This window comes from Nocardioides sediminis (assembly GCF_003047295.1).
GTDB classification, from domain to species: Bacteria; Actinomycetota; Actinomycetes; order Propionibacteriales; family Nocardioidaceae; genus Nocardioides; species Nocardioides sediminis.
Genome location: NZ_PZYZ01000001.1, coordinates 1 through 56045, shown reverse-complemented (window position 1 = coordinate 56045; position 56045 = coordinate 1). Strand labels below are relative to the sequence as shown.

At 71.8% G+C, this 56045-nt stretch carries 53 protein-coding genes and 4 tRNA genes (1 of these 57 running past the window's edge); 23 read left to right on the top strand and 34 right to left on the bottom strand.

Annotated features, from left to right (window positions below):
* The 4 genes from DAI17_RS00285 to DAI17_RS00270 form a co-directional block, all read right to left on the bottom strand.
* On the bottom strand, nucleotides 1-926 hold the 5' portion of the coding sequence (locus tag DAI17_RS00285) for an ABC transporter substrate-binding protein (RefSeq protein ID WP_107770916.1). It extends 73 nt beyond the left edge of the window; 926 of the gene's 999 nt are visible here — the first part of the coding sequence; the start codon lies at nucleotides 924-926; the stop codon falls past the left edge of the window.
* A gap of 63 nt (nucleotides 927-989) precedes the next feature.
* Nucleotides 990-3029, bottom strand: coding sequence for an ABC transporter permease (locus DAI17_RS00280; protein ID WP_107770915.1), 2040 nt, complete (start codon nucleotides 3027-3029; stop codon nucleotides 990-992).
* On the bottom strand, nucleotides 3026-4099 hold the full coding sequence (locus DAI17_RS00275; protein ID WP_107770914.1) for a quaternary amine ABC transporter ATP-binding protein: 1074 nt from the start codon (nucleotides 4097-4099) through the stop codon (nucleotides 3026-3028). Before DAI17_RS00275 ends, DAI17_RS00280 begins: the two co-directional genes overlap by 4 nt.
* 148 nt (nucleotides 4100-4247) lie before the next feature.
* Nucleotides 4248-5057 carry an IclR family transcriptional regulator gene (locus DAI17_RS00270; RefSeq protein WP_107770913.1) on the bottom strand — a complete coding sequence of 270 codons (810 nt, stop codon included), beginning with the start codon at nucleotides 5055-5057 and terminating at the stop codon, nucleotides 4248-4250.
* A gap of 47 nt (nucleotides 5058-5104) precedes the next feature.
* Between DAI17_RS00270 and purU the strand changes: the two genes are divergently transcribed.
* Together purU and DAI17_RS00260 are read left to right on the top strand one after the other, a co-directional pair.
* Nucleotides 5105-5974: a formyltetrahydrofolate deformylase gene (purU, locus tag DAI17_RS00265; protein ID WP_107770912.1), complete on the top strand. Its 870-nt coding sequence runs from the start codon at nucleotides 5105-5107 to the stop codon at nucleotides 5972-5974.
* 51 nt (nucleotides 5975-6025) lie between these two features.
* Nucleotides 6026-7705 (top strand): formate--tetrahydrofolate ligase, encoded by a 1680-nt coding sequence (locus DAI17_RS00260; RefSeq protein WP_107770911.1) that lies wholly within the window; start codon nucleotides 6026-6028, stop codon nucleotides 7703-7705.
* A gap of 6 nt (nucleotides 7706-7711) precedes the next feature.
* Here DAI17_RS00260 and DAI17_RS00255 read toward each other — a convergent pair whose 3' ends face one another.
* A complete protein-coding gene (locus DAI17_RS00255) occupies nucleotides 7712-9151 on the bottom strand; it encodes a trimethylamine methyltransferase family protein (RefSeq protein WP_234412052.1) in 1440 nt (479 codons plus the stop codon).
* Nucleotides 9152-9294: 143 nt separating this feature from the next.
* Between DAI17_RS00255 and DAI17_RS00250 the strand changes: the two genes are divergently transcribed.
* The 5 genes from DAI17_RS00250 to DAI17_RS00230 are packed head-to-tail and all read left to right on the top strand — an operon-like array spanning nucleotide 9295 to nucleotide 14202.
* Entirely contained in the window at nucleotides 9295-10098 is an 804-nt protein-coding gene (locus DAI17_RS00250) for an IclR family transcriptional regulator (RefSeq protein WP_199904866.1), read from the top strand.
* A complete protein-coding gene (locus tag DAI17_RS00245) occupies nucleotides 10095-10760 on the top strand; it encodes a corrinoid protein (protein ID WP_107770908.1) in 666 nt (221 codons plus the stop codon). Before DAI17_RS00250 ends, DAI17_RS00245 begins: the two co-directional genes overlap by 4 nt.
* Nucleotides 10760-11626: a dihydropteroate synthase gene (locus DAI17_RS00240; RefSeq protein WP_107770907.1), complete on the top strand. Its 867-nt coding sequence runs from the start codon at nucleotides 10760-10762 to the stop codon at nucleotides 11624-11626. The genes DAI17_RS00245 and DAI17_RS00240 overlap by 1 nt, the downstream gene beginning before the upstream one ends.
* A 10-nt stretch (nucleotides 11627-11636) precedes the next feature.
* The gene (locus DAI17_RS00235) at nucleotides 11637-13619 is read left to right on the top strand and encodes an ASKHA domain-containing protein (protein WP_107770906.1); all 1983 of its coding nucleotides are present in this window, start codon (nucleotides 11637-11639) and stop codon (nucleotides 13617-13619) included.
* Nucleotides 13552-14202 carry a DUF1638 domain-containing protein gene (locus DAI17_RS00230; RefSeq protein ID WP_199904865.1) on the top strand — a complete coding sequence of 217 codons (651 nt, stop codon included), beginning with the start codon at nucleotides 13552-13554 and terminating at the stop codon, nucleotides 14200-14202. The genes DAI17_RS00235 and DAI17_RS00230 overlap by 68 nt, the downstream gene beginning before the upstream one ends.
* Before the next feature lie 118 nt (nucleotides 14203-14320).
* Here the strand turns inward: DAI17_RS00230 and DAI17_RS00225 are convergent, their stop codons facing one another.
* The 3 genes from DAI17_RS00225 to rplJ all read right to left on the bottom strand — a co-directional run bounded on the left by DAI17_RS00225 (nucleotide 14321) and on the right by rplJ (nucleotide 16486).
* On the bottom strand, nucleotides 14321-15172 hold the full coding sequence (locus DAI17_RS00225) for a methylenetetrahydrofolate reductase (protein WP_199904864.1): 852 nt from the start codon (nucleotides 15170-15172) through the stop codon (nucleotides 14321-14323).
* Between the two features lie 171 nt (nucleotides 15173-15343).
* Nucleotides 15344-15739, bottom strand: coding sequence for a 50S ribosomal protein L7/L12 (gene rplL, locus DAI17_RS00220; RefSeq protein ID WP_107770904.1), 396 nt, complete (start codon nucleotides 15737-15739; stop codon nucleotides 15344-15346).
* Between the two features lie 75 nt (nucleotides 15740-15814).
* The gene (gene rplJ, locus DAI17_RS00215; RefSeq protein ID WP_107770903.1) at nucleotides 15815-16486 is read right to left on the bottom strand and encodes a 50S ribosomal protein L10; all 672 of its coding nucleotides are present in this window, start codon (nucleotides 16484-16486) and stop codon (nucleotides 15815-15817) included.
* Between the two features lie 272 nt (nucleotides 16487-16758).
* Here rplJ and DAI17_RS00210 point away from each other — a divergent pair, with 272 nt between their 5' ends.
* On the top strand, nucleotides 16759-17754 hold the full coding sequence (locus DAI17_RS00210; RefSeq protein ID WP_199904863.1) for a DnaB-like helicase C-terminal domain-containing protein: 996 nt from the start codon (nucleotides 16759-16761) through the stop codon (nucleotides 17752-17754).
* Nucleotides 17755-17791: 37 nt separating this feature from the next.
* Here the strand turns inward: DAI17_RS00210 and DAI17_RS00205 are convergent, their stop codons facing one another.
* The 6 genes from DAI17_RS00205 to DAI17_RS00180 all read right to left on the bottom strand — a co-directional run bounded on the left by DAI17_RS00205 (nucleotide 17792) and on the right by DAI17_RS00180 (nucleotide 21557).
* Nucleotides 17792-18655 (bottom strand): LolA-like protein, encoded by an 864-nt coding sequence (locus DAI17_RS00205; RefSeq protein WP_107770901.1) that lies wholly within the window; start codon nucleotides 18653-18655, stop codon nucleotides 17792-17794.
* A 184-nt stretch (nucleotides 18656-18839) separates the two neighbouring features.
* A complete protein-coding gene (gene rplA / locus DAI17_RS00200; RefSeq protein ID WP_107770900.1) occupies nucleotides 18840-19556 on the bottom strand; it encodes a 50S ribosomal protein L1 in 717 nt (238 codons plus the stop codon).
* A gap of 108 nt (nucleotides 19557-19664) precedes the next feature.
* The gene (gene rplK, locus DAI17_RS00195) at nucleotides 19665-20093 is read right to left on the bottom strand and encodes a 50S ribosomal protein L11 (protein ID WP_107770899.1); all 429 of its coding nucleotides are present in this window, start codon (nucleotides 20091-20093) and stop codon (nucleotides 19665-19667) included.
* 69 nt (nucleotides 20094-20162) lie between these two features.
* Nucleotides 20163-21041 carry a transcription termination/antitermination protein NusG gene (gene nusG, locus DAI17_RS00190; RefSeq protein ID WP_234412051.1) on the bottom strand — a complete coding sequence of 293 codons (879 nt, stop codon included), beginning with the start codon at nucleotides 21039-21041 and terminating at the stop codon, nucleotides 20163-20165.
* A 91-nt stretch (nucleotides 21042-21132) separates the two neighbouring features.
* Nucleotides 21133-21390, bottom strand: a complete 258-nt coding sequence (gene secE, locus DAI17_RS00185) for a preprotein translocase subunit SecE (protein ID WP_107770898.1) — start codon at nucleotides 21388-21390, stop codon at nucleotides 21133-21135.
* A gap of 94 nt (nucleotides 21391-21484) precedes the next feature.
* Nucleotides 21485-21557, bottom strand: a tRNA-Trp gene (locus DAI17_RS00180).
* A gap of 132 nt (nucleotides 21558-21689) precedes the next feature.
* Here DAI17_RS00180 and DAI17_RS00175 point away from each other — a divergent pair.
* Nucleotides 21690-22787, top strand: coding sequence for an adenosine deaminase (locus DAI17_RS00175; protein WP_107770897.1), 1098 nt, complete (start codon nucleotides 21690-21692; stop codon nucleotides 22785-22787).
* On the top strand, nucleotides 22784-23407 hold the full coding sequence (locus tag DAI17_RS21150) for a DUF4190 domain-containing protein (protein ID WP_199904862.1): 624 nt from the start codon (nucleotides 22784-22786) through the stop codon (nucleotides 23405-23407). The genes DAI17_RS00175 and DAI17_RS21150 overlap by 4 nt, the downstream gene beginning before the upstream one ends.
* A gap of 3 nt (nucleotides 23408-23410) precedes the next feature.
* Here DAI17_RS21150 and DAI17_RS00165 read toward each other — a convergent pair whose 3' ends face one another.
* The 8 genes from DAI17_RS00165 to DAI17_RS00130 all read right to left on the bottom strand — a co-directional run bounded on the left by DAI17_RS00165 (nucleotide 23411) and on the right by DAI17_RS00130 (nucleotide 28454).
* The gene (locus tag DAI17_RS00165; protein WP_199904861.1) at nucleotides 23411-24469 is read right to left on the bottom strand and encodes a UDP-N-acetylmuramate dehydrogenase; all 1059 of its coding nucleotides are present in this window, start codon (nucleotides 24467-24469) and stop codon (nucleotides 23411-23413) included.
* A complete protein-coding gene (locus tag DAI17_RS00160) occupies nucleotides 24462-24851 on the bottom strand; it encodes a MaoC/PaaZ C-terminal domain-containing protein (RefSeq protein WP_107770896.1) in 390 nt (129 codons plus the stop codon). Before DAI17_RS00160 ends, DAI17_RS00165 begins: the two co-directional genes overlap by 8 nt.
* Complete coding sequence (locus tag DAI17_RS00155) at nucleotides 24848-25258, bottom strand: FAS1-like dehydratase domain-containing protein (RefSeq protein WP_107770895.1); 411 nt, start codon at nucleotides 25256-25258, stop codon at nucleotides 24848-24850. Before DAI17_RS00155 ends, DAI17_RS00160 begins: the two co-directional genes overlap by 4 nt.
* 69 nt (nucleotides 25259-25327) lie before the next feature.
* Nucleotides 25328-25498 (bottom strand): 50S ribosomal protein L33, encoded by a 171-nt coding sequence (gene rpmG, locus DAI17_RS00150; protein WP_056887613.1) that lies wholly within the window; start codon nucleotides 25496-25498, stop codon nucleotides 25328-25330.
* A gap of 45 nt (nucleotides 25499-25543) precedes the next feature.
* A tRNA-Met gene (locus DAI17_RS00145) sits at nucleotides 25544-25620 on the bottom strand.
* Between the two features lie 46 nt (nucleotides 25621-25666).
* Nucleotides 25667-25739, bottom strand: a tRNA-Thr gene (locus tag DAI17_RS00140).
* Nucleotides 25740-25808: 69 nt separating this feature from the next.
* Nucleotides 25809-27209 (bottom strand): amidase, encoded by a 1401-nt coding sequence (locus DAI17_RS00135; protein ID WP_107770894.1) that lies wholly within the window; start codon nucleotides 27207-27209, stop codon nucleotides 25809-25811.
* A 54-nt stretch (nucleotides 27210-27263) separates the two neighbouring features.
* A complete protein-coding gene (locus DAI17_RS00130) occupies nucleotides 27264-28454 on the bottom strand; it encodes an ROK family transcriptional regulator (protein WP_107770893.1) in 1191 nt (396 codons plus the stop codon).
* A gap of 91 nt (nucleotides 28455-28545) precedes the next feature.
* Here DAI17_RS00130 and zwf point away from each other — a divergent pair, with 91 nt between their 5' ends.
* The 4 genes from zwf (at nucleotide 28546) to DAI17_RS00110 (ending at nucleotide 33344) form a co-directional block, all read left to right on the top strand.
* On the top strand, nucleotides 28546-30033 hold the full coding sequence (zwf, locus tag DAI17_RS00125; protein ID WP_107770892.1) for a glucose-6-phosphate dehydrogenase: 1488 nt from the start codon (nucleotides 28546-28548) through the stop codon (nucleotides 30031-30033).
* Nucleotides 30030-31922 carry a phosphogluconate dehydratase gene (edd, locus tag DAI17_RS00120; protein ID WP_107770891.1) on the top strand — a complete coding sequence of 631 codons (1893 nt, stop codon included), beginning with the start codon at nucleotides 30030-30032 and terminating at the stop codon, nucleotides 31920-31922. Before zwf ends, edd begins: the two co-directional genes overlap by 4 nt.
* Entirely contained in the window at nucleotides 31906-32532 is a 627-nt protein-coding gene (gene eda / locus DAI17_RS00115) for a bifunctional 4-hydroxy-2-oxoglutarate aldolase/2-dehydro-3-deoxy-phosphogluconate aldolase (RefSeq protein ID WP_107770890.1), read from the top strand. The genes edd and eda overlap by 17 nt, the downstream gene beginning before the upstream one ends.
* A 98-nt stretch (nucleotides 32533-32630) precedes the next feature.
* Entirely contained in the window at nucleotides 32631-33344 is a 714-nt protein-coding gene (locus DAI17_RS00110; RefSeq protein WP_107770889.1) for a flavodoxin family protein, read from the top strand.
* A gap of 11 nt (nucleotides 33345-33355) precedes the next feature.
* Here the strand turns inward: DAI17_RS00110 and DAI17_RS00105 are convergent, their stop codons facing one another.
* Complete coding sequence (locus DAI17_RS00105; RefSeq protein ID WP_159081256.1) at nucleotides 33356-33922, bottom strand: TerD family protein; 567 nt, start codon at nucleotides 33920-33922, stop codon at nucleotides 33356-33358.
* Between the two features lie 86 nt (nucleotides 33923-34008).
* On the opposite strand from DAI17_RS00105, the gene DAI17_RS00100 reads away from it, so the two are divergent.
* Entirely contained in the window at nucleotides 34009-34599 is a 591-nt protein-coding gene (locus tag DAI17_RS00100; protein WP_199904860.1) for a DNA-3-methyladenine glycosylase I, read from the top strand.
* Between the two features lie 41 nt (nucleotides 34600-34640).
* On the opposite strand, the gene DAI17_RS00095 is transcribed toward DAI17_RS00100, so the two are convergent.
* Nucleotides 34641-35624 carry a pirin family protein gene (locus DAI17_RS00095; RefSeq protein WP_234412050.1) on the bottom strand — a complete coding sequence of 328 codons (984 nt, stop codon included), beginning with the start codon at nucleotides 35622-35624 and terminating at the stop codon, nucleotides 34641-34643.
* A 15-nt stretch (nucleotides 35625-35639) separates the two neighbouring features.
* Nucleotides 35640-37898, bottom strand: a complete 2259-nt coding sequence (locus DAI17_RS00090) for an FdhF/YdeP family oxidoreductase (protein WP_107771679.1) — start codon at nucleotides 37896-37898, stop codon at nucleotides 35640-35642.
* A gap of 258 nt (nucleotides 37899-38156) precedes the next feature.
* Between DAI17_RS00090 and nemA the strand changes: the two genes are divergently transcribed.
* Genes nemA through DAI17_RS00075 form a run of 3 tightly spaced genes read left to right on the top strand, consistent with a single transcriptional unit; the run spans nucleotide 38157 to nucleotide 43115 of the window.
* Entirely contained in the window at nucleotides 38157-39260 is a 1104-nt protein-coding gene (gene nemA, locus DAI17_RS00085) for an N-ethylmaleimide reductase (protein ID WP_234412049.1), read from the top strand.
* A 58-nt stretch (nucleotides 39261-39318) separates the two neighbouring features.
* Nucleotides 39319-41202 carry an ABC transporter ATP-binding protein gene (locus DAI17_RS00080; RefSeq protein WP_107770886.1) on the top strand — a complete coding sequence of 628 codons (1884 nt, stop codon included), beginning with the start codon at nucleotides 39319-39321 and terminating at the stop codon, nucleotides 41200-41202.
* Nucleotides 41199-43115: an ABC transporter ATP-binding protein gene (locus tag DAI17_RS00075; RefSeq protein WP_107770885.1), complete on the top strand. Its 1917-nt coding sequence runs from the start codon at nucleotides 41199-41201 to the stop codon at nucleotides 43113-43115. Before DAI17_RS00080 ends, DAI17_RS00075 begins: the two co-directional genes overlap by 4 nt.
* Nucleotides 43116-43143: 28 nt before the next feature.
* Here DAI17_RS00075 and DAI17_RS00070 read toward each other — a convergent pair whose 3' ends face one another.
* A complete protein-coding gene (locus tag DAI17_RS00070) occupies nucleotides 43144-44379 on the bottom strand; it encodes a homogentisate 1,2-dioxygenase (protein ID WP_107770884.1) in 1236 nt (411 codons plus the stop codon).
* A 71-nt stretch (nucleotides 44380-44450) separates the two neighbouring features.
* Between DAI17_RS00070 and DAI17_RS00065 the strand changes: the two genes are divergently transcribed.
* The 3 genes from DAI17_RS00065 to DAI17_RS00055 are packed head-to-tail and all read left to right on the top strand — an operon-like array spanning nucleotide 44451 to nucleotide 47514.
* Entirely contained in the window at nucleotides 44451-45335 is an 885-nt protein-coding gene (locus DAI17_RS00065) for a hypothetical protein (RefSeq protein ID WP_234412048.1), read from the top strand.
* On the top strand, nucleotides 45332-46567 hold the full coding sequence (gene fahA / locus DAI17_RS00060) for a fumarylacetoacetase (RefSeq protein ID WP_107770883.1): 1236 nt from the start codon (nucleotides 45332-45334) through the stop codon (nucleotides 46565-46567). Before DAI17_RS00065 ends, fahA begins: the two co-directional genes overlap by 4 nt.
* A 26-nt stretch (nucleotides 46568-46593) precedes the next feature.
* A complete protein-coding gene (locus tag DAI17_RS00055) occupies nucleotides 46594-47514 on the top strand; it encodes a phosphodiesterase (protein WP_107770882.1) in 921 nt (306 codons plus the stop codon).
* Nucleotides 47515-47547: 33 nt separating this feature from the next.
* Here DAI17_RS00055 and DAI17_RS00050 read toward each other — a convergent pair whose 3' ends face one another.
* The 3 genes from DAI17_RS00050 to DAI17_RS00040 form a co-directional block, all read right to left on the bottom strand.
* On the bottom strand, nucleotides 47548-48273 hold the full coding sequence (locus DAI17_RS00050) for a hypothetical protein (protein WP_159081255.1): 726 nt from the start codon (nucleotides 48271-48273) through the stop codon (nucleotides 47548-47550).
* 94 nt (nucleotides 48274-48367) lie between these two features.
* Nucleotides 48368-49708 carry an MFS transporter gene (locus DAI17_RS00045; protein ID WP_107770880.1) on the bottom strand — a complete coding sequence of 447 codons (1341 nt, stop codon included), beginning with the start codon at nucleotides 49706-49708 and terminating at the stop codon, nucleotides 48368-48370.
* A 101-nt stretch (nucleotides 49709-49809) separates the two neighbouring features.
* Nucleotides 49810-49892, bottom strand: a tRNA-Tyr gene (locus tag DAI17_RS00040).
* Between the two features lie 77 nt (nucleotides 49893-49969).
* On the opposite strand from DAI17_RS00040, the gene DAI17_RS00035 reads away from it, so the two are divergent.
* Entirely contained in the window at nucleotides 49970-50461 is a 492-nt protein-coding gene (locus tag DAI17_RS00035) for a YajQ family cyclic di-GMP-binding protein (RefSeq protein ID WP_107770879.1), read from the top strand.
* 308 nt (nucleotides 50462-50769) lie between these two features.
* Here the strand turns inward: DAI17_RS00035 and DAI17_RS00030 are convergent, their stop codons facing one another.
* The 5 genes from DAI17_RS00030 to DAI17_RS00010 all read right to left on the bottom strand — a co-directional run bounded on the left by DAI17_RS00030 (nucleotide 50770) and on the right by DAI17_RS00010 (nucleotide 55289).
* Nucleotides 50770-51396: a cobalamin B12-binding domain-containing protein gene (locus DAI17_RS00030; protein WP_234412198.1), complete on the bottom strand. Its 627-nt coding sequence runs from the start codon at nucleotides 51394-51396 to the stop codon at nucleotides 50770-50772.
* A 103-nt stretch (nucleotides 51397-51499) separates the two neighbouring features.
* The gene (locus DAI17_RS00025) at nucleotides 51500-52483 is read right to left on the bottom strand and encodes a sulfate/molybdate ABC transporter ATP-binding protein (RefSeq protein WP_107770877.1); all 984 of its coding nucleotides are present in this window, start codon (nucleotides 52481-52483) and stop codon (nucleotides 51500-51502) included.
* A gap of 35 nt (nucleotides 52484-52518) precedes the next feature.
* Complete coding sequence (locus tag DAI17_RS00020; RefSeq protein WP_234412047.1) at nucleotides 52519-53391, bottom strand: sulfate ABC transporter permease; 873 nt, start codon at nucleotides 53389-53391, stop codon at nucleotides 52519-52521.
* Nucleotides 53384-54232: a sulfate ABC transporter permease subunit CysT gene (cysT, locus tag DAI17_RS00015; protein WP_107770876.1), complete on the bottom strand. Its 849-nt coding sequence runs from the start codon at nucleotides 54230-54232 to the stop codon at nucleotides 53384-53386. The genes DAI17_RS00020 and cysT overlap by 8 nt, the downstream gene beginning before the upstream one ends.
* Before the next feature lie 4 nt (nucleotides 54233-54236).
* On the bottom strand, nucleotides 54237-55289 hold the full coding sequence (locus DAI17_RS00010; RefSeq protein WP_107770875.1) for a sulfate ABC transporter substrate-binding protein: 1053 nt from the start codon (nucleotides 55287-55289) through the stop codon (nucleotides 54237-54239).
* Nucleotides 55290-55545: 256 nt separating this feature from the next.
* Between DAI17_RS00010 and DAI17_RS00005 the strand changes: the two genes are divergently transcribed.
* A partial coding sequence (locus tag DAI17_RS00005) for a 2-oxoacid:acceptor oxidoreductase family protein (protein WP_199904859.1) occupies nucleotides 55546-56045 on the top strand: 500 nt, incomplete at its 3' end.

The following is a 56045-nucleotide window of genomic DNA, read 5'->3' as shown; positions in this document are numbered from 1 at the left end:
TTGTCGCTGGTGATGTACGCCGCGACCTGGTTCTGGTCGTCGTTGGTCCACTCGAAGTTCTGCACCAGGCCCACCGCGGTCGAGTCGGACTCGGCCCACTCGGTGGAGACGAACTTCTTCAGCGGCGTCTCCGGGTAGTCGCAGGCGACCTTGGCCGGGTCGTCCTGGCAGCCGTCCTCGTAGGGCGGCAGCTCGACCTGCTCCATCGGCACCTCGGCGTGGATGTACTGCGGCTCCCAGAAGTAGCCGATCAGCCAGTCCTTGGTCTCCTGCGCCTGCTCGAAGGCCGTGATCGTCGCGGCCTCACCTCCGGAGAACACGACCTTGAAGTCGAGTCCGAGGTTGTCGATGATCGCCTCGTCGAACTGGACGTAGGACGGGTCCGACCCCAGGAACTGGCCCTTCCCGCCGGACTCGGACGTCTCGAACTCCGAGGCGTACTCGTTCAGGTTGTTGTAGTCGAGGATGTCCGGGTGCTCCTCGGCCAGCCAGCCGGGGACGTACCACCCGATGATGCCCACGTTGCCGTTCTCGCCGAAGTCGGTGGCGCTGCCGTCACCACCTTTCTCGGCGACGAACTTCTTCTCCAGGTCGGGGTGGCCCCAGTCCTCGATGACCACGTCGACCTCGCCGGTCCCGAAGCCCTGCCAGGAGACGTCCTCCTTGAGGTCCTTGTAGTTGACCGTGCACCCGAGCTGCTCGCGGGCGACCTCGCCCACCACGTAGGCGCTGGCCTCGTACCCCACCCACGGGTTGACGGCCATGTTGAGGTCGCCGCACTCCCCGCCCGCGGCGCCGGCCTGCTCCTCGTTGGCCTGGGTCTCCTCGTCGATCGACCCGCCTCCGCAGGCGGTCGCCAGGGCCAGGCACGCGACGGCCGCAACCGCACGGGTCCCCCGCCTCCATCTGTTCCGCGTGTTGCGCATTGCGTCTCCTCGTTCTGCGTCGTGCGTGCGTTGCTTGCCTGTTCCGAGCTGTGGGGCGCCGGGTCAGCCCATGGCCGATCGCCACCAGGGGCGTCGGGTCGGGTCGTGGGTGACGCTCTCCTTGTCCGCGGCGGCTCGCGCGACGCGGTCGATCATGATCCCGATGAGCACGATGGTGATGCCGGCGCAGGCGCCCTTGCCCCACTCCTCGGACCGGGAGAAGCCCAGGACGATGTCGTAGCCCAGAGCACCCGCTCCGACCAGGCCGCCGATGACCGCCATCGAGAGCATGTAGAGCAGGCCCTGGTTGGCGGCGAGCACCAGGGAGCCGCGCGCCATCGGCAGCTGGACCTTGGTGATCTCCTGCCAGGTCGTCGCGCCCGTCGAGCGGGAGGCCTCCACGGTCGTCGACGAGACGCCGCCGACGCCGTCCGCGACCAGCTTGATGGCGACCGGGGCGGCGTAGATGACCCCGGCGAGGATGGCGGTGAAGCGGGAGGGGCCGAAGAGCGCCAGGATCGGGATCAGGTAGACGAACGGCGGGATCGTCTGGCCCGCGTCGAGGACCGGTCGCAGCAGCAGGTCGACGTACCGGCTCCGGGCCATCAGCACGCCGAAGATCAGTGCCAGCACCATCACCAGGACCGTGCCGACCAGGGTCATGTTGAGGGTGATCATCGCGTCGTGCCAGAGGTCGAAGAACCAGATGCCGTAGACGCAGATCACGGCCGGCACCAGCGCCCTCAGGCCGCCGAAGACGAACGCCAGCGCGAGGATGCCGGCGGCCGAGACGTACCACGGCGACTCCGCCAGCAGGTCCTGCATCGGGTTCAGCAGCCCGTAGGTGATGAGGTCCTTGAACCACTCGGTCACCCCGCCGAACACGTCGATGAACCAGTCGACGAACCGGTTGACGCCGTCGGCGATGCTCGACCCGAGGTCGTTCTCGGGGAACTCCGCCAGGTCCGTGTAGGTCCGGGACGCCCACAGCGCCACGACGACGGGGACCGCGGCTGCCGCCAGGACGATCCGCCGCTTGCGGAGGTCGATGCGTCCACGGGCCGCCTTCTCCGATGCCTCGCTGGCGGCCGTTGTCGAGCGGTCGAGCATGACCGCCATCACCACGATCAGCATGCCGGGCACGAACGCGCCCCCGACGTCGTTCTTGGACAGCGCCGAGAGCACCGGTCCGCCGAGGCCCGGCCCGTCGACGTACGCCGCGATCGTGGCCATCGACAGGGCCGCCATGATCGTCTGGTTGACGCCCACCACGATGGTCTTGCGGGCCATCGGCAGCTGCACCTTGCGCAGCCGTTGCCAGCTGGTCTGGCCGGCTGAGTCGGTCGCCTCGATGGTCATCCCCGACACCGAGCGGATGCCGTGACCGGCGATCCGGATCAGCGGGGGCAGCGCGTAGATCAGCGTGCAGACCACGGCCGCGCTGGCGCCGATGCCGAAGAACAGCACGATCGGGAGCAGGTAGACGAAGGTCGGCATCGTCTGGAAGATGTCGAGGACCGTGTTGATGACAGAGGCGCCGGCCCGGTTGGTGGTGCCGAGCAGGACCGCCAGCGGCATCCCGACCAGGATGGCGACGCTGACCGCCACGAAGGTGACGATCAACAGGTCGATGGAGTCCGACCAGTAGCCGAAGAGGCCGAAGGAGAAGAAGGACAGGGCCACGAGGACCGCGATCCGCCACCCGGCCACGGCCAGGCCGACCCACGTCGCGACGGCGGTGACGCCGATCCAACCGATCTGGGGCACCGGCCGCGGGAAGTCGGGGATCGAGATCATCCGCTGCAGCCACTCCACGGCCGAGGTGAACCAGGAACCGAGCTGGTAGGTGAACTGGATGATCGGGTTGGTGTCGCGGCTCGCGAGGACCGCGTCACGGAACTCGGTGAACTCGTTGTGCAGGTCGGTGTGCTCCCGTGCGCCGAGGGCGAGTGTGTCCTGACCCTTGGTGAACGACCACACGACGATCCAGACCCCGACCACGACCAGGGCCCAGGCCCAGCGGGGCAGGGTCCGCGGCTCGGGCGGTGCGGGTGGCGGCTCGACGGCCGCGGGCTGCGGCGGCGTCGCCACGGCGGTCGTCATGGCTTCACCTCCTCCTCCGCCACCACCACCCGGAGGATGTCCTCATCGTCCACGACCCCGACGAGCTTGTCGCCCTCCATCACCCGGCACGGTCCCTGGTGGTCCAGCACGATGCGGGCCGCGTCCTTGACGATCTGGTCGGCCTGGAGGACCGGGCCCTCGAGGGCGTCGCCGTTGGGCTCGTGCATGACCCACTTGAGGGTGAGCACGTGCGACCGCGGCACCTCGGAGGTGAAGTCGCGGACGTAGTCGTCGGCCGGTGCGCCGATGATCTCGTCGGGCGTCCCCACCTGCACGATCGCCCCGTCGCGCATGATCAGGATCCGGTCGCCCAGCTTGAGCGCCTCGGCCAGGTCGTGGGTGATGAACACCATCGTCTTGCCGAGCTCGTGGTGGAGCCGGATCACCTCGTTCTGCATGTCCCGGCGGATCAGCGGGTCCAGGGCCGAGAACGGCTCGTCGAAGAGCAGCAGGGACGGGTCACCGGCTAGGGCGCGGGCGAGGCCGACGCGCTGCTGCATGCCGCCGGAGAGCTGGTCGGGGTAGGAGTGCTCGTAGCCGGTCAGGCCGACCAGCTCGACCACCTCGGCGGCCTTGGCCCGACGCTCCTTCTTGGGCACCCCGCGGATCTCGAGGCCGTAGGCCACGTTGTCGATCACCTGGCGGTGCGGCAGCAGGCCGAAGTGCTGGAACACCATCGAGGCATGGTTGCGCCGCAGCTCGCGCAGCTGGGACTGGCTGGCCCTCGTGACGTCGTCGCCCTCGATGACGATCTCCCCCGCCGTCGGCTCGATCAGCCGCGTGAGGCACCGGACCAGGGTGGACTTCCCGGAGCCGGAGAGGCCCATCACGACGAACACCTCGCCGGGCGCGACCTCGAAGGACACGTCCTTGACGCCGACCACGCAGCCGGTCTTCTCCTTCAGCTCGGCACGGGACAGCTCGGCGTCGGGCGTGCCGATGATGGAGTCCGCACCCTTGCCGAAGATCTTCCACAGGTGGCGCACGGACAGGGCGGCGTCGGCGGTGGACGCACTGGTGGTGGCGTGCCGGTCGGTCACGGTGCTCATGACGACTCCTCGCCGTCCTCGGAGGCAGATACGACAGAACTCCTGCTGTTGCGTATGTCGCAACCGGATGCTCCGAGCGCAACCGGTCCGCTTCCCCGAATATCCGCCGCCGACCCCCCGCCGTCAAGAGCGGCTGGACCAGCGTGACCTAGCGGTGACCCCAGCCGAGGCGGTGGGACACCTCGCGGGCCGCGTCGGTGACCAGCCGGACGACGTCGTCGACCCGGTCCGGGGTGATTCGGAAGGACGGGCCGCTCACGCTCATCGACGCCACGACGTCGCCGTGGGCGTTGCGTATCGGGGCCGCGACCGCGGTCAGGCCCACCTCGAGCTCGTCGACCGCGAGGGCGAACCCCTGCTCCCGGACCCGCGCCAGCTCCTCACGCAGCAGGGCCCGTCGCGTGATCGTGTGCGGGGTGTACGTCGCCAGAGTGCCGAGCACGGCGTCCAGGGCCGCGTCGTCGAGCCCGCTCAGCAGGACCTTGCCGTTGCTCGTGGCGTGGAGCGGGATGTGCTGACCGACCCAGTTGTGCGACTGGAGCGCCGAGGACCCCGCGACCTGGTCGAGGTAGAGGGCCGAGCTCTCGGAGAGCACGGCCACGTTGACGGTCTCACCCGTGTCCGAGGCCAGCTGGCGGCAGATCGGGCGCGCCTCCTGCACCAGGTCCAGGCGGGCGGTGGTGGCACCGGCCAGGCGCAGCACCCCGACCCCGAGCCGGTAGCGGCCGCGGTCCACCGTCTGCTCGACGAGGCGGTGCGCCTCCAGGGTGGCGACCAGCCGGAACGCGGTGCTCTTGTGGACGCCCAGCTCGGCGGCGATCTCCGTCACCCCGGCCTCGCCGACGCGTGCGAGCACCTCGAGGATGCCCAGTGCCCGGTCGACGGACTGGACGCCCTGCCCGGTGAGGGCGGTGGTCGTCTCCGCCACCTCGCTGTCGAGCTCGACCGCCTTGCCCATGGCCGGAGACTAGCGCACCTTCTGTTGCGTATCGCAGACTGCGTTCCGTGGAGCGCAACGACCTGCCGCCGGAGAACTACGTGCTCGTCCTGTCCTGCCCGGACCGGCCGGGGATCGTCCACGCCGTGTCGGGGTTCCTGGTCGAGCGCGGCGGGAACATCGTGGAGAGCCAGCAGTTCGGCGACCGGCTCACGGACCGATTCTTCATGCGGATCGACTTCCTCGTCGAGGGGGCCGCGACCGCCGAGTCGCTGCGGGCGGACTTCGCCGCCGTCGCCGCGCGGTTCGGCATGACGTTCGAGCTCTGGCCGGCGCGGGCGCCGTACCGCACCCTGATCATGGTCTCCAAGCAGCTGCACTGCCTCAACGACCTGCTCTTCCGCGCGAGCACCGGCGCGCTGCAGGTCGAGGTACCGGCGGTGGTCTCCAACCACCGCGACGCCGAGGCGCTGGTCCGCTCCTACGGGCTGGAGTTCCACCACGTCCCGGTCACGCCGGACACCAAGGCCGACGCCGAGAAGCAGCTGATGGAGCTGGTCGACGGCACCGGCGCCCACCTGGTCGTCCTCGCCCGCTACATGCAGGTGCTCTCCGACGACCTCTGCCGGAGGCTGTCGGGGCGGGCGATCAACATCCACCACTCGTTCCTGCCGAGCTTCAAGGGCGCGCGGCCCTACCACCAGGCCTTCGACCGCGGCGTGAAGCTGGTCGGGGCGACCGCGCACTACGTCACCGCCGACCTCGACGAGGGGCCGATCATCGAGCAGGACGTCATCCGGGTCGACCACACCTACGACCAGCAGCAGCTGGTCGCGGCGGGTCGCGACGTCGAGGCCCAGGTCCTGTCCCGGGCGGTGCGGTGGCACGCGCAGTCCCGGGTCCTGCTCAACGGGGACCGCACCGTCGTCTTCCGGTGACCCGACCGGACCACGTCGACACGAGAGCACCACCGAGGGAGGACCAGGCACATGCTGTCGGACATCGAGATCGCCAACGCAGCCACCCTGCAGCCGATCCGGGACGTGGCGGCCGCCACGCTCGGGATCGACGAGGACCACCTGGTGCCCTACGGGCACCACAAGGCGAAGGTGGACCTGACCTACCTCGCGTCGCTGGCCGAGCGGCCGCTGGGACGGCTCGTGCTGGTCACCGCCCTCTCCCCCACCCCGCCCGGCGAGGGCAAGACGACCACCACCGTGGGGCTCACCGACGCCCTGCACGGCCTCGGTCACCGGACGGTCGCCTGCTTGCGCGAGCCGTCGATGGGCCCGGTCTTCGGCATGAAGGGCGGCGCAGCGGGCGGCGGCTACAGCCAGGTCGTGCCGATGACCGACATCAACCTGCACTTCACCGGCGACTTCGCCGCGATCGCGGCCGCCAACAACCTGCTCGCGGCCCTCATCGACAACCACGTCCACCACGGCAACGAGCTCGACATCGACGTGCGCAGCGTGACCTGGAAGCGGGTGCTCGACACCAACGACCGCGCGCTCCGCGAGGTGGTCGTGGGGCTGGGCGGGCACGCCAACGGCTTCCCCCGCGAGGACGGCTTCGACATCGTCGTCGCGTCCGAGCTGATGGCGATCTTCTGCCTCACCGAGTCCTGGGCCGACCTCAAGCGCCGGATCGGCGACATCGTCATCGGCTACACGCGGGCCATGGCGCCCGTGACGGCCCGGCAGCTCGGCGCCGACGGGGCCATGGCCGTGCTGCTGCGCGACGCGCTGGCCCCCAACCTGGTGCAGACCCTGGAGGGCGCCCCGGCCTTCGTGCACGGCGGGCCGTTCGCCAACATCGCGCACGGGTGCAGCTCGGTGATGGCCACCCGGGCCGGGCTCCGGCTGGCCGACATCGTGGTCACCGAGGCCGGCTTCGGCGCCGACCTGGGTGCGGAGAAGTTCGTCGACATCAAGTGCCGCAAGTCGGGGCTGCGTCCCGACGTCGCCGTCGTCGTGGCCACCGTCCGCGCGCTGAAGTACCACGGTGGCGTGCCGCTCGCCGACCTCGGCACCGAGGACCTCGGTGCGGTCGAGGCCGGGATGGTCAACCTGCGGCGCCACCTCGACAACGTGCGCCACGCCTACGGCATCCCGTGCGTCGTGGCCGTCAACCGCTTCCCGACCGACACCGACCGCGAGGTCGCCCGGGTCGTCGAGCTCGTCGCCGCCGAGGGCGTGGCGGCCTACCCGGCGACCCACTTCGCGGACGGAGGGGCCGGCGCCGAGGCCCTGGCCAAGGGCGTGCTGGCCGCGATCGACGAACCGTCGTCGCTGGAGTTCTCCTTCACCTACGAGGACGACCTGCCGCTGGTCGCCAAGGTCGAGGCGATCGCGACCAGGCTCTACGGCGCCGGCCAGGTCACGTGGGAGGCCAGGGCACGCCGACGGCTCCAGCGCATCGAGCGGGACGGGTACGGCGCGCTGCCGGTGTGCGTCGCCAAGACGCAGTACTCCTTCTCCACCGACCCCACCTCGCTCGGCGCACCCTCGGGCCACGAGCTGCACGTCCGCGAGGTCCGGCTCTCGGCCGGCGCGGGCTTCGTCGTGGTCGTGTGCGGCGACATGATGACGATGCCCGGCCTGCCGCGCGACCCGTCGGCGGCCCGGATCGACCTGATGGACGACGGGACCGTCCTCGGGCTGTCGTAGGGCGGGTCAGTCGCCGAGCTCGCGCCGGCGACGGACGACGTACTCCTCGAGCTCCTCGCGGACCGCGTCGTCCAGCGCCGGCTGCTCGTACTCCTCGAGGGTCTTGCGGTAGGTCTCGGTCGCCCGGGCGTTGGTGTCCTTGGCTCCGTTGCGCATCCACCGCTCGTAGTTGTCCGAGGAGGACAGCAGCGGGCGGTAGAAGCAGGTGCGGAAGCGCTCCATCGTGTGCATGGCCCCCAGGAAGTGGCCGCCGTGGCCGACCTCCTCGTGCGCACCGAACGCCATCGACGCCTCGTCGATCTCCATCGGCGTGAACTCGTGGCGCAGCATCTGGAGCAGCTCGATGTCGACGATGAACTTCTCGTAGCCCGCGACCAGGCCGCCCTCCAGCCAGCCGGCGGAGTGCATCACCCAGTTGGCGCCGGCCAGGAAGGTCGGCATCAGGGTCATCAGTGCCTCGTAGCCCGCCTGGGCGTCGGCGACCTGCGAGGACGTCAGCCCTCCGCCGGTGCGGAAGGGAAGCCCGAAGTGCCGCGCGATCTGACCGGTGCAGAGCAGGCCGATTCCGGACTCGGGGGTGCCGAACGTCGGCGAGCCGGACTGCATGTCGATGTTGGAGAGGAACGACCCGAAGATCACCGGCGTGCCCGGCCGGATGAGCTGGGACAGCGCGATCCCCGAAAGCGCCTCCACGATCTGCTGGACCAGCGCCGCCGGGATCGTCACCGGCGACATGGCGCCCATCAGGATGAACGGGGTGAGCACGACCGGCTGGCCGGCGCCGGAGTACTCGAACTGCGCCTCGAGCATCCGGTCGTCCCAGCGCAGGGGCGAGTTGCAGTTGATGAGCGAGATCGTGGCGGGCGTCTGCTCGATCGCCTCCCGGGAGCCGAAGAGGATCGAGGTCATCGCGAGCGTGTCGGCTGCGTTGACGCCCGAGACCACGTTGCCCATGTAGACCTTGTCGGTCAGCGTCTGCAGGGCGTAGGTCATGTCGAGGTGGCGGCTGTCGAGCGGGGTGTCGTTGGGCTCGCAGATCACGCCGCCTGCCGAGTCGAGCGCGTCGAAGGACTGGGCGAGCCGGGTGAAGCTGCGGAAGTCCTCCATCGTCGCGTCACGGCGTACGTCGCCCTGCCGCACGAACGGGGGCCCGTAGACCGCGCCGAAGGCCATCGAGTCCCCACCGATGTGCACGTTGTGGGCGGGGTTGCGGGCCTGCACGTCGAACTCGCTCGGCGCCTTGGCGACCTGCTCGAGCACGAAGTCCGGGTCGAGGAAGACCGTGCGGTCCTCCACCCGCTGCCCGGCGGCCCGGAACAGGTCGAGCGCCCGGTCGTCCATGAACTCCACGCCGATCTCGGTCATCAGCCTGCGCCACCCCTTGTCGAGGGTGGCCATCGCGTCCTGGGACAGGACCTCGTAGCGCGGCATCGAGTTGCGGAACACGGCTCCTCCTGGGTCTCCGGCCGGTGGGGACGTCGCGGTGTGGGCCCTTGACCCGGGCGAGCGACGACTCCTAACCTCATGATGTGGAACCACGGTTCCACATCATGGAACCTCTGGGAACCCCCGAGATCGAAGGAGCACCTGTGGGCGACGCGTCCAGCAGCGGCGGGGCCAGCGGCACCCGTGCCGTCGACCGGGCCGCCGACCTGGTGGCCACGGTGGTGCGGGCGGACGAGCCGCTGACCTTCGCCCACCTGCAGGACGCGAGCGGCCTCGCCAAGTCCACGACCTCGCGGATGCTGACGGCGCTCGAGCGGTCGGGCCTGCTGGAGCGCGACGCGGCCGGGTCCTACGTCGCCGGCCGGCTCTTCTGGCTGTACGCCGCGCGGCACGACCCGTGGGACGAGCTGGTGCGGCTCGCGCGCCCCGCGATGGAGGCGATCGGCGAGGACACGGGCGAGACGGTGCACCTGAGCGTGGCCCGCGGCGACCGGGTCGTGCAGGTGGCGCAGGTCGACTCGACGTACCTCCTGGGGACCCGCGACTGGACCGAGGTCGACGTGCCCGCCCACTGCTCGGCGCTGGGCAAGGTGCTGCTGGCTTGGGGTGCGCTCACGCCGCCCGAGGGCTCGCTGGAGGGACTGACCCCGGCGACCGTCACCAGCCACGAGGAGCTGCGCCGGGACGGGGCGCGGACCCGTGAGCGCGGGTGGGCGGTCACCACCGACGAGCTGGAGATCGGCCTCAGCGGCGTCGCCGTACCCGTCTTCGGGGTGCACGGCGACGTCGTCGCTGCGCTCGGCATCTCCGGCCCCACCCCCCGGCTGGAGGAGCGGGCCGACGACCTCGGCGACCGCCTCCTCGAGCACGCCACCCGGCTCTCCACCCTGTTGCGCGGAACCCCCCACGACAGCACGCCACACAACCACGAGGAGGTGGTCGCATGACTCCCGAGGAGATCCTGCAGGGCCTGTATGACGAGACGCTGGTCGGCAACGGCCCCCGCGTCCTCGAGCTGACGGAGGAGGGACTGGGCGCCGGCATGGAGCCCCAGACGCTCCTCTTCGACGCGCTCATCCCCTCCCTCGAGGAGGTCGGCGCCCGCTTCGAGCGCGGCGACTTCTTCGTCCCCGAGATGCTCATCGCCGGCCGCGCGATGGCCGGCGCGATGGAGCGGCTCCGCCCCCTCCTGGCCGAGACCGGCGTGCAGACCATCGGCAAGTTCCTGATGGGCACGGTCAAGGGCGACGTCCACGACATCGGCAAGAACCTGGTCAACATCATGCTCGAGGGGGCCGGCTTCGAGGTCGTCGACCTCGGGGTGCAGGTGGCGCCGGAGAAGTTCGTCTCCGCGATCGAGGAGCACCAGCCCGACATCGTCGGCTTCTCCGCGTTCCTCACCACCACGATGCCGATGTTCAAGGCCAACATGAACGCCCTGGAGAAGGCCGGCATCCGCGACAGCGTGATCGTGATGGTGGGCGGTGCACCCGTCACCCAGGAGTACGCCGACGCGGTCGGCGCCGACGGCTACGCCGCGGACGCCTCGCAGACGGTCAAGCGGGCCAAGCGCCTGCTCGAGGAGAAGCGCGCGAAGGTGCCGGCCTGATGCTGCACACCGTCCTCCGCTCCGCGACCAAGGAGGTCGTGCTCGGCCACGACCGCCCGTTCTGCCTCATCGGCGAGCGCATCAACCCCACCGGCCGGCGCATCTTCCAGGAACAGCTCCGCGAGGGCGACCTGTCGGCCATCGAGCGCGACGTGCGCGCCCAGGTCGAGGGCGGCGCCGACGTCCTCGACGTCAACATGGGCGTCCCGCTCACCGACGAGCCCGAGCTGCTGGCCAAGGCGATCCAGATGGTCCAGGGCCTCACCGACCTGCCGATCTGCATCGACTCCTCGGTCGTCGAGGCGCTCGAGGCCGGGCTGTCGGTCTACCAGGGGCGCGCACTGGTCAACTCGGTCACCGCCGAGGACGAACGCCTCGAGCTCATCCTCCCGCTGGTCAAGAAGCACGACGCCGCGATCATCGCGCTGCCCAACGACCACGACGAGATCCCGATGGAGGCCGACAAGCGCGTCGAGCTGACCCGCAAGATCGTGCGGGTGGCGACCGAGGAGTACGGCATCGACGCGGGCGACATCGTCATCGACCCGCTGGCCATGCCCATCGGCGCCGACACCACCACCTCGCTGGTGACCTTCGAGGTGATGCGCCGCATCCGCGACGAGATCGGGGTCAACATGACCTGCGGCGCGTCCAACGTCTCCTTCGGCATGCCGGACCGGCACACCCTCAACGCCGCCTGGCTACCGATGGCGATGACCTCGGGCCTGACCAGCGCGATCATGGACACCCGCACGCCGAAGGTCGTCGAGGCGGTCAAGGCCGCCGACGTGTTCCTCGGCCACGACGACTGGGGCATGGCGTGGATCTCGGCGCACCGGGCCAAGCAGGCGGCTTCCGGCACGTGAGGGCACCGCGATGACCCAGCCCGACGGGCCCGACTTCTCCCTCGCCGACGTCGCCCGCGAGGGCCTCATCGAGCGACCGGGCACCGAGCCGGCGCCCCACGACGGCACCGGGCGGGTCGACCTCGACTTCACGGTCCACACCCGCGGCGAGGACGGCACGGACGTCCCACCGACCCGCCGCGCCGTCCGGGTGCCGCCCGGCGTCACGGTGTTCGACGCGGCCTCGTGGAACGGCATCGCCATCGACTCCACCTGCGGCGGCCACGGCACGTGCCACAAGTGCAAGGTCCGGGTCGAGGGCGGCACGGTCCCGGTGACCCGGCACGACACCCGGACCTTCACACCGGCCCAGGTCGCCGACGGCTGGCGGCTGGGCTGCCTGGTGCACGCCACCCGCGACCTCAGCGTCGAGGTGCCGCCCCTGACCACCCGGCCCAAGGCCGCGACGGTCGGCATCGGCCGCCAGGTGATCCTGCGGCCCGCCGTCCAGAAGCGGTACGTCGAGCTCGCCGAGCCCACGCTGGCCGACCAGCGCACCGACCTCGCGCGGCTGACCGAGGCGATCGACGACCTCGAGCTCACCGCCGACGTCCACGTGCTGCGCCGGCTCCCGACCGTGCTGCGCGAGGCGGACTTCAAGGTGACCGCCGTGGTCGTCGACGAGGACCTCGTCGACGTGGAGCCGGGCGACACCACCGCGGCCCGCTACGCGATCGCCTTCGACCTCGGCACCACCACCGTGGTCGGCACCCTGCTCGACGTCGCCACCGGCACCCCGCTCGCGGTGACCTCGGTGCTCAACGGCCAGCAGCCCTTCGGGGGCGACGTGATCACCCGGATCAGCGCGACGATGATGGACAAGGAGGCGCTCGGTCGCCTGCAGGCCGCCGCCGGGGCGACCCTGTCCGACGTCGCCGCCCGGGTCTGTCGCGAGGGGGGCGTCGACCCGACGCAGGTCTACGAGGTGGCGGTCGCCGGCAACGCCACCATGACCGCCCTCGCCCTGGGCATCGACCCCGAGCCCCTGGGCGTGGCCCCCTTCGTCATGTCCTCCGCGCAGCCGCCCACGGTCCTGGCCTCCGACCTCGGGCTGTCGGTGCACCCTCGGGCCCGCGCCTACTTCTTCCCCGCCCTGGGCGCCTACGTCGGCGGCGACATCGTGGCGGGCATGCTCGCCACGGGCATGGACCGCGACAAGCGCACGCGGCTCTTCATCGACGTCGGCACCAACTGCGAGATCGTCCTCAGCGACGGCGACACCATCGTGTCCACGGCCGCGCCCGCCGGGCCGGCCTTCGAGGGCGGCGCCATCCGGTGCGGGATGCGGGCCGCCGACGGGGCCATCGAGGTGGTCACGGTCGACCCGGCGGCCGAGGGGGACGAGCCGGCGGTGACGCTCGGCGTGATCGGGGACGTGGAGCCCCGCGGCCTGTGCGGCTCCGGGCTGGTGGACGCGGTCTCCGAGCTCGTGCGGGTCGGGCTGCTGGACTCCTCGGGACGGCTGGTGCCGGACGAGGAGGCCCTCCGGATCGCCCCCGCGCTGGCCGACCGGATGGCCCGTGTGGGCGAGGAGCGGGTGTTCCTGCTCCACCGGCCCACGGCGGACGCCGAGCCGGCCGAGTGCGTCTACCTCTCCCAGCGGGACGTCCGCGAGCTCCAGTTCGCCAAGGCGGCCATCTCCACGGGCTGGTCGCTCCTGCTCGAGGAGCTCGGCCTCGAGCAGCGCGACGTCCAGCAGGTGCTGCTCGCCGGCTCGTTCGGCAGCTATCTCTCCCCCGCGTCCGCGGTCCGGATCGGCCTGGTGCCGCGGCTGCCGGTGCTGCGGATCGTCGCCGCCGGCAACGTGGCCGGGGAGGGCGCCAAGATGGCCCTGCTCTCCGTGCGCGAGCGCGCGGGGGCGCTGGCGCTGCTCGAGGAGGTGACCTATGTCGAGCTCTCGGACCGCGCCGACTTCAACGACGCCTTCGTCGAGCAGCTCGCGTTCGGCTCCTGAGGGCCGGGTCGCGCTGATCGCCTGCGGAGCGCTCGCGCAGCCGGCCGCCGCGGTGGTCGCCCGGCGCGGGTGGCCCGTCGACGTGCACCCCCTCCCCCCGCTGCTGCACAACCACCCGGAGCGGATCGCCGCGGAGGTGCGCGCCATCGCGGAGCGTCTCGCGCCGTCGTACGAGCGGGTGGTGGTGGGGTACGCCGACTGCGGGACCTACGGCGCCCTCGACGAGGTGTGCCGCGAGCTCGGCCTCGCCCGGCTGCCGGGTCTGCACTGCTACGACGTGTACGCCGGCGCCGACCGGCTCGAGCGCTTCTTCGACGAGCAGCCCGGCACCTACCTCCTGACCGACTTCCTCGCCCGATCGTTCGCGCGCACGGTGCTCCAGGAGCTCGGGCTGGACCGGTACCCCGAGCTGCGCGACACCTACTTCGGCCACTACACCCGGATGGTCTGGCTGGCGCAGGAGCCGGACGACGAGCTGCGTCGCCTGGCCGAGCAGGCGGCCGCGAGCGTCGGGCTGCCCCTCACCGTCGTGGAGACCGGGGACCACGGGCTCGAGCGCGCCCTGGCCGCCCTCGTCGCGTGACCGGGCGCTTCCGTACCGCTGAACCGTGCCGACCTCCCCCCTTCTTGACCGCTCCAGCGCGACGAAACTGCCCGGTCGGCATCTTCCAGCGCGACGGAACTGCCCGGTCGGCGTCAGCTCAGCGGTCGGCGCGGAGCCGCTCCAGCAGGTCGACGCGCCAGGCCTCGGTCTCGGCCACCTGGTTGAAGGTGAAGACGTGCAGCCCCTCCACGAGCGCGCCGGGCTCCCCCAGCGCGGGGGCGCACCGCTCGAGGAAGCGCTCGCCGGTGAACCCGCCCGGCGAGGCGAGCCGGGCGAGCGTGCCACGGTGCTTGACCAGGAAGCGTGTGGACTCACCGACGCCGATCCGGGTCGCCATGGTCACCAGCTTGGCGCGTTCCACCGGCCCGGGGACGCCGAGCAGCAGCGGCATGGTGACACCGCGGGCTCGCAGCCGGCGGATCCAGTCCCGGACGACACCCGGGTCGAAGGTGAGGTTGCTGACGATGTGCGTCGCGTGCTGCCGCTTGTCCCACATCGACTGCACCGTCAGGTCGTCGCTGATCGTCGGGTGCGACTCCGGGTAGCCGGTGATCCCCACCTGCTCGAACGGGTCGCCGAGGGCGCCGAGGTCCCGGAGCACCCCGAGGGCGTCGACGTACTCGCCCGCCGGCTCGGCGTCGCCGCCGGGGACGAAGACCCGGGTGATGCCCTTGCCGGTGAGCCGCTCGACGATCTCGGCGAGCTCGTCGGGTCCGCTGATCATCCGGGCGGCGAGGTGGGGCACCGCGACGTAGCCGTGCCCGGCCAGCCGCTCGGCGAGGTCGAGCGTCGCCTCGAGGCCCTTGCCGGGCGAGGCGGTCACGGTCACCGCCAGGTCGCGCGGCACGTGTGCCAGCACCTTGTCCTCGGTGGAGGCGGTGGGCAGGACCTCGTAGCGTGCGTGCCGCAGCAGACGAGCCATCGTCTCGGCAATTCGCTTGTTGCGCATGGAGCAACTCGATTCGTGATGCGCATCAGACGTCGCCCACTGTAACGGCTCTGCCGGGCCCGGGTACAGGCCGGAAATCGCCTCAGGGCGGCCACCTGTGCGGTGACCGCCCTGAGGACGGGGTGCGGTGCGAGGACCGCGGTGGTGCCGGTCAGGCCGGCACCGGATGGGTCACTTGACGGTGACGGTGGCGCCGGCGGCCTCGAGGGCCTCCTTGGCCTTGTCCGCAGCGTCCTTGGCGACCTTCTCGAGGACCGGCTTGGGGGCGCTCTCGACGAGGTCCTTGGCCTCCTTCAGGCCGAGGGAGGTCAGGGCGCGCACCTCCTTGATGACGTTGATCTTCTTGTCACCAGCGGCCTCGAGGACGACGTCGAACTCGTCCTGCTCGGCAGCGGCGGCACCGGCGTCGCCGCCGGCGGCAGCGGCGCCCGGAGCGGCGGCAACGGCGACCGGAGCGGCGGCGGTGACGCCGAAGGTCTCCTCGAACTGCTTCACGAACTCGCTCAGCTCAATGAGGGTCATCTCCTTGAACGCGTCGAGCAGCTCGTCGGTGGTGAGCTTCGCCATGGTGGCGTTTCCTTCCGTTGGGTGGCCGGTGAGTGTTCCCCGGCCAGGGGTTTCAGGTGGTGTACGTCGGCCCGGTCAGGCGTCGGTGGACTCGGTCGCCTCGTCAGCGGCCTCGGCGTCGGCGGCCTCGGCGGCAGGCGCCTCGGTCTCCTCGGCAGGGGCGGCTTCCTCAGCGGCCGGGGTCTCCTCGGCAGCGGCCGGCGTGCCGGCACCACCTGCGAGGATCGAGGGGTCCTCGGTCGCCTTCGCCTCCAGGGCGCCGGCGAGCCGGGCAGCCTGGGCGAGCGGGGCGTTGAGGAGGTAGACGGCCTGGGACAGCGACGCGAGCATGCCGCCCGCGAGCTTGCCCAGCAGCACCTCACGCGACTCGAGGTCGGCCAGCTTGGCGACCTCGGAGGCGTCGAGGGACTTGCCGTCCAGGACACCGCCCTTGATGACGAGGGCGGGGTTTGCCTTGGCAAAGTCACGCAGACCCTTGGCTGCCTCGACCACGTCTCCATTGATGAAGGCGATGGCCGTGGGGCCGGTGAGCAGGTCGTCGAAGCCTTCGATGCCCACCTCGGTGGCGGCGATCTTGGCCAGCGTGTTCTTGACCACGGCGTAGTTGGCGTTCTCGCCGAGGGAGCGCCGCAGTTCCTGCAGCTGCTTCACGGTGAGACCGCGGTACTCGGTCAGCACAGCACCGGCGGCGTCGTTGAACGACTCAACGATCTCCGCAACGGCGGCAGTCTTTTCTGGCCGCGCCATGGGTCTCCTTCCGGATGTGACCACCGGCGGAGGACCCGTGAGACGACGAACGCCCCGAGCACAGGCTCGGGGCGTGGAACCGCACTACTGCGGTCGTGCTCCTCACCTGCGCTGGCCGTCCGCTGTCAGGCGGAACCTTCGGTCTCGGAGCTGATGCCCCTCGACTACCGGCGGTCTCTGGTTTCAGGGGCCAACAGTAGGGGGCGGGGCGCGGCCCGGACAAATCGGCGAAGCGCCCACGCGGAGCCGCCGGAGTTGGTTCCATGGTCCACGTGGACGACGACCTGAGCACCATCGGCACGACTCTGGCCCGCACCGAGGAGCGGATGCGAGGGGGCAGGCACGCGGCCGAGCGCCTGTGGCCCACCGGTTTCGGCGGCCTCGACCCCGTCATCGGGGGCGGCCTGCGGGCCGGCTCCCTGGTGCTGGTGGCCGGCGCCCAGGGCCTGGGCAAGACGACGTTCGCAGTGCAGGTCTGCCGCAACGTGGCCCGCTCCGGACGGCCCGTCCTGTACTTCTCCTACGAGCACGACGCCGAGGACCTCGTCCTCAAGCTGATGGCGATGGAGGCCGGCGAGCACAGCGACTCGCTCCAGGTCCGGCTCGCCACCATGCGGGAGGCGTTCGACGCGTCCGAGGCGGCCTCGATGGACGAGCGCCTCGCCGGCGTCCCCGGCGCCCTGCCCGCGCTCGCCACCGTGCGTGGGTACGCCGAGTGGCTGTTCGTGCACCGCTCGACCGGCAGCCGCACCGACCTCGGCGTCATCCGGGAGCGGATCGAGGAGGTGCACGCAGCTACCGGCACGATGCCGCTCGTCGTCGTCGACTACCTGCAGAAGGTGCTCGTCCCGGGCGCGCCGATGGACGAGCACGAGCGCAGCACCACCATCGTCGAGGGGCTCAAGGACCTCGCCATCGACATCTCGGCGCCGGTGCTGGCCGTCGTCGCGGCCGACAAGCAGGCGCTGCGCTCGGGCACCCGGATGCGGACCCACCACCTGCGCGGATCCTCGGCCCTGGCCTACGAGGCCGATGTCATCCTGGTGCTGAGCAGCAAGTTCGACGTCGTCGCCCGGCACCACCTCACCTACGACCTGGGCAACGCCGAGCGCTTCCGGGACTGGGCCGTGCTGAGCGTCGAGAAGAACCGGTTCGGCCGCGACGGCGTCGACCTGGAGTACCGGAAGCGGTTCGAGCAGGGGCGGTTCGAGGCCGAGGGCCACGAGGTCAAGGAGCAGCTCATCGACGACCGGGTCTTCGTCGAGTAGGTCCGGGCCGACCGTGCCGGCCGGCCCGGGCCGGCTCTCACATCCCCGGCATCCGGCCCGAGACCTCCGAGGCCGGCGGCGCCTCGATGGTCACGTCGCTGCCGTAGTCGGAGTAGGTGCCCTCGGTCGTGGTCGTGCTGGGCTCGGCACCACCAGCGGCCGGCAGCTCGAGCTCCTGGCGGAACTGTCGCGGCAGGTCGTCGGCGTCGACCCACATCTCCACGGCGATGTCCTCGGGCAGCGACGTCGCCATCTGGGCGGGGATCCCCATGGCGTCGGCGTAGGCCGAGGTGTCCATGACGACCTCGTAGTGGTTGGTCTCCACCCCGTCGACCTCCTCGGTGCCGAGGAGCTCGAAGGACTTGGGCTCCTCCATCGCCTTGAACATCAGCTGCGGGTCGGTGGACTTGCCGAGCATCCCGAAGAGGCTGTTGGGGTCGCTCATGTCGACCTTGAACCACTTCTTGTCCCCGAGGTCCATGCCCATCCCGCTCATGTAGAGGACCTTGTCGAGCACGATCATCTCGAGCTCCTGGGTGCCCTGGGCGGTGCCGCTGGCCTGGAGGTCGACTCCCTGGTCGTCGTACCGCATGACGCCGTCCATCTCCATGCTCCCCGCGTCGGAGCCCTCGGTGCTGGAGCTGAGCGTAAAGGCGAAGGTCTCGGCCTCCTGGAGGGCCTCCATCACGGCGGGGTAGAACTCTGCGGCCTCGAGCTCCTCGAGGTCACCGCTCGGCTCGTCCCCCTCGGAGTCGCCGGCGGACTCCTCGCTCGACTCGCTGGTGTCGCTGCCGGTGGCTCCCTCCGAGCCGCTGTCGCCGCCGCAGGCCGCGGTGGTGAGGGCAAGGCTGGTCAGCAGGGTGGCGACGCCGAGGCGACGGGCCAGGGTGGGGCGGGCCATGAGGGCTCCTTCGTGTGGTGGGTGCGACCGGGCGTCCATCCGGCCGTCCCCGTGACAAGCCCGGCGTGTCGACCCCCGTCCGCCCCCTCATCCTCCCACCCGGCCCCAGCACACGACGACGCCCCGGCCATCACGGGGATGACCGGGGCGTCGGTGGAGCGTGCCAGGCGGAGCCTGGGAGGGGTCAGGCCTGCTCGTCCTCGGCCGCGACGTTCTTGGTGCGGTTTGGGTCGACCTGGACGCCGGGGCCCATGGTCGTGGAGACGGTGACCTTCTTGATGTAGCGGCCCTTGGAGCTGGCCGGCTTGAGACGCAGCACCTCCTCGAGGGCGGCGGCGTAGTTCTCCGCGAGCTGGACCTCGGAGAAGGACGCCTTGCCGATGATGAAGTGCAGGTTGGCGTGGCGGTCGACGCGGAACTCGATCTTGCCGCCCTTGATGTCCGTGACGGCCTTGGCGACGTCGGGGGTCACCGTGCCGGTCTTGGGGTTGGGCATCAGGGAGCGGGGGCCGAGGACGCGGCCCAGACGGCCGACCTTGCCCATCATGTCGGGCGTCGCGACGACGGCGTCGAAGTCGAGCCAGCCGCCGTTGACCTTCTCGATCAGCTCGTCGCCACCGACGAAGTCGGCGCCGGCCTCACGGGCGGCCTCGGCCTTGTCGGCGTTGGCGAACACCAGGACACGGGCGGTCTTGCCGGTGCCGTGCGGGAGGTTGACGGTGCCACGGACCATCTGGTCGGCCTTGCGCGGGTCGACGCCGAGGCGCATGACGACGTCCACGGTCTCGTCGAACTTCTTCTTCGAGCCGCCCTTGGCGATCTTGATGGCGGCCAGCGGGGCGTAGAGCTCGTCCTTGTCGAACTGCTCGGCCGCCGCGCGGTAGGTCTTGCTGCGCTGCATGTCTGTCTCTTTTCGTCAGTTGTGGTCAGTGGACCAGCGCGGTCCTGCCACGGGGTGTCGGCTGGGAGCCGGGATGTCCGCCGCGTCGTACGACGCTCGCGGGGGTGGTCAGTCGGTGGTGACGCCCATGGAGCGGGCGGTGCCCTCGACGATCTTCATCGCGGCGTCGATGTCGTTGGCGTTGAGGTCGGGCAGCTTGGTCTGCGCGATCTCGCGCACCTGGTCCTTGGTCAGCTTGCCGACCTTGTCCTTGTGCGGGACGCCGGAGCCCTTGGAGAGGCCGGCGGCCTTCTTGATCAGCTCGGCGGCCGGAGGGGTCTTGGTGATGAACTCGAAGGACCGGTCCTCGTAGATCGTGATCTCGACGGGGATCACGTTGCCGCGCATCGACTCGGTCTGCGCGTTGTAGGCCTTGCAGAAGTCCATGATGTTAACGCCGTGCGGACCGAGCGCGGTACCGACCGGCGGGGCCGGGGTCGCGGCACCGGCCTGGAGCTGCACCTTGACGAGCGCAGCGATCTTCTTCTTGGGAGGCATGTTCTCTTCCTGTTCTCTGTGGTCCTGACGAGGGCGGGTGCCCCCTGCCACGGGTGTTGCGGGTGAGCGTCAGACCTTCTGGATCTGGCTGAAGCTCAGCTCGACCGGGGTCTCCCGGCCGAAGATCTCGACGAGGGCCTTGACCCTCTGGGACTCGGCGTTGATCTCGGTGATCGTCGCGTGCAGCGTGGCGAACGGGCCGTCGACCACCATGACCGAGTCGGAGACGTCGAAGTCGGCGACCTCGACGGGCTTCTTGGCCGCGGCGGCCGCGGCGGGCTTGTCACCGGCGGCGGCGGCGGCCTCGGCCTCGGCGACCGCGACGACGGCGGGCGCGAGCATGTCCTCGACCTCGCTCATGCTCAGCGGCACGGGCTGGTGGCTGTGGCCGACGAAGCCGGTGACCGACGGCGTGTGGCGCACGGCCGACCACGACTCGTCGGTGAGGTCCATGCGGACCAGGACGTAGCCGGGCAGGACGGTGCGGGTGACCATCTTGCGCTGGCCGTTCTTGATCTCGGCGACCTCTTCGGTGGGGACCACGATCTCGTGGATGTAGTCCTCCATGTTGAGGGAGATGATGCGGTTCTCGAGGTTCTGCTTGACCCGCTTCTCCATGCCGGAGTAGGTGTGCACGACGAACCAGTCGCCGGGCTTGGCCCACAGCTCGCGGCGGAAGGCCTCGAGCGGGTCCTCGGCGGCCGCCTCGTCGGAGACCTCCTCGGTCGACTCGTCGGCGGTCTCGTCGCCGGAGTCGGCGAGCGGAGCGTCGCCCTCGGCGTCGCTGAGGGCCTCGGTGGTCAGGGAGGCGTCCGCGGTCTCGACCCCGGACGGCACGGACTCGTCGGTCACCGCGTCGTCGCCGGCGTCCTGCGACGCGACCTCGGGGGTCTCGTCGGCGGACGCCTCGGCGTCGTGCTGGTCCGGGGAGTCGTACTGGTCGGACACTTGTGGCTCCGTCACGTCGATGAACTGGGTTCCCGGCCGGGTGTCCGGTCGGGGTGGGCAGGGGAGGTGCGCCGGTCGGGCCGGCGCTCGGTCACTGGTTGGAGTTGCCCGTGAACATCGCGAAGACGAGCCTGCCGAAGGCCAGGTCGAGGGCCGACACGAAGGCCATCATCACGATCACGAACACCATCACGACGAGGAAGTAGGTGGTCAGCTGCTGCTGCGTCGGCCAGACGACCTTGCGGAGCTCGGCGACCACCTGACGGTAGAAGGTGGCCGGGCCCGTGCGCTTGCGGTCGGCACCACGCGATCCCTCGCGCGGCTCGTGCACAGCCGGGGTGTCCGACACGCCTGCCACCTCTCCTCGTCGATCCGTTGTCACTGCAGTTCGTTGTCACTGCGATTCATTGTCACTGCAGCCTGTGCTGCGGTGTTGCGCTTTGCAGGGCACGAGGGACTTGAACCCCCAACCTTCGGTTTTGGAGACCGATGCTCTGCCAGTTGAGCTAGTGCCCTCCGACGGTCCTCCCCGGCGCCTGCCGCACCCCGGTGAGGGCATGGCGAAGCATTGGGGAATCCACCAAACGGGAAGCATACGGGGCTGCCCCCAGCCGCGTCGAACCGGCGTCGCCCCCTACGATCGCGGGCATGGGTCACGGCCGGGACGACGGGGGCACCACCGCAGCCGAGCGCCGCGACGTGCACGCCCTGCCGAAGGCCCACCTGCACCTGCACTTCACCGGCTCCATGCGGCACGACACCCTCCTCGAGCTCGCCGAGCGGGACGGCATCGCGCTCCCCGACTCGCTCGTCGAGGACTGGCCGCCCCAGCTCTCGGCCGCCGACGAGAAGGGCTGGTTCCGCTTCCAGCGCCTCTACGACGTGGCCCGGTCGGTGCTCCGCACCCCCGACGACGTACGACGCCTGGTCCGGGAGGCCGCCGAGGACGACGTCGCCGACGGCGGGCGCTGGCTGGAGATCCAGGTGGACCCGAGCGGGTACGCCGCCCGGTTCGGCGGCATCACCGCCTTCACCGACCTGGTCCTGGACTGCGTGCGCGACGCCACCCGTCGCACCGGCCTGCCGATCGCCGTCGTCATCGCGGCCAACCGCACGCGGCACCCGCTCGACGCCCGCACGCTGGCCCGGCTCGCCGCGCAGTACGCCGACCGCGGTGTCGTGGGCTTCGGCCTCTCCAACGACGAGCGCCGCGGCGTGACGAGCGAGTTCGCGCCGGCGTTCGCGATCGCCGAGCGGGCGGGCCTGCTGCTGGCCCCGCACGGCGGCGAGCTCCGGGGGCCGGACCACGTCCGCCGGTGCCTCGACGACCTCCACGCCGACCGGCTCGGCCACGGGGTGCGGTCCGTCGAGGACCCGGAGCTGCTGGACCGGGTCGTCGAGGCCGGCGTGGCGCTGGAGGTCTGCCCGGTCTCCAACGTCGCCCTCGGGGTCTACTCCGACCTCACCTCGGTGCCGCTCCCCCAGCTCATGGCCGCCGGTGCCACGATCGCGCTGGGGGCCGACGACCCGCTGCTCTTCGGCTCCCGGCTGGCCGGCCAGTACGCCACGATGCGGGCCGCCCACGACCTGACCGACGCCGAGCTCGCGTCGCTGGCGCGGTCCTCCTTCGTCGCCTCTCGGGCGCCCGAGGACGTGCGCAGCCGGGCCCTCGCCGAGGTGGACGCGTGGCTGTCCGGCCCGATCGGCGCGACGGAGGCGGTCCCGGCTGCGACGATGGTCCGGTGAGCAACCAGGACGAGCCGGCCAAGCCCGAGCCGGGGCACGGCCCCGACGACTACATGCGGACCAACCCGGACGGGTCGCAGACCCCGCAGTACCCCGGGCAGGGGTCCGAGCCGCCGAGCAACCCCTACGGCTCGGCCGAGACGTCGTCGTACGGAGCGCCGCCGACCCACTCGCCCTACGGCGCCCCCGGGGAGCCGCCCACGCAGCCGTACGCCGCCCAGCCGCCGTACGGCCAGGCTCCCTACGGCCAGGCTCCCTACGGCCAGCCGGGACAGCCCTACGGCTACGGGCAGGGCTACGCCACCCCGCCGCCGCACCCCTCCTCGACGACCGCGATGGTGCTCGGGCTCGTCTCGCTGATCGGCCTGTTCATCTGCGTGGTGCCGATCGTGATGGCGCCCTTCGCGTGGGTGACCGGCGGCCGCGTGGTCAAGGCCATCGACGCCGAGCCCGGACGCTGGAGCGGTCGCGAGCAGGCACAAGCGGGACGGATCATGGGGATGATCGGCACCGCGATCCTGGTGCTCATCGTCCTCGCCGTCGTCGCGTTCATCGTGTTGTTCGCGGCGGTCGGGGTCAGCACCTACGAGACGACGAGCGGCTACGAGTCCGACCTGTAGGGGTCAGAGCTCGCACCCGACGAGCACCGGCTCGTTGACCAGCCGGACGCCGTACGCCGCCTCGACGCCGTCGCGGACCTCGCGGGCCAGGGCCAGCAGGTCCTCGGTGCTCGCGCCGCCGCGGTTGGTCAGCGCCAGCGTGTGCTTGGTCGAGAGGCTGGCCCGCCCGCCGCGCACGTCCAGGCCGTGCCCCTTGCCGAAGCCCGCACGCTCGATGAGCCACGCGGCGCTGGACTTGACCCGGCCGTCAGGCTGCTTCCACCGGGGGGCGTCGTCGGGCAGCGCCGCGGCCTGCTCGGGGGTGAGGAACGGGTTGGTGAAGAACGAGCCCGCGCTCCACGTGTCGTGGTCAGCCGCGTCGAGGACCATGCCCTTGCCGGACCGCAGGGCGAGCACGGCCTCGCGCACGGCGGCGAGCGGGGCGCGACCGCCCTGCTCGACGTCCAGCGTGCGGGCGAGCTCGGCGTAGGCCACCGGAGCGCCGAGCGACCCGGTGCGGAGCTGGAAGTCGACGCTCAGCACGACGTGCCGCGTGGGGTCCGCCTTGAAGCGGGAGGTCCGGTAGCCGAAGTCGCAGTCGGCGGCCGCGAAGGTGCGGACGCCGCGCAGGGTCCGGTCCCAGACCCGCACCGAGGCGATCGTCTGGCTCACCTCCTGGCCGTAGGCGCCGACGTTCTGGATCGGGGTGGCCCCCACGCTGCCGGGGATCCCCGACAGCGCCTCGACGCCGACCCAGCCACGGTCCACGGCGGTGGCCACCAGGTCGTCCCAGCCCTCGCCGGCGGCGACCCGGACGACGACCCCGCCGCACACGGCTCCGTCGTCCTCGACGTCCGGGACGACGCCCGAGGTCGCCACCTCGACCACCCGTCCGTCGAAGCCCTCGTCGGCCACGACCAGGTTGCTGCCGCCCCCGAGGACGAGCACGGGGGTGCCGGCGGCGTCGGCCTCGGCGACCGCCTCGACGACCTCCTGCTCGGTGGTGGCCCGGACCCACTCGCGGGCGGGTCCGCCCAGTCGCAGGGTGGTGTGGTCGCGCAGCAGGGTGGGAGCCTCAGGCACGGACGACGGCCTTGGGCATGCCCAGCACCTTGGTGCCGTCGCAGGTCACCTCGAGGGAGAGGGTGGCCAGGCCGTCGGCGACGCCCTTGACGCTGCCGGCGACCACGACCTCGGCCGCCCCGTCGGCGGGGACGACAACGGGCTGGGTGAACTTGCAGCCGAGCTCGACGACCTCGGCTCCCCCGGTCCACTCCTCGACAGCGCGGCCGACCAGGCCGAGGGTGTACATGCCGTGGGCGATGACGCCGGGCAGCCCGACGCTGCGGGCGACCTCCTCGTCCTGGTGGATCGGGTTGGGGTCACCGGCCGCCTCCGCGTAGGCGACGAGGTCGGCGCGGGTGATGGCGAAGGTGCGCGGCTCGAAGGTGTCGCCGGGGTTCATGACGTCTCCTGCCCGCCGGAGTGGACCAGGGTCGCGCGGCCGGTGCAGACCAGGGCCCCGTCGCCGTCGGTGATGGCGCTGCTGGTGCCGATGATGTCGGCGCCGCCGATCTGGCGCAGGCTCACCACGCCCAGGGTCGCGGTGAGCACGTCACCGACCCGCACCGGGCGCTCGTAGGCGAACCGCTGCTCGCCGTGCACGATGCGGAACAGGTCGATGTCCTCGGCGGCCAGGAACGCCTGCATGGCGTCGAAGGCCAGGACGATGGGGTACGTCGGGGGCACGGCGCCGCCGGCGTCGTACCGGGCCCCGAGGGAGGCGGCGAAGGCCGCCACGCGCTCCTCGGTCACCTCCAGCGGGGCGGTCGGGGGGAACTCGCGCCCCACGAGGGACTGGTCGACAGGCATGGAAGGAGCCTAAATGACACCGACCCGCCGAGGATCTCGACGGGTCGGTGCTTGGTGGGGGGGAGCCGCTCAGCGGGTCTCGCGGTGCGCCGTGTGCGTGCGGCAGCGCGGGCAGAACTTCTTCAGCTCGATGCGGTCGGGGTCGTTGCGGCGGTTCTTCTTGGTGATGTAGTTCCGCTCCTTGCAATCGACGCAGGCAAGCGTGATCTTGGGGCGAACGTCAGAGCTCTTGCTGGCCACGGGAAGTCCTTCGTCGGTGTGCAGTGGTGCGGGAGAGGATTGTGGTGGTAGCGGGGGCGGGACTCGAACCCGCGACACCACGATTATGAGCCGTGTGCTCTAACCACCTGAGCTACCCCGCCGCCGGGAGGGGCGACCGCCGAAGTCTACGACGGTGCTCCAACCCAGAGCCCCTTTACGGAATCGAACCGTAGACCTTCTCCTTACCATGGAGACGCTCTGCCGACTGAGCTAAAGGGGCAACAGCGGAAGAGAATACACACGGCTCCGGGATAGGAGAAATCGTCCCGCCACCCTCGTCGCGAGGGGGTCAGCCCGCCTGGATCCGGGGCCACGGCACGGCCTCCTCGAGCTCCAGCGCGAGCTCGAGGAGACGGGCCTCGCGACCGGCTCCGGCCCCCAGCATCATGCCCTGCGGGAGCCCCTCGGCCGTGGTCGCCAGGGGCAGCGAGATCGCGGGCTCGCCGGTGGCGTTCTGGAGCGGGGTGAAGGCTACCCAGTCCAGCAGCCGGTCCAACACCTGCTCGTAGTCGGCGGTCGGGTCGAGGTGCCCGACGCGGGGAGTGCCGGTGGCCAGCGTCGGTGTCAGGGTCACGTCGTACGACGCATGGTGGCGCGCCGCGAGGTGCTTGCTGGAGGCCATCGTGGCGATCGCGACAGGGAGCCTGTGCAGGTTGCGCCGGGAGTGCCGGGCCAGGCCGAGGGTCAGGTTGTCCAGCCGGCCGGGGTTCCAGGTCGGGCCGTAGGTGCGCCGGCCGGTGCCGACGACCGCCATCGCCAGCATCGACCAGTAGAGGACGAAGTGGTCGGCGAAGAAGCGCGGCACCGGCGGCTCGATCTCCTCCACCCGGTGCCCGAGGGACTCGAGCAGCGCGGCCGTCTCGAGGGTGAGCTCGGCCACCTCGGGGCTGGCGTCGCGGCCCACGCCGCGGGTGACGACCGCGACCTTCAGCCGGGCCCGCCCGGGGCGGGTGATGTCGCCGATCGGGGCGAGCCGCGGGTCGCGGTAGACCTTCTCGGCCTCCCGGTAGAACGCCGCCGTGTCGCGCACCGAGCGGGTCAGGACGCCGTCGGAGACGATCTTGACCGGCATCTGCCGCAGGGTCGCGTCCTGGGCCAGCCGACCGCGGGTGGGCTTGAGGCCGACGAGGCCGTTGACCGAGGCCGGGATCCGGATCGAGCCGCCACCGTCGTTGGCGTGCGCGATCGGCACCACCCCGGTGGCGACGAACGCGGCGGCGCCGGCCGAGGACGCGCCCGCGTAGTGCTCGGGGTTCCACGGGGTGCGCACCGGCCCCAGGCGCGGGTGGTCGACCGCGCCGCTGAAGCCGAACTCGCTCAGCCGGGTCTTGCCCAGCGGCAGCAACCCCACGCTGCGGTACATGCGGGCGAAGTCGCCGTCGGCGTCGGCCGGCCGGGCGACGTAGGCGTCGGTGCCGTTCTGGGTGGGCATGCCGGCGACGTCGACGTTGTCCTTGAAGAAGGTGGGGACCCCGGAGAAGTAGCCGGGCCGCGGCGACCGTGCCTCGGCGCGCGCCCGCTCGAACGCCTCGTGGGCCAGCGCGCCCAGCTGGTCGTCGACGGCGTCGGCGCGGGCGATCGCCGCCTCGACCACCTCGTCGACCGGCAGGCCGTCGCGGTAGGCCTCGACGAGACCGACGGCGTCGAGGTCCTGCAGCGGGTCGTCGCCGAACGCGTGCACGCGTGCCATGGCGGGCAACCTAGGACACGGGCGGCGCCCGCGGAAGAGGGTCGGCCGGAGGGGTCAGCGCCGAGCGGCCAGCAGGGCGTCGACCGCGCGCGGGGCGAGCACCGAGTCCAGCGCCAGCCGCACGCAGCCCACCAGGCCGGCGCGCTCGCCGTACGTCGCGGGGAGCACTTGCAGGTCGCGTCCCGCGAGCGCCGTGGTGCCGGGGAAGAGGGTGTCGCGCAGGCCCGCGGAGAAGGTGTCGAAGGCGCCGGCCATGTCGCCGCCGACCACGACGGCGCGGGGGTTGAGGACGGTGACGGTCGCCGCCAGCGCCTCGCCCACGCGGCGGCCGGACTCGCGCACGACCGCGCGCGCCTCGCCGTGGCCGTGCACCGCCCGGGCCACGAGGTCACGGACGTGGTCCACCCGGTGCCCGCCCTCCCGGAACCGCTCGACCAGTGCCCAGCCACCGGCGACCGCCTCGAGGCAGCCGGTGTCGCCGCACCGGCACAGCAGCCCGGCGGCCGAGGGCACCTTCACGTGGCCGAGCTCGCCGGCCGCCCCCCGGTGGCCGCGCACGAGCCGACCGTCCGCCACGATGCCGAGCCCGAGGCCGGTCGACGCCTTGAGGACGAGGACGTCGTCGTGCTCGAGCAGGTGGCCGTCGCGCTCGGAGGCGGCCATCACGTTGCAGTCGTTGTCGACGACCAGCGGGGCGCCGGTGACCTCCTGGAGGTAGGGCGCCAGGGGCACGCCGTCCCAGCCGGCGAGGGCCGGCGAGTCGACGCTCACGCCCCGGGCGCGGTCCACCGTGCCGGCCAGCGACAGGCCGACGCCGCGCACCTCGTCGCCCGATCGGCCCAGGTCGGCCAGCATCCGGGCCAGGTGGTCCGCGACGACCGGCATCAGGACGTCCGGCCCCAGCCCGACCTCCTGGTCGTGGCTCGCCGAGGCGAGCTCGGTGCCGTCGAGGGCACAGACCGACATCTGGGAGCGGCTGCGACCCACGGCGACGGCGAGCACGAGCCCGGCGTCGCGGTCGAGCACCAGCGTCGAGGCCGGCCGGCCCCCGGTGGCGGACTCCTCGTCCCCCTCGAGCACCAGCCCGGCGGACTCCAGCGACGCGAGGCGTGCGCTCACCGCGGTGCGCGAGAGCCCGGTGAGACGCCCCAGCTCGCCGCGCGTGGTCGCGCGACCGGACCTGATCAGGTCGAGCAGGTCGCCGGCGGTGGCGCCGGGGGCGGGCAGGACTCCGGGGGTCGACATGGTCCGGGCATTCAAGCACCGATGCACTTTAGTCTCATAAAAACCGAAGTTATGTTGTCAGCGTCCATAAGCACCCCTACCGTGGTGCCCCATGAACGCTCCTCCGCTCGGTACCCCCGTCGAGCCCTGCGACTTCACCGTCTTCGGCGGCACCGGTGACCTCGCGCTCCGCAAGCTGCTGCCCGCCCTCTACCTCCGCGACCGCGACGGCCAGCTGCCCGACGGCTTCCGGATCATCGGCGTCTCCCGGGCCGAGGTGGACGACGACGGCTACCGCGGCCTCGTCGAGGCCGCCCTGGCCGAGCACGTCGCGGCCGAGGAGCTCGCCGACGACGTCGTACGACGCCTGCTCGGGCGCCTGCACCACGTCACCCTCGACGTCGAGGACGTCGGCGACTGGCACCGCCTGCACGACCGCCTCAAGGACGGCGCCGCCGGCGAGGACGTCATCCGCGTCTTCTACCTCGCGGTGGCGCCCGCCCTCTTCGGCCCGATCTGCGACCACCTCGACGAAGTCGGCCTCGCCACCGAGCGATCGCGGGTCGTGCTCGAGAAGCCGATCGGCACCGACCTCGCCACCGCCCAGACCGTCAACGAGGCGGTGGGCCGGGTCTTCGACGAGTCGCACATCTTCCGCATCGACCACTACCTCGGCAAGGAGAGCGTCCAGAACCTGCTGGTCACGCGCTTCGCCAACACCTTCCTCGAGCCGCTGTGGAACAGCCGCTGGGTCGACCACGTGCAGATCACCGTCTCGGAGTCGATCGGCGTCGGCGAGCGGGGCTCCTACTACGACCGCTCCGGCGCCCTGCGCGACATGGTGCAGAACCACCTGCTCCAGCTGCTCTGCCTCGTCGCGATGGAGCCCCCGACGTACGTCGACCGCGAGACCGTGCGCGACGAGAAGCTCAAGGTGCTCCAGGCCCTGCGCCCGATGACCCCCGAGCTCGTCGACAGCGACACCGTCGCCGGGCAGTACGCGGCCGGGCTGTGCGACGGCGCGCCCGCGGCGTCGTACGCCGACGAGGTCGGCCACGAGAGCAGCACCGAGACCTTCGTGGCGATGAAGACCGAGGTGCAGAACTGGCGCTGGGCCGGCGTCCCGTTCTACCTGCGCACCGGCAAGCGGATGACCGAGCGGGTCTCGGAGATCGTGGTGGTCTTCAAGGAGCCGCCGCACCCGATGTTCCCCCACAGCGAGGGCCCCACGGAGCCCAACCGGCTGCACATCCGCGTCCAGCCCGACGAGGGGATGCGGCTGCACATGACCGCCAAGGAGCCCGGCCCCGGCGGCATCCGGCTGCGGCCGGTGTCACTCGACCTCAGCTATGCCGCGGCCTTCGGCGGCCGCTCCCCCGACGCCTACGAGCGGCTGCTGATGGACGTCGTCCGCGGCAACACCACGCTCTTCATGCGACGCGACGAGGTCGAGGCGGCCTGGGCCTGGGTGGCCCCCGTCCTGGACCGCTGGTCGCGCCCCTCGCACCGCCCGCGCCGCTACCCGGCCGGAACGCACGGACCCGTCGCCGCCGCCACGCTCCTCGAGCGTGACGGCCGATCCTGGCAGGAGACCGAATGAGCACGTCCCGCCCCACCGTCCACCCCGTCGTCAGCGAGGTCACCGAGCGCATCGCCCGGCGCAGCGCCGCGACCCGCACGGCCTACCTCGCGCGCATCGACGCCGCCGCCGACAAGGGCCCGGCCCGCGGCCGGCTGGCCTGCGCCAACCTCGCCCACGGCTTCGCCGCCTCCGAGGAGCCGGTGAGGAGCGGCCTGCGCTCGGGCCGCAAGCCCAACGTCGCGATCGTGTCGTCCTACAACGACATGCTCTCGGCCCACCAGCCGTTCCGGGACGTCCCGGAGGTGCTCAAGAAGTCGATCGTCCGCGCCGGCGGCCTCGCGCAGTTCGCGGGTGGAGTGCCCGCCATGTGCGACGGCATCACCCAGGGCCGCGCCGGCATGGAGCTCTCGCTCTTCAGCCGCGACCTGATCGCGATGTCGGCCGCCGTGGCGCTGTCGCACGACATGTTCGACGCCGCGATCATGCTCGGCGTCTGCGACAAGATCGTCCCCGGCCTGCTCATCGGCGCCCTGTCCTTCGGGCACCTGCCGACCGTCTTCGTCCCGGCCGGGCCGATGACGTCGGGGCTGCCCAACGGGGAGAAGGCGCGCGTGCGCCAGCTCTACGCCGAGGGCAAGGTCGGCCGCGAGGAGCTGCTCGAGGCCGAGTCGGCGTCGTACCACTCGAAGGGCACCTGCACCTTCTACGGCACCGCCAACAGCAACCAGATGCTGATGGAGGTCATGGGCCTGCACCTGCCCGACGCGACCTTCGTCAACCCCGGTACGCCGCTGCGTGCGGCCCTCGACCGCGCCGCCGGCGAGCGGGCCGTGGCCATCACCGCCGCGGGCGGCGAACCGACCCCGGTCGGGCACCTGGTCGACGAGAAGGCGATCGTCAACGCCTGCGTCGCCCTGCTCGCGACGGGCGGCTCGACCAACCACACGATGCACCTGGTCGCGATGGCCGCGGCCGCGGGCATCACGCTGACGTGGGACGACCTGTCGGACCTGTCGGCGGCCGTGCCGCTGCTGACCCGGATCTACCCCAACGGCACCGCGGACATCAACCACTTCGTGGCCGCGGGCGGGACGCCGTTCCTGGTCCACACGCTGCTCAAGCACGGCTACCTGCACGACGACGTGCTCACCGTCTCGGGCCGCGGGCTGTGGCGGCACACCCGCGAGGCCCGGCTCGACGGCACGGGTGACCTGGCCGGGGTGGTCTGGGAGGAGGGGCCGAAGTCCTCGCTGGACACCTCGGTCCTGCGCCCGGCCGACGACCCCTTCGCCCCCGACGGCGGCCTGCGGATGCTGTCCGGCCGGCTCGGCCGCGCGGTGGTCAAGACGTCCGCGGTCAAGCCCGAGCACCGGGTCGTCACCGCCCCGGCGATGGTCTTCGACGACCAGGCCGACTTCCTCGCCGCCTTCGCCGAGGGCCTGCTCGACGGCCGCGACCTGGTCGCGGTGGTCCGCTACCAGGGACCTGCCGCCAACGGGATGCCCGAGCTGCACAAGCTGATGCCCGCGCTGGGCGTGCTGCAGGACCGCGGCCAGCGCGTCGCGATCGTCACCGACGGGCGCATGTCCGGCGCGTCGGGCAAGGTGCCGGCCGCCATCCACGTGACGCCGGAGGCCGCCCTCGGCGGCCCGCTCGCCCGGGTACGTGACGGGGACCTGGTCACCGTCGACGCCGAGACCGGCCTGCTCGAGGTCGACCTCGCCGACGCCGACTTCGACCGCCGCGAGGCCACCGGTCGTGCCCCGCACGACGTCGAGTGGGCCGGCACCGGCCGCGAGCTCTTCTCCGGGTTCCGCGCCATCGTCGGCACCGCCGAGACCGGCGCCAGCGTCATCCGTCCCCTGCCCGCCCCCACCGAGGAGGCCCCCGTTGGCCAGCACGCCTGACTCCCTGCTCTCGCTCGTCCCGGTCGTGCCGGTCGTCGTCATCGACGACCTCGACCACGCGGTGCCGGTCGCCCGCGCCCTCGTCGACGGCGGCCTGCCGGTCATCGAGCTCACGCTGCGCACGCCGGTCGCGCTGGACGCCATCGCGGCCATCGCCGCCGAGGTGCCCGAGATCCTGGTCGGCGCCGGCACGATCGTGGCCCCGGGCCAGGTCGAGCAGGCCGTCGACGCGGGGGCGCAGTTCCTGGTCTCCCCCGGCTCGACGCCGACGCTGCTGTCGGCGATGGCCGGGTCGGGCGTCCCGTTCCTGCCCGGCACGGCCACCGTCTCGGAGGCGCTGGCCGTCCTCGAGGCGGGGTTCACCGAGATGAAGTTCTTCCCGGCGGAAGCGTCGGGCGGTGCGGCCTACCTGAGGTCGATCGCCTCGCCGGTGCCGGCCGCGCGCTTCTGCCCCACCGGCGGCATCACGGCCGCCAGCGCGTCGTCGTACCTCGCGCTGCCCAACGTGGGCTGCGTCGGCGGCTCGTGGCTCACCCCGGCCGACGCGCTGGCTGCGGGCGACTGGGAGCGGGTCAGCCGGCTCGCCGCGGAGGCCACGGCGCTGGGCTGACCTCCTCCCGGGAGCCCGGCCCGGCCCCGGTCCCGCACCACCCGCCCGAGGGACGCGAGACCCTTGCGCGCTGTCCGTGCACGGCGGACCCTCGGACCATGAGCGAGTGGGACTTCTCCGGCCTGTCGGCCATGTTCATCAACTGCACCCTCAAGCGGAGTCCCGCCCTGAGCCACACCGAGGGGCTCGTGGACGCCAGCGCGGCGATCATGCTCAAGCACGGTGTGTCCGTGGAGGTGCTCCGCGCCGTCGACCACGACATCGCGACCGGGGTCTACCCCGACATGACCGAGCACGGGTGGGAGAGGGACGTCTGGCCCGACATCTACCCGCAGGTGCTGGCCAGCGACATCCTCGTCATCGCCGGCCCGATCTGGCTCGGCGACAACTCGAGCATCACCAAGAAGATCATCGAGCGGCTCTACTCCCTGTCCGGCCAGCTCAACGACAAGGGCCAGTACCTCTTCTACGGGCGGACTGCGGGCTGCATCATCACCGGCAACGAGGACGGCATCAAGCACTGCGCACAGAACGTCCTGTACTCCCTGCAGCACATCGGCTACACGATCCCGCCCAACGCCGACGCCGGGTGGATCGGCGAGGCCGGGCCGGGTCCGTCGTACCTCGATCCCGGCAGCGGAGGGCCGGAGAACGACTTCACCAACCGCAACACGACGTTCATGACCTGGAACCTCATGCACACCGCGAAGATGCTCCGCGACGCCGGCGGTGTGCCCGCCTTCGGCAACCAGCGCAGCGTGTGGGACGCCGGCACACGCTTCGACTACGAGAACCCGGAGTACCGCGCCTGAGAGTCGCGACCTCAGGCGTAGGGCAGGAGCGCCGAGATGTCGTCGGTCGGCGTGCGCATCGCCACTCCGGCCCCGACGGCCTGGAGGGCCCAGCCGTCGCCGTCGCGGTGCAACCGGGCCATCACCAGGCCGGTCTCGCGGACCCCGAGGGTGAGGGTGAAGCGGGCCAGCTCGGTGCCGGCGTCGTCGACCAGCCGGCAGTAGGCGTTGCGGACGAACTCCAGGGTGTGGCCCTGGTAGCTGCTGACGAGGAACAGGATCGAGTCGACCTTGCCGTAGACCTTGGACAGGTCGACCGTCAGGACCTCGTCGTCGCCCTCGCCCTTGCCGGTGGTGCTGTCGCCGAGGTGCACCACCGACCCGTCACGGGTGGCGAGGTGGTTGAAGAACGCGAGGTCGAAGAGCTGGCCGCCGGCGAACTGCACCGCCGAGGCGTCGAGGTCCACCGGCGCCGACCCGGACCCGGCGAACCCAGCGGTGTGGGCGTGGTCCCAGCCCACACCCATCTGCACGTGCGTCAGCGGCGCGCCCCCATCCGTGGTCAGGGCCAGCTCCTGTCCCTCGGTCAGCTCGATCACGTGGGTCCCCTCCCGGTCTGCTGCGGCTCGTGTCGACGAAAGTACCCCCACGACGGGTGTCGGTGGGGTGCGCGACGATGTGGCCCATGAGCGCACCCGTGACCGGCGACGACGGCCTCGCCCGCTGCCCGTGGGCCGCGGGCGACCCCGTCAACCGCGCCTACCACGACACCGAGTGGGGCCTGCGGGTCAGCGGCGAGGCCGCGCACCTCGAGCGGCTGACGCTCGAGGCCTTCCAGTCGGGGCTGTCCTGGCTGACCATCCTCAACAAGCGCGAGGCGTTCCGCGAGGCGTTCGCCGGCTTCGACGCCGACGTCGTGGCGGCGTACGACGAGACGGACGTCGAGCGGCTGATGGGCGAGCCGCGGATCGTCCGCAACCGTCGCAAGATCGACGCGGCGATCACCAACGCCCGGGCCACGGTCGCGCTGCGCGAGCAGGGCGGGCTCGAGGCGTTCATCTGGTCCTTCCGGCCCGAGACCACGCCGGCGCCCGGGGACACCTCCGAGATGGCGACCACCTCCCCGGAGTCGCTGGCACTGTCCAAGGCGTTGAAGAAGGCCGGCTTCGCGCACGTCGGGCCGACCACGATGTACGCCTTGATGGAGGCAGTCGGGCTCGTCGACGACCACCTCGTCGGCTGCCACCGCCGCGGGGCGTCCGGCGTCTGGGCCTGACCGGGCACTTTCCAGCGGTCAGGAACCGCCCGGTCGGCGCCTCAGCGGCGCTCGCGCAGCCGCGCGTTGGGCAGCGCCGGGGCCGGGATGGGCGGCAGGTGGTCGCCGACCACGACGCCGTACCGGCCGGGGCGCACGTCCTGGCTGTCGGCCACGCCGTCGACCTGGGCCTGCCACTCCTCGCGGAAGCCGACGACCTCCTCGTGGGTGCGGCCGACGAAGTTCCACCACATGACGATCGACTCGCCGAACGGCGGGCCGCCGAGCAGGAGCGCCCGCACGTCCTCGTGCGCCTCGAGCGTGAACGAGTCACGGCCCGGGGCGACGTAGACGAGCTCTCCGGGCTTGCCCTCCTGGCCCGCGACGCCGGCCACGCCCCGGTCGAGCAGCACGCCGTGCTCGAAGGAGGAGTCCACGTCGAGCTCCAGCGTGGTGCCGGCCGCGAGCAGCAGCTCGGCGCCGAGCAGCGGGGTGTGGGTCGAGACCGGCGACGTGTCGCCGAGCAGGGAACCGAGGAAGACCCGCGCCTCCCACCCGTCCCCGATGACCGGGTCGGGGGTGTGGTGCTCGAAGCCGGGCGCGACGTCGCGGGAGCCGTCGGGCAGCGCCACCCAGAGCTGGGCGCCATGCAGCTCGGAGGTGCCGGCCGTGGAGACCTCGGAGTGGCTGATCCCGCGGCCGGCGGTCATCAGGTTGACCTCGCCGGGACGGACCATCGCGTGGTGGCCGGCCGAGTCGCGGTGCTCGATCTCGCCGGTGAAGAGCCAGCTCACCGTCTGCAGGCCGGTGTGGGGGTGCGGCGCGACCTTCATCCCGCCCGTCTCCGACACGAGGTCGGGGCCGTAGTGGTCCACGAAGCACCACGCCCCGATGAGCGACCGCTCGCGCTGCGGGAGGGTACGGCGCACGGTCATCGCCCGCGGTCCCCCGAGCGGGACCTCGCGGGGGGCGAGCACCTCGACCCCGCAGGCGGTGTCGCCGGGGGCCAGGGCCACCTCGTGGGGGTCGCGCTCGGGATTGGTCACGGTGCCCTCACGCCCTCACGCCAGGTGGTGCGGCTCGTCGGTGCGCATCGAGCCGGGTCCCTGCGAGACCGACCCCTGGCCGTCCCCCGGGCCTCCGGAGCCCGCCCGCTCGAGCCGGACGACCACGGACTTGTAGACCGGCTGGTTGCTCTTGTCGGCGGTCGAGTCGAGCGGCACCAGCGGGTTGGCCTCGGGGTAGTAGGCCGCCACGCAGCCGCGGGGCTGCTCGTAGGCCACGACCCGGAAGGAGCGGGCGACGCGCTCGACCCCGTCGCGCCACTCGCTGACGAGGTCGACGTGGTCGCCCTCGACCATCCCGAGGGCGGCGATGTCGTCGGGGTGCACGAACACGACCCGGCGCCCGCCCTTGACGCCGCGGTAGCGGTCGTCGAGCCCGTAGATCGTGGTGTTGAACTGGTCGTGGGACCGCATCGACTGCAGCAGGAACCGTCCCTCGGGCACGTCGAGCACCTCCAGCGGCGTGCTGGTGATGACCGCCTTGCCGCTGGGGGTCTCGAAGACCCGGTTGTCGCGGGGCGGGTGCGGGAGCACGAACCCGCCCGGCTGGTGCACCTTCTCGTCGTACGACGCACAGCCCGGCACGACGCGCGCGATGCGGCGGCGGATCTCGCCGTAGTCCTTGCGGAAGGCGTCCCACGGGACCGGGTGGTCGGCGCCGAGCGTCGCCAGGGCGAGCGAGCAGACGATGTCGACCTCCGAGCGCAGGTGCTCCGACGCGGGCTCGAGGGGACCGTGCGACGCGTGCACGGCCGACATGGAGTCCTCGACGGTGACCCGCTGGACCTGCCCGCCGGTCAGGTCCTTCTCGCTGCGACCGAGCGCGGGCAGGATCAGCGCCTCGCCGCCGTGCACGACGTGCGAGCGGTTGAGCTTGGTCGACACGTGCACGGTCAGGGCCGCGTTGCGCATCGCCGCCTCCGTCGCCTCGGTGTCGGGTGCGGCGCCGACGAAGTTGCCGCCCATGCCCATGAAGAAGCGCGCCCGGGCGTCGCGCAGCGCCTGGATGGAGCCCACGGTGTCGAGACCGTGCTCGCGCGGCGGGTCGAAGCCGAACTCGTCGCGGATGGCGTCGAGGAAGTGGTCGGGCAGCCGCTCCCAGATGCCCATCGTCCGGTCACCCTGCACGTTGGAGTGGCCCCGCACGGGGCAGACGCCGGCGCCCGGCTTGCCGATGTCGCCGCGCAGCAGCGCGACGTTGACGATCTCCTTGATGGTGGCCACGGCGTTGTGGTGCTGGGTGATGCCCATCGCCCAGCACGTGATCGTCGCCGGGGAGTCGGCGAACATGCGGGCCGCCTCGGTGACCTGCTCGCGGGTGAGGCCGGTGGAGGCCTCGACCTTGGCCCAGTCCAGCTCGGCGACGTGCGCGGCGTACTCGGTGAAGCCGGTGGTGTGGTCGGCGAGGAAGTCGTGGTCGAGGGCACCCCACTGGACCAGCAGCGAGCCGATGGCCTGGAAGAGGGCGAGGTCGCCGTTGAGCCGGATGGGCAGGTGGAGGTCGGCCAGCTCCGTGCCGACCGCGAGCCCCTTGGCGTGCTGGGGGTTCTTGAAGCGGACCAGCCCGGCCTCCTTGAGCGGGTTGATCGCGATGATCCGCGCGCCCCGTGACTTGGCCTCCTCGAGCGCCGAGAGCATCCGGGGGTGGTTGGTGCCGGGGTTCTGGCCGACGACCACGATCAGCTTGGCGCGGTGGATGTCCTCCAGGCTGACCGAGCCCTTGCCGATGCCGATGGTCTCGGTGAGCGCCGAGCCCGACGACTCGTGGCACATGTTGGAGCAGTCGGGGAGGTTGTTGGTGCCCAGCGCCCGGACGAACAGCTGGTAGACGAACGCGGCCTCGTTGGAGGTCTTGCCGGAGGTGTAGAAGATCGCCTCGTCGGGGCTGTCCAGGCGCCGGAGGTGACCGGCCATGGTGGCGAAGGCGTCCTCCCAGGTGATCGGCTCGTAGTGCGTCGCGCCCGGGCGCAGCACCATCGGCTCGGTGATCCGGCCCTGCTTGCCCAGCCAGAACTCGGTGCGGCCCTCGAGGTCGGCGATCGAGTGCCGCGCGAAGAACTCGCGGTCCAGCAGCTGGTTGGTCGCCTCCTCGGCGACGGCCTTGGCGCCGTTCTCACAGAACTCCGCCGTGTGCCGGTGGCCCGGCGCCGGGTCCGGCCAGGCGCAGCCCTGGCAGTCGAAGCCGTCGACCTGGTTGAGCCGCAGCAGCGTCGAGGCGGTGCGGCGTACGCCCATCTGCCCCACCGCCCGGCGCATCGCGACGGCGACGGCCGTCGCGCCCGCGGCGGCGTGGGACGTGGAGTCGACCTCGACCTCCGTCTCGTCGATGTCCTCGGTGGGTACCTGCCGGGCCTCCTGGCGGAGTCGGGCGGGCACGTCTCGCAGCTGGGAGAGGAAGGTCACGACCCCATACTGCCTCGCGGGCGGACACGTCGACACGCCCCCAGGGGTCCCACGACGTGAGCAAGGTCGCTCCCGGGAATGGCCGACCCGGGGTCACCCGTTGGGCCGGGCGTGACCGACCTCTTCAGCACTGACCTCTTCCGGCCCCTGGACCTCGGCGCCGTCACGGCCCGCAACCGCGTCTTCATGGCGCCGCTCACCCGGCAGCGCGCCGAGCAGCCCGGCGACCTGCCCTCGCGGCACGCGGTGGACTACTACCGCCAGCGCGCCGGCGCCGGCCTGGTCATCAGCGAGGGCGTCCAGGTCAGCCCCGAGGGCAAGGGGTACGCCGACACCCCCGGCATCCACAGCGCCGAGCAGGTGGCCGCATGGCGCGAGGTCACCGACGCCGTGCACGCCGAGGGCGGCCTCATCGCCGCGCAGCTGTGGCACACCGGTCGCGTCGACCACGAGTCGCTGCACGACGGCGCGCTGCCGGTCTCCGCGACCGACAAGCCGTTCCGGTCCCGCACCAGCCTGGTCGACGCCGACGGGGCGATCTTCCGCGCCGACTGCCCCACCCCGCGGGCCCTGGCCACCGACGAGCTGCCGCGCCTGGTCGAGGACTACGCCGCCGCGACGCGCAACGCCCGCGACGCCGGCTTCGACCTGGTCGAGGTCCACGCGGCCCACGGCTACCTGCTCCACCAGTTCCTCTCCTCGACCGTCAACGACCGCAGCGACGGGTTCGGCGGCGACCTCGCCGGCCGGCTCCGGCTCCCGCTCGCCGTGGTGGACGCGGTCACCGCCGCCTGGTCGCCCGACCGCGTGGCCGTGCGCTTCTCCCCGATGGGCGCCTTCAACGGCCTCGAGGACCCGGACGGCGACGTGACCGGGCTGGCGTTCGCCCGGGAGCTCTCCACCCGCGGGCTGTCCTTCCTGCACCTCTCCGAGCCCGACTGGGCCGGCAGCGCCCCGCTCGCCGACGAGTTCCGCGACCGGCTCCGGGCGGCGTACGACGGGGTCCTCGTGGGTGCCGGCGGCTACGACCGCGACAAGGCCGAGCGGATGCTGAGGCAGGGCTGGATCGACGCCGCGGCCTTCGGCCGGACGTTCATCGCCAACCCCGACCTGCCGCACCGGCTCGAGCACTCGCTGCCGCTCAACGAGCAGGACCGCTCGACCTTCTACGGCGGCGGTGCCGCCGGGTACGTCGACTACCCGGCGTACGCCTGAGCCCCGGTCGCTTATTGCTTCGCGCGACGTCGGTGCGGACGCCTAGTCTGGCCCTCCCATGCAGGACTTCCCACCTCGGATCGCGACGTTCTTCACCGGCACCGGCGACGCACCCACTCCGGACCCCGACACCCGGTCGCCTGCGGCGTTCCTGAGGTGGATGCTGCGGCAGCAGTGGCAGGTCATCGCCCTCTCGTCGCTGGCCTGCCTGCTGTGGCTCATGCCGCTGACCTTCGGCCCCTACATCTTCGGCCGGGCGGTCGACGAGGGCATCCTCGGCGGCTCGACGCCCCACCTGCTCACCTGGTCGGCGGTGATGCTCGGGGTGGTCGTGGTCGGCGGCGTCTTCGGCGTCGTCTTCCACACGCTGGTCGTGCGCACCTGGCTGATCAGCCTCTACGGCACCACCCAGATGGTCACCCGCAAGATCGCGCAGATGGGCCACGTGCTGCCGCGTCGCTCGCCCACCGGTGAGGTGCTCAGCGTCGCGTCGAGCGACTCCGACGAGTTCGGCGCGCTGACCGAGGTCCTGGCGCGGTCGGCCGCCCAGCTGGTGTCCTACCTGACCGTCGCGGCGATCGTGCTGTCGATGTCGTGGGAGCTGGGCGTGCTCGTGCTGGTCGCGGCGCCGGTCCTGCTGGGCGCCGCGCTGCCGCTGCTCCGGCCGTTGCACCGGCGCCAGCAGACCGAGCGCAGCCGCAACTCCGAGCTGACCTCGATGGCCACCGACATCGTGGCCGGGCTGCGCATCCTGCGCGGCATCGGCGGCGAGGAGACCTTCGGGCGCAACTACGCCGCCCAGTCCCAGGCCGCCCGCAGGGCCGGCGTCTCGTCCGGCATCTGGCAGGCGGTCGTCGAGGCCGTCGGCGTGCTCCTCTCCGGTGTCTTCCTGGTCAGCCTCGTCTGGCTCGGGACCCGCCAGGTCGTCGCGGGCGAGCTCACCGTCGGCCAGCTGATCAGCTTCCTGGGCTACGGCCTGTTCATGGTCGGCCCGATCCGCACCTTCTTCGAGCTCGCGCAGAAGTCCACCCGCGCGCTGGTCAGCGCCCGTCGGGCGATCGCCATCTTCGAGCAGCGCCCGCCCTGGCGGGAGCCCGACCGGCCGGTGCCGCTGGACGGCACCGCCGAGATCGTCGACGACCTCAGCGGCTTCACCGCCCGCCCCGGCCTGCTGACCGTCGTCGTGAGCGCGGTCCCCGAGCAGAGCGCCGCGCTGGCCGACCGCCTCGGCCGCTACCTGCCGCCCGACACCGACCCCGTCGGCGAGGACGAGGCCGAGGGCCTCAAGGGCCGTGCCGCGCGCCGGGCCCGCGCCGACCGCGAGCGGCGCCGGGCGCGGATCGCCGCCCGCGACGAGGAGGCCGCGACCCGCGAGTGGGGGGTGCGGCTCGGCGGCGTCGACCTGTCCGCGGCGCGCCTCGACGACGTACGCCGCACGGTCCTGGTCAGCGACACCGGCAGCGGCCTGTTCGCCGGCACTCTCCAGGACGCCGTCGACCCCCACGGCCGGCTGACCCGCGAGCAGGCCGAGCAGGCGCTGCGCGTGGCCAACGCCGAGGACGTCTACGACGCGCTGCCCCAGGGCTGGCAGGGCCAGCTCGACGAGCGGGGCCGCGGGCTCTCCGGCGGCCAGCGGCAGCGCGTGGTGCTGGCCCGCGCCCTGGCCGTCGACGCGCCGGTCCTGGTGCTGGTCGAGCCCACCTCCGCGGTGGACGCCCACACCGAGGCCCGCATCGCGGCGCGGGTGGCCGACCTGCGCCGCGGCCGCACCACCGTCGTGTGCACGGTCTCGCCGCTGTGGCTCCACCACGCCGACCGGGTGGCCCTCCTCCGCGACGGGGTCGTCGTCGCGGAGGGCGAGCACGCCGACCTGCTCGAGCGCGACGCGGCCTACCGCGAGGTCGTGGTCCGCGCGCTCGAGGACGAGGGGGTGCCGCAGTGACCGACCTGCTCGCGACCTCCCCCGACACCTGGCGCGACCGCGCCCTCGACCCGCCGGCCGTCCCGCCGGAGCTGCTGCCGCCGGCCGACGCCACGCCCTGGGAGCGCAACCGCGCCCTGTGGGAGCGGCACGACCTGCGGCGGCAGCGGGCCGAGGCCGTCTACGAGGCCTCGCGCAACCCCGAGCGCGGGTGGCCGGTGTCCGGCAACCGGGCCGTCCTGACGTTCTTCCGCGACCTGCTGTCGACCAGGAAGGGGATGTTCACCGCGCTGGTGGTCGTCAACGCCCTGGCCGCGGCCACCGGCCTGGTCGTGCCGCGACTCCTGGGCGAGCTGGTCAACACCACCGTCGACGGCGGCGGGCTCCCGCTCGACACCCTCGCCCTGGCGATCATCGGCGTCGTGGTGCTGCAGGCGGCGTTCACGTTCGTCGCCCAGCGCACCTCGACGGTGTTCGGCCAGGACCTGCTGTCCACGGCGCGTGAGTACATCGTGCGCACCATCCTGCGGCTGCCCCTGGGCGCGGTCGAGAGCGCCAGCACCGGCGACCTCGTCACCCGGGTCACCCGCGACGTCGGGACCATGAGCCGCTCGGTCCAGTACGGCCTGCCGATGGCCATCATCTCGCTGCTGACCGTCGTCCTCTCGATCGGCGCGATGCTGCTCAACTCGGTGGTCCTGGCCGTGCCGGCGCTGCTGACGTTCGCCACCTCGGCCCCGGCGGTGCGCCGCTACCTGCGGCGCGCACCCAAGGGCTACATCACCGAGGGCGCGACCTACTCCCGCATCAACACCACGCTCACCGAGACCGTCGAGGGAGCCCGCACCCTCGAGGCGCTGGGCCTGCCCGGGGAGCGGGTCCGCGCCGGCGACGACGACATCGAGGTGTCGGCGCAGGCCGAGCGCTACGGCATGACGCTGCGCAACGTTCTCTTCGCGGCCCTCAACTTCGCCTTCCAGACCCCGCGCGTCGTGACCCTGCTGGTCGGCGCCTACGCCTACTCCCGCGGCTGGGTCGACCTCGGGCAGATCACCGCCGCCGTCCTCTACGTCGAGGCGCTGGGCGATCCGCTCGACCGGCTGATCGGCGAGGTCGACCGGCTCCAGGTCGGCGCCGCCTCGACGAGCCGGCTGCTCGGCATCGCGGAGGTCAGGCCGGACCGCGAGGCCGGCGACCGGCTGCCCGACGGCGTCGACCTGGTCGGCACCGACCTGCGCTTCGCCTACCGCGAGGGCCACGACGTCCTCCACGGCGTCGACCTGCGCCTCGGCGTCGGCGAGCGCCTCGCCATCGTCGGCCCCAGCGGCTCGGGCAAGTCGACGCTGGGCCGCCTGCTCTCGGGCATCAACCGCCCCCGCACCGGCTCGGCCAGCGTCGGCGGCGTCGAGCTCGTCGACCTCCCCCTCGAGGTGCTGCGCACCGAGGTCGCGCTGGTCACCCAGGAGCACCACGTCTTCATCGGCTCGGTGCGCGACAACATCGTGCTGGCCCGTGAGGACTCCGACGACGACGCCGTCCGCGAGGCGCTGCGGGCGGTCGGGTCGCTGCTGTGGGTCGAGCGCCTGCCCCAGGGCCTCGACACGGTGATCGGCTCGGGCCGCTACGCCCTCACCCCGGCGCAGGCCCAGCAGGTCGCGCTGGCCCGGCTGATCATCGCCGACCCGCACACGCTGGTGCTCGACGAGGCCACCTCGCTCATCGACCCGCGCACCGCGCGCACGCTCGAGGGCTCGATGAACAACCTGCTCGAGGGCCGCACCGTGGTCGCGATCGCCCACCGGCTGCACACCGCCCACGACGCCGACCGCATCGCGGTGGTCATCGACGGGCGCATCGTCGAGCTCGGCAGCCACCACGAGCTCGTCGAGCTCGACGGGGAGTACGCCGCGCTGTGGCGGGCCTGGACGTCCTGACCCGCGCCGGCCACGCGGCGTACGCCGGTCAGCTGTTGCTGTAGACGGCCGGGCCGCCGTCCGGTCCGTCCGCGTCGGGGCCCCGCCCCGCCCACGTCCAGGCGTACGCCGGGTCCTCCACCGCGAGGCCGCCCTCGCCGAGGTCGAGGGGCGCGAACGTGTCGACCATGACAGCCGACTCCTCGAAGAACTCCGCGCCCAGGGATGCCTCGATCGCCGAGGGCTGCGGCCCGTGGGCGTAGCCGCCCGGGTGCAGCGAGACCGAGCCGAGGCCGATGCCCGAGCCCTTGCGCGCCTCGTAGTCGCCGCCGACGTAGAACATGACCTCGTCGCTGTCGACGTTGGAGTGGTAGTAGGGCACCGGGATCGCCAGCTCGTGGTAGTCGACCTTGCGGGGCAGGAAGTTGCAGATCACGAAGTTCCAGCCCTCGAAGACCTGGTGGACCGGCGGCGGCTGGTGCACCTTGCCGGTGATCGGCATGTAGTCGTCGATGTTGAAGGTGTAGGGGTAGAGGCAGCCGTCCCAGCCCACGACGTCGAACGGGTGGGTGGCGTAGGTCATGCGGGTGCCCACGACCCCGGCGCTGGTGCGGTGCTTGACCAGCACGTCGACGTCGGTGAGGTCGCGGTTCCGCTCGACGAGCGCGTCGAGGTCGGTGGGGCCGTGCAGGTCGCGCTCGCAGTAGGGCGCGTGCTCCAGGAGCTGGCCGAAGCGCGAGAGGTAGCGCTTGGGCGGGTGGATGTGGCTGTTGGCCTCGATCGCGTAGAGCCGGCTGGGCTCGGCCGGCACCCAGCGGTGGGTCGTGGCCCGCGGGACGACCACGTAGTCGCCGGCGCGGTAGGCCACGACCCCGAAGACGGTCTCCACGGTGCCGCTGCCCTGCTCGACGAAGACGCACTCGTCGCCGATGGCGTTGCGGTAGAGCGGCGAGGGCTCGGTGCCGGTCACGACGTAGTTGATGCGCACGTCGTTGTTGCCGAGGACCAGCCGACGCCCCTCGACGGCGCAGGCCCCGGTCTCGAGGTCGTGCAGCTTGAGGTGCCGGGCCTTGAGCGGGTGGTTGGGCGTGCGGGACTGGTCGGAGAGCTCCCAGGTCGTGCTGTCCACCAGTGCCGACGGCACTCCGAGGTGGTAGAGCAGCGAGGAGTCGGAGGAGAAGCCCTCCTCCCCCATCAGCTCCTCGTAGTAGAGGCGTCCCGCGGCGTCGCGGTGCTGGGTGTGCCGCTGGGGGGGAATGGTCCCCAGGCTCCGGTAGTGGGCCATGGCCGTCCTCCGCAGGAGTTCGTTTATCGGACGCGTGCGTCCGTTATGTGGGTCAGGGCTAGGGTAGCCCCGTGCCCGACTCCCTGCCAGCCCCACTCCCCGCTGCGTGGTCCGGACTGCTCGACGACGCCGCCATCTTCCCGCCCGGCAACGCGCCCCTCCACGAGGCGACCGCGGCCCACGCCGAGCACCGCCGTGCCTGGTACGGCGACCTGCTGGGTTCGTTCGTCCTCAAGGACACCGACCTCCCGCTGGTCCGCGGCGTGGCCCACCCGCTGTCCGTCGTCGTCACCGGCGGCGCCGGCCAGGTCGCCGGCCCGCTCGGCGCCGCCGCCCGGCTCGGGCTGCGGGTCGCCGGCCTCGAGATCGCCCTGCGCGACCTCGACGACCTGCCGGGCAACGCCCGCCGGGTCGTCGCCGCGGTCGACCACGCACGCGCCGACGGGGTGCTGGACGAGGACGTGCCGGTCTTCGTCGAGCTCCCCCAGGACGACCCGTCGTACGGCTGGGAGGCGGCGGCCGACGAGGTGGCCGCGGCCGAGCTGCGGCTCAAGCTGCGCACCGGCGGGGTCGAGGCCCACCTGTTCCCCGCCGCCGCCCGGCTCGCCGCCTGGATCGATGCCGCGCTGGACCGCGAGCTGCCCTTCAAGTGCACGGCGGGCCTGCACCACGCGGTGCGGCACACCTCGGCCGAGGGCTTCGAGCAGCACGGCTTCCTCAACGTCCTGGTCGGCACCCTCACCGCGTTCGACGGCGGCTCCCGCGACGAGGTGGTGGCGGTCCTCGAGGAGCGCGACGCCGCACGGCTCGAGGTGACCGAGGACGTCGTCGCCCGCGCCCGCCGCTGGTTCACCTCCTTCGGCACCTGCTCGATCGACGAGCCCCTCGCCGACCTCCTCGCCCTCGACCTCCTCTCACCCGACCCCTCGCACGACGACACGGAGCAGCCCCGATGACCCACTCCCCCTCCGACGCGCCGACCACCTGGGTGGAGGGCGCCGCGGGCTCCCTGTTCGACCTAGACAACCTGCCGTACGGCGTCTTCTCCACGGCCGGCACGGAGCCGCGCGTGGGCGTCCGGATCGGTGACCACGTCCTCGACCTGGCCCCGGTGGCCGAGATCGGCGACCCGGCCTCGGCACTGGCCGCCGCGTGGCGCACGCCGAGCCTCAACGCCTTCATGGCGATGGGCCGCGAGCAGTGGGACGTCGCGCGCGGGTGGATCACCGAGGTGCTGCGTGACGACGTCCACCGGGCCCGCACGGCGCCGCACCTGCACGCGCTGGCCGACGTGGAGCTGCACCTGCCGATCGAGGTGGGCGACTACGTCGACTTCTACGCCTCCGAGCACCACGCGTCCAACGTCGGCCGGATCTTCCGTCCCGACCAGGAGCCGCTGCTCCCCAACTGGAAGCACCTGCCCGTCGGCTACCACGGCCGCTCCGGCACGGTCGTGGCGTCGGGCACCGAGATCGTCCGGCCGTGCGGGCAGCGCAAGGCGCCCGACGAGGACGCCCCGACGTACGGTCCCAGCCGCCGCCTCGACATCGAGGCCGAGCTCGGCTTCGTCGTCGGCACGCCGTCCCGGCTCGGCGAGCGCGTGGCGACCACCGACCTCGCCGCGCACACCTTCGGCGTCGTCGGCCTCAACGACTGGTCGGCCCGCGACCTGCAGGCCTGGGAGTACGTGCCCCTCGGCCCGTTCCTCGGCAAGTCCTTCGCCACCTCGATCAGCCACTGGGTCACCCCGCTGGCCGCCCTCGACGCCGCCTGGACCGACCTGCCCGGGCAGGACCCCGAACCGCTGGACTACCTCCGCGTCCGGGAGCCGGCCGGGCTCGACATCGCGGTCGAGGTGGTGCTCGACGGCGAGGTCGTCGCGCGCCCGCCGTACGCCCAGATGTACTGGTCGCCCGCCCAGATGCTCGCGCACATGACCGTCAACGGCGCCACCGTGCGCACGGGTGACCTGTGGGCCTCGGGGACCATCTCGGGCCCCGCGGCCGACGAGCGGGGCTCGTTCCTCGAGCTGAGCTGGGGCGGCCGCGAGCCGTTCACGGCCGGCGGCCGCGAGCGCACCTTCCTCGAGGACGGCGACGAGGTCGTGCTGCGCTACACCGCGCCCGGAACCTCGGGCGGCCGCATCGCGCTCGGAGAGGTCGCCGGCCGGGTCGTGCCCGCGCGCTGACTGGGAGCCGGCGCTAGCCTGCGGGCGTGAAGCAGCTCGGCCAGTACCCGCCGCCCCGGCACGCCATCGCCCACCTGTCCGACCCCCACCTGCTGGCCGGGGGGCGCCTCCAGTACGGCGCGGTGGACACCGAGGCCGGGCTGGCCCGCTCCTTGGCCCGGCTCGCCGCCGTCGACCCGCCCCCGCAGGCCCTCGTCCTCACCGGCGACCTCACCGACACGGGCGAGCCGGCGGCGTACGAGCGGCTGCGCGCCATGGTCGAGCCGGCCGCGGAGGCGATGGGCGCGGTCGTCGTGTGGGTGATGGGCAACCACGACGAGCGGGCGCCGTACGCCCGGGCACTCTTCGACTCCGACGACGACGGCCCCCAGGACCGGGTCTACGAGGTGGACGGCCTGCGCATCGTCGCGCTGGACACCAGCGTGCCCGGCTACCACCACGGCGACCTCACGGACGGCCAGCTCGCGTGGCTCGCCGACGTGCTGGCGACGCCCGCCCCGCACGGCACGCTGCTCGCGATGCACCACCCGCCGCTCCCGCTGCCCATGCTGCGCGGGGCCGAGCTCATCGAGCTGCACGAGCAGCACCGGCTGGCCGCCGTGGTGGAGGGCAGCGACGTGCGCGGGATCCTGTCCGGGCACCTGCACTTCACGACGTGGTCGACCTTCGCCGGCGTGCCGGTCTCGGTCGCGTCGGCTTCCTGCTACACCTCCGACCCCGCGCCGGTGGACCGCTTCATCTCCGGGGTCGACGGCTCCCAGGCGTTCACGATGGTCCACGCGTACGACGACCGGCTGGTGCACACCGTCGTCCCGCTGGTCCCCGGCCCGGAGGTCAACGGGCTGGGGCTCGACATCCGCGACGCGCTGGAGACGCTCAGCGTCGAGGAGGCCGTCGAGCTCGCCTCGAGCAAGACCTCGCCGTTCAACACGGGCGGCGGGGCGTAGACCCCACATCGTTGACCCCGCCGCCCGCGAGTCTCAGGAGCGGTCGCTGGAGTCCCCGGTGACCACGACGTAGAAGCGCTTGCGGTTGTCGGCGGTCGTCACGCTGCCGTCACTCAGCCGCGGGCTCACGACCAGGTGGTTGCTGTTGCTGGTGCCGGGAGGCGCACAGTTGACGACGCCGGGCTGGCACACGGCGGCCGAGATCTCGCCGGAGAACTCCGGGTTGGCGTCGGCCCCGGACGCGCGGCCGTTGGTGACGGCGTCTCCGTTCTGGTCCACGGTGTTCTGGAGGGCCACGACGGCCAGCACCCCGTTGTCGCCCAGGTCCTCGCCGGCGTTGATGTAGACGTTGCCGTTGGCGCGCAGGCCGGCAGTGTCGGCGCCCATCGGGGCGAGCGTCGGGTAGGCGGCGGTCACGCTGAACCCCCCGGACTGCGCGACGATCGCCCCCGCGGCGTCGACGAGCGCCCAGCGGCCGACCCCGGCAGGACCCTGCGCCCCGGCGGGGAACTGGCCGGGCGCGAAGTCGCGGGCCTTGAGCGACTCGTCGCGGATGTCCATCGAGCCGATCGAGCCGTTCTTGACGTCGCGACCCTTGAGGTTGTTGTCCTTGACGTCCACCGACTTGATCGAGTTGTTGCGGACGTCGTCGGAGCCGATCAGCCCTGCGGCGTACGACGTGCCGGTCGAGGCGACCACGAGGGCCATCACGGACACGGCCATGGACGGCGAGGGACGACGTACGGAGGGGAGGCGCATGGTGGGACCCTTCTTCGACGGACGCGTCCCGGGCGGACGCACGATCCCCGTTCGGAGTGACCCGCGTCACCGGATTGCCCGAGGATCCGGTCGCTCAGACGCCCTCGGTGCCGATGCCGGGGTGCACGAAGGGCCGGCCGGCCCGCATCTGCTCGGTGGCGCCCGGGTGCACGCGGGCGAGGTGGTCCAGGGCCCGCCGCCGGTAGCGCAGGATCTGCACGACCCCGAAGCCCCAGAAGAGGAACTGCACCGCGAGGGCCAGCCGGTAGTCGTCGAGGGAGTAGGCATCCATCCCGCCGGGCTCGACGAGGTCGAGGACGACACCGATGAGGGCCATGGTGAGCAGCGAGGCGGTGAAGCCACCGACGTTGACCAGCCCGTTGGCCCGGCCGATGGCGTGGGCCGGCGTGAACGTCCGGGCCAGGTCGAAGCCGACCATCGAGGCCGGTCCCCCGGTCGCTGTCGTGAACGCCATCACGACCACGAGCCAGTCCGGTGCCACCCCGGGCCACAGGAGCACCGCGGCCCAGGGCACGACCATCGCCACGACGATGCCGATCACGATCCAGGACCGCCAGTAAGGCAGGCGGCCGACCAGGCGGGCGAGCACCAGCCCGCTGACGACGGCCCAGCCGGTCATGGCCATCAGCAGGGTGCTGGCGGCCGCCTCGGACCAGCCGAGCCCCTGCACGAGGAACGGGAAGCCCCACAGCAGGGTGAAGACGGTCGCGGCGAACTGCGAGGTGAAGTGCGACCACATCCCCAGCCGGGTGCCCGGGTTGCCCCACAGGATGCGGACCGACTGCGCCAACGCACGCAGCTTGACCTGGACCACGTCGCCCCGCCGGTACGGCGAGTCCTTGACGACCACCGCAACGGCGACCAGGAGGACGATGCCCAGGCTCGAGACGAGGGCGAAGGCCCGGGTCCAGCCGAGGCGGTCGAGCAGGAATGCCAGCGGTGCGGCGGCGACGATCGCCCCCATCTGGCCGGTCAAGCCGGTGAGCTGGGTGACCATCGGCGCCTGGCGGACCAGGAACCAGACCGTCACCAGCCGGATCACGCTGACGAAGATCATCGCGTCGCCCGCGCCGAGCACCGCCCGCGCCAGGACGGCGCCGCCGAAGGACGTCGTGAAGGCGAAGACCAGCTGGCCGACCGTCATCATCGCGAGCCCGGACAGCAGCATCGCGCGGGACCCGAAGCGGTCCAGCAGCACGCCCACCGGCACCTGCATCGCGGCGTACACGACGAGCTGGAGGACGGTGAACGTCGCCAGGCTGGTGGCATTGATGTCGAAGCGCTCCGAGGCGAGCAGGCCGGCGACGCCGAGCGAGCTGCGGTGGAAGACGGCGAGCACGTAGACCGCCAGCGCCACGACCCAGATCGCCCACGCCCGGCGCCGACCGATGTCGTGGACCTGGGTGCCGCTCACGGGGGGACAGTCTGCCCTCAGTGCCGGGACCACGACCGAGGCGGTCCGGCCGGCGGGGTAACGCAGAACGGCCGGACCCTCAGGGTCCGGCCGAACGCGTGTGGCAGATGAAGGATTCGAACCTTCGAAGGCAAAAGCCGACGGATTTACAGTCCGCTCCCATTGGCCGCTCGGGCAATCTGCCAGTGCGTCACCCCAGTGGGGATCGACAGCAAGAGAGGATAGCGTCTGTCCGACGCACAGGAGAAACCGGAGGGACCCATGGCCGACTCGAGCTTCGACATCGTGAGCAAGCTGGACCGTCAGGAGGTCGACAACGCGCTCGGCCAGGCGGCGCGGGAGATCGCGACCCGCTTCGACTTCAAGGGCACGGGCGCCACCATCGAGTGGCAGGGCGAGCAGGCCATCGAGATCACGGCCTCGGCCGACGACCGCGCCACCGCGGTGCTCGACGTCTTCAAGGACAAGCTGATCAAGCGCAACCAGAGCCTGAAGATCCTCGACGCCTCCGAGCCCCGCCAGTCCGGGCAGCAGTCCAAGATCTCCATTGCGCTCAAGGAGGGCATCACCTCCGAGGACGCCAAGAAGATCAGCAAGCTGATCCGCGACGAGGGCCCCAAGGGCGTCAAGGCGCAGATCCAGGGCGACGAGCTGCGGGTGTCGTCGAAGAAGCGCGACGACCTCCAGACCGTGCAGCGCCTGGTCAAGGAGCAGGACTACGACTTCGCGGTGCAGTTCACCAACTACCGCTGACCTCCCCCCTTCCTGACCGCTGGAACGTGCCGAGCGGGCACCTCCCGACCGCTGGATCGTGCCGACCCCCCCTTCCTGACCGCTGGCCGTACGGCGAGCGCGCGCTCCGCTCAGCGGCAGGGGAAGAAGGCGGCCTGCGTGGTCCACCCGGCGGACCTGCTGGGCCGTCTCTCGCTCATCGTCGGCAAGGAGGTGTGGCTTTGGTGTCAGCAGCTGACACCAGAACCACACTCAACGCCGGGTCCTCGGCTGCGCGGCACGGGAACGGGCAGAGCAGTGCCTCCCAGCGCGACGAAAGTGCCCGGTCGCTAGGGCTGGGGGTCCGGCCGCGGCCCGAGGTGCGCGAGCGCCTCGACCAGGTCGGTCGGCAGCAGCCGGGCACCGATCACCTTCGCGACCTCGGCGTCGGCACCCCGGCCGGCGACGTAGACCGGGTGGTCCTCGGCGAGCCGGGCGATCGAGGTGCTGTGCGCGGTCAGCGCCGTCGACCGCGTTGCGGACAGCACGACGACGTCGGCGTCGGCCGTCCGCGCGGCGCTCACCAGCGCCGTGACCGGGGTGTCCGCCCCCAGGAAGAGGGTGCGCCACCCCCGCTCACCGAGCAGCAGGGAGAAGCAGAGAAGCACCAGGTCGTGGCGCTCCCCCGGCGGGCAGGCCAGCAGGGCGCGAGGGCGACGGCCCTCGACCGGCATCACCTCGCGCTGGTGCGCCAGCGCGGAGAGCCGCCGGCGCAGCAGGTTGCTGGCGAAGTGCTCGTGGGCCACCGAGAGGGAGCCGTCCTCCCAGCGGTCGCCCAGCTGGACGAGGAACGGGATCACGACCGCCGTCAGCGCCTCGTCGAGCGGGACGTCCCAGAGGAGGCCGACCAGGGCCCGGTCGGCGGCATCCTCGTCGAAGTCCTCGATGCCCAGCCACAGCTGGTCGAGCGGATCCATGACCTTCACGAGCGCACGATAGCCGCCCGACCGCCAGGACGGACCGGTTGCCGCAGACAACCGACCGGCACCACCCGTCGGGGTGGCGCCGATCCGGCCCGGGTCAACCGGCCAGTGACGGCCGCATGGCGGGTACGACGGTCGCGCCCGCCGTGACGGTCAGCCACACGGTGGCACCCACCTCGAGGCCCAGCGACCGCGCGTGCGTGCGGGTCAGCACGACCGATACCTCCTCGCCGCCCACGGTCAGCACGGTCAGCCGCACCTCGAAGCCGACCCGCAGCATCCGCGACACGGTGCCCTCGACGGCGCCGGCGAGCAGGGGCGCGGTGGCCACGTCGATGTCGTGCGGCCGCACAGCGGTCCCGGCCAGGTGCGTCACCTCACCGAGGAACGACATGACGAAGTCGTTGGCCGGCTCGTCGTAGAGCTGGTCGGGAGTGCCGACCTGCTCGACGCGGCCCTCGTTGATCACCACGATCTCGTCGGCGACCTCGAGGGCCTCCTCCTGGTCGTGGGTCACGAAGACGGTCGTGACGTGCACGTCGTCGTGCAGCCGGCGCAGCCAGTCGCGCAGCTCCTTGCGGACCTTGGCATCGAGCGCGCCGAACGGCTCGTCCAGCAGCAGGACGCTGGGCTCGACCGCCAGCGCGCGGGCGAGTGCCATCCGCTGCCGCTGCCCGCCGGAGAGCTGCGAGGGCAGCCGGTGGGCGAACTGCGAGAGGTGGACGAGCCGGAGCAGCTCGTCGACCCGCTCGGCGATCTCGGCCTTGGGACGCTTGCGGATCTCGAGGCCGAACGCGACGTTCTTGGCCACCGTCATGTGCTTGAAGACCGCGTAGTGCTGGAAGACGAACCCGACGTTGCGCTTCTGCGCCGGCAGGTGCGTCGCGTCGGTGCCCTCGATGGTGACCGAACCGGTGTCGGCCTTATCGAGGCCGGCGATGATGCGCAGCAGCGTGGACTTCCCCCCGCCGCTGGGCCCGAGGAGGGCCGTCAGCTGGCCGGTCGGGAGGGAGACGCTCACGTCCTGGAGGGCCACGAAGTCGCCGAACGACTTGTTCAGGCCAGAGACCTCGATGCTCATGGGAACGACCTTTCGGATGGTGCTGTCAGGGGAGGTCAGGCGTGGTTCTTGGGGCGGATGATCGCCACGACGACGATGCAGGCGACCGAGACCATCGCGAGCAGGAACGCCGTCGCGTAGGCGCCCTGCTGGTCGAAGTTGAGGTACTTCTCCTCGACCACGAGGGTGGCGGTGCGGGTCTGGCCGAGCACGTTGCCCGAGACGACCTTGACCGCGCCGAACTCGCCGAGCGACCGGGCCAGGGTGAGGACGACGCCGTAGACGATCCCCCACTTGATCGAGGGCAGGGTGATCCGCCAGAAGCGCTGGGCTGCACTGGCGCCGAGGCTCTCGGCCGCCTGCTCCTGCTCGATGCCGATCTCCTCGAGGACCGGCACCAGCTCCCGGATCATGAGGGGCAGGGCCACGAAGGTCGTCGCCATGATGATCCCCGGGGCGGAGAAGATGACGTCGAAGCCCCAGCTCGCGAAGGTCGGCCCGAGCCACCCCTCGCGTCCGCCGTACACCAGGACGAGCGAGAGCCCGACCACGATGGGCGACACCGAGAGCGGCAGGTCCAGGAGCGCGTTGAGCACCCTCTTGCCCGGGAACTCGTAGCGCACGAGCAGCAGGGACATGCCCACCCCGAACACGGTGTTGATGACGACCGAGAAGAACGCGACGTACGCGCTGAGCTGGAGCGCCACCACCACGTCGGGGTCCTCGAGCAGGGCCCGGATCGAGCCGAGCCCGTCGTCGAAGGTGTTCGTCGCGACCAGGGACACCGGCCAGGCGACCAGGAAGAAGAGGTACGCCGCTGCGACGAGGCGCAGGACGTAGGTCATGGGCGTACGACGCTCCCTCCGCACCAGCGCGGGAGCCGCCGGAGCGACCGGCTCGTCGATCTCACGGGTCAGCGTGTCAGCCACGTGCAGCCACCCGCCTCTGGATCACGTCGAGGAGCACGATCACGGTCAGCGAGATCACGAGGAGCACGGTGGCGACGGCCGCCGCCGCGGCGACGTTGTCGTTCTCGATGCTGCTCAGGATCCGCACGGAGGTGACCTCGGTCTTGAACGGGAGGTTGCCCGACAGCAGCACCAGGGAGCCGTACTCACTGACGCCGCGGGCGAACGACAGTGCTGCGCCTGCAGCGATGGCCGGAGCCAGGCTGGGCAGGATGATGCGTCGGAACGTCGTGAACCGGCTGGCCCCCAGGGATGCGGCCGCCTCCTCGACGTCGAGCTCCAGCTCCTCGAGCACCGGCTGGACCATGCGCACCACGAACGGCAACGTGACGAAGAGGAAGGCCAGGAAGACCGCGGGCCGCTGGTTGGCGATGTCGATGCCCAGCGGGCTGTCGGGGCCGTAGAGCGAGAGCAGCACCAGGCCGGCCACGATCGTCGGGAGCGCGAAGGGGATGTCGATCAGCACCTCGAGCGCCGACTTGCCCCAGAACCGGTCGCGCACCAGCACCCACGCGATGAGCGGGCCCATGACCACGTTGACCACGGTCACGCCGAGGGCGGTGAAGACCGTGAGCTTGATGGCGGCGGACGTCTGCCCGCTGGTGATCGTGGACCAGAACACGTCCCAGCCGCCGTCGATGGCAGTCACGACCACTGCCATCAGGGGGATCAGGACGAGTGCGCTGAACCAGATCATGGCGATGCCGAGGCCGAGGCCCGACGATCGCGTCAGCGTCGAACGCGGGGCCGACCGGCGAGGGGTCCTCGCCGGTCGGACGCGTGAGATCTCGGTGGAGGTCATGCGATCATTCGAGGGAGAGACCGGCGCCGAGGATCGCCTCGAAGACGATGCCGTTCTCCTCGTCGAAGAACTTCGCGGACGCCTCGTCCCAGCCGCCGAAGTCCTCGTCCACCGTCAGCAGGGTCGGGACCTCGGGGAACGGGTTCGACGGGTCCTCGGCACCCTCGACGGTGCCGCCGTAGTCGACGTCGTCGCGGATCGGTCGGAAGCCGGTGAGGGCGAACTGCTTCTGGCCCTCGTCGGAGAGCACGAAGTCGAGCCAGTCCTGCGACGGCGCGGAGGCGTCCTCGAGGATGGCGCCGGCGTTCTCGATGAGCAGCGTGGTGTCCGGGAGGATGTACTCGAAGGGCTCGTCGTTCTGCGCTGCCAGGATGGCCTCGTTCTCGTAGGCCATCAGCACGTCGCCGGTGCCGCCGAGGAACGCGGTGGTCGCGTCGCGACCGCTGCCCGGGAGCGAGACGACGTTCCCGAAGAACTTGTTGATGTAGTCGGTGGCCTCCTTCTCGGTGCCACCGTCGCTGATCACCTGGCCGTAGGCGGCCAGCGCGTTCCACCGCGCCGCCCCCGAGGACGCGGGGTTGGCCGTGACGATCTCGACGCCGGGCTTGATGAGGTCGTCCCACGTCTGGATGTTCTTGGGGTTGCCGTCACGGACGCCGAAGACGACCACGGAGTGCGAGACGATGCCCTTGTTCTCCCCGTCGTCCCAGCTCGCGTCGACCAGGCCCTCGTCCTCGAGACGCGTGACGTCCGGCGGCACCGAGAAGTGGACGTAGTCCGCCTCGAGGCCGGCCACGACGGCGCGGCTCTGGTCGCCCGAGGCGCCGTAGGACGTCTTGAACGCCACACCCTCGCCCTCGGGGGTCTTGTTGAACTCGGCAGCGAGGTTCTTGTTGGCCGCCTCGGGGACGGCGAAGCCGACGATGCTGATCGTCTCCTCTGCATCGGCGTCGCCGCTGGCACCGCCGCTCGGCGCGCACGCGGTGACGGCCAGGGCCAGCATCCCGGTGAGTGACGCGGCGACCAGCCGCCGGGAGGTGGTGCTGGGGATGGACATGTGAGCTCTCTTCCGGACGTCCCGAGATGGACAGTTACTGACTAATGTCGAGCAGACTACACAACTTAGAAGAGTTTCCAGCCGGCATCCACGACGTGTCGCGCATCACCCGCCCGCACCGGTCCACGCAGCGGCATCGGGGACGGCGTACAGGACCCCCCGACTAGAGTGAGTGGTCGGACATCCGGTAGTGGAGGCCGACACGACGGGGCCCATCGACGAGGCCCACTCCGAGACGTACAGAGGTGACAAGGCCGTGACCAAGCAGGTCAAGCAGCTCGATCGCGTGATCATCCGGTTCGCCGGCGACTCAGGCGACGGCATGCAGCTGACGGGGGACCGCTTCACCCAGGAGTCGGCCGTGTTCGGCAACGACCTGGTGACGTTGCCCAACTTCCCCGCCGAGATCCGCGCCCCCCAGGGCACCCTGCCCGGCGTGTCGTCGTTCCAGGTGCACTTCGCCGACCACGACATCCTCACCGCGGGCGACGCCCCCGACGTGCTGGTGGCGATGAACCCCGCCGCGCTGCGCGCCAACCTCGGTGACCTGCCGGTCGGCGCCACGATCATCGTCGACACTCACGACTTCACCGCCCGCAACCTCGCCAAGGCGGGGTACGACGCCAACCCGCTCGACGGCGACGACCTCGCCGAGTACGCGGTGCACCCCGTCGACCTGACCGGCATGACGGTCGCGGCGGTCAAGGAGTTCGGCCTGTCCCGCAAGGACGCCGCCCGCGCCAAGAACATGTTCGC

Bases quoted from the DNA above. Each gene is read 5' to 3' on its own strand.
- DAI17_RS00280 (WP_107770915.1), bottom strand. From the start codon at position 3,029: ATGACGACCGCCGTGGCGACGCCGCCGCAGCCCGCGGCCGTCGAGCCG.
- DAI17_RS00275 (WP_107770914.1), bottom strand. From the start codon at position 4,099: ATGAGCACCGTGACCGACCGGCACGCCACCACCAGTGCGTCCACCGCC.
- DAI17_RS00270 (WP_107770913.1), bottom strand. From the start codon at position 5,057: ATGGGCAAGGCGGTCGAGCTCGACAGCGAGGTGGCGGAGACGACCACC.
- DAI17_RS00260 (WP_107770911.1), top strand. From the start codon at position 6,026: ATGCTGTCGGACATCGAGATCGCCAACGCAGCCACCCTGCAGCCGATC.
- DAI17_RS00245 (WP_107770908.1), top strand. From the start codon at position 10,095: ATGACTCCCGAGGAGATCCTGCAGGGCCTGTATGACGAGACGCTGGTC.
- DAI17_RS00240 (WP_107770907.1), top strand. From the start codon at position 10,760: ATGCTGCACACCGTCCTCCGCTCCGCGACCAAGGAGGTCGTGCTCGGC.
- DAI17_RS00235 (WP_107770906.1), top strand. From the start codon at position 11,637: ATGACCCAGCCCGACGGGCCCGACTTCTCCCTCGCCGACGTCGCCCGC.
- DAI17_RS00230 (WP_199904865.1), top strand. From the start codon at position 13,552: ATGTCGAGCTCTCGGACCGCGCCGACTTCAACGACGCCTTCGTCGAGC.
- DAI17_RS00225 (WP_199904864.1), bottom strand. From the start codon at position 15,172: ATGCGCAACAAGCGAATTGCCGAGACGATGGCTCGTCTGCTGCGGCAC.
- rplL (WP_107770904.1), bottom strand. From the start codon at position 15,739: ATGGCGAAGCTCACCACCGACGAGCTGCTCGACGCGTTCAAGGAGATG.
- rplJ (WP_107770903.1), bottom strand. From the start codon at position 16,486: ATGGCGCGGCCAGAAAAGACTGCCGCCGTTGCGGAGATCGTTGAGTCG.
- DAI17_RS00205 (WP_107770901.1), bottom strand. From the start codon at position 18,655: ATGGCCCGCCCCACCCTGGCCCGTCGCCTCGGCGTCGCCACCCTGCTG.
- rplA (WP_107770900.1), bottom strand. From the start codon at position 19,556: ATGCAGCGCAGCAAGACCTACCGCGCGGCGGCCGAGCAGTTCGACAAG.
- rplK (WP_107770899.1), bottom strand. From the start codon at position 20,093: ATGCCTCCCAAGAAGAAGATCGCTGCGCTCGTCAAGGTGCAGCTCCAG.
- DAI17_RS00175 (WP_107770897.1), top strand. From the start codon at position 21,690: ATGGGTCACGGCCGGGACGACGGGGGCACCACCGCAGCCGAGCGCCGC.
- DAI17_RS00160 (WP_107770896.1), bottom strand. From the start codon at position 24,851: ATGAACCCCGGCGACACCTTCGAGCCGCGCACCTTCGCCATCACCCGC.
- DAI17_RS00155 (WP_107770895.1), bottom strand. From the start codon at position 25,258: ATGCCTGTCGACCAGTCCCTCGTGGGGCGCGAGTTCCCCCCGACCGCC.
- DAI17_RS00135 (WP_107770894.1), bottom strand. From the start codon at position 27,209: ATGGCACGCGTGCACGCGTTCGGCGACGACCCGCTGCAGGACCTCGAC.
- DAI17_RS00130 (WP_107770893.1), bottom strand. From the start codon at position 28,454: ATGTCGACCCCCGGAGTCCTGCCCGCCCCCGGCGCCACCGCCGGCGAC.
- zwf (WP_107770892.1), top strand. From the start codon at position 28,546: ATGAACGCTCCTCCGCTCGGTACCCCCGTCGAGCCCTGCGACTTCACC.
- edd (WP_107770891.1), top strand. From the start codon at position 30,030: ATGAGCACGTCCCGCCCCACCGTCCACCCCGTCGTCAGCGAGGTCACC.
- DAI17_RS00110 (WP_107770889.1), top strand. From the start codon at position 32,631: ATGAGCGAGTGGGACTTCTCCGGCCTGTCGGCCATGTTCATCAACTGC.
- DAI17_RS00100 (WP_199904860.1), top strand. From the start codon at position 34,009: ATGAGCGCACCCGTGACCGGCGACGACGGCCTCGCCCGCTGCCCGTGG.
- DAI17_RS00090 (WP_107771679.1), bottom strand. From the start codon at position 37,898: ATGCGCCGGGCGGTGGGGCAGATGGGCGTACGCCGCACCGCCTCGACG.
- DAI17_RS00080 (WP_107770886.1), top strand. From the start codon at position 39,319: ATGCAGGACTTCCCACCTCGGATCGCGACGTTCTTCACCGGCACCGGC.
- DAI17_RS00070 (WP_107770884.1), bottom strand. From the start codon at position 44,379: ATGGCCCACTACCGGAGCCTGGGGACCATTCCCCCCCAGCGGCACACC.
- fahA (WP_107770883.1), top strand. From the start codon at position 45,332: ATGACCCACTCCCCCTCCGACGCGCCGACCACCTGGGTGGAGGGCGCC.
- DAI17_RS00050 (WP_159081255.1), bottom strand. From the start codon at position 48,273: ATGCGCCTCCCCTCCGTACGTCGTCCCTCGCCGTCCATGGCCGTGTCC.
- DAI17_RS00035 (WP_107770879.1), top strand. From the start codon at position 49,970: ATGGCCGACTCGAGCTTCGACATCGTGAGCAAGCTGGACCGTCAGGAG.
- DAI17_RS00030 (WP_234412198.1), bottom strand. From the start codon at position 51,396: ATGGATCCGCTCGACCAGCTGTGGCTGGGCATCGAGGACTTCGACGAG.
- DAI17_RS00025 (WP_107770877.1), bottom strand. From the start codon at position 52,483: ATGAGCATCGAGGTCTCTGGCCTGAACAAGTCGTTCGGCGACTTCGTG.
- cysT (WP_107770876.1), bottom strand. From the start codon at position 54,232: ATGACCTCCACCGAGATCTCACGCGTCCGACCGGCGAGGACCCCTCGC.
- DAI17_RS00010 (WP_107770875.1), bottom strand. From the start codon at position 55,289: ATGTCCATCCCCAGCACCACCTCCCGGCGGCTGGTCGCCGCGTCACTC.